The 57,671-nt window shown below is 43.9% G+C and carries 50 protein-coding genes and 1 other RNA gene (2 of these 51 cut by a window edge); 31 read left to right on the top strand and 20 right to left on the bottom strand.

Going from position 1 to position 57,671, the window contains the following annotated elements; genetic code table 11:
- On the top strand, window positions 1–366 hold the end of the coding sequence (locus tag R7093_RS15990; RefSeq protein ID WP_158157263.1) for a 3-keto-5-aminohexanoate cleavage protein. The gene continues 474 nt to the left of window position 1, outside the view; only the last 366 of its 840 coding nucleotides appear in the window; its start codon lies beyond the left edge, outside the window; its stop codon occupies window positions 364–366.
- A 74-nt stretch (window positions 367–440) separates the two neighbouring features.
- Here R7093_RS15990 and R7093_RS15985 read toward each other — a convergent pair whose 3' ends face one another.
- The 4 genes from R7093_RS15985 to R7093_RS15970 form a co-directional block, all read right to left on the bottom strand.
- Window positions 441–1,808: a Na+/H+ antiporter NhaC family protein gene (locus R7093_RS15985; protein ID WP_318146734.1), complete on the bottom strand. Its 1,368-nt coding sequence runs from the start codon at window positions 1,806–1,808 to the stop codon at window positions 441–443.
- Between the two features lie 180 nt (window positions 1,809–1,988).
- On the bottom strand, window positions 1,989–2,576 hold the full coding sequence (locus R7093_RS15980; protein WP_005383738.1) for a DedA family protein: 588 nt from the start codon (window positions 2,574–2,576) through the stop codon (window positions 1,989–1,991).
- Between the two features lie 203 nt (window positions 2,577–2,779).
- Window positions 2,780–4,315 carry a bifunctional GNAT family N-acetyltransferase/carbon-nitrogen hydrolase family protein gene (locus tag R7093_RS15975; RefSeq protein ID WP_205460836.1) on the bottom strand — a complete coding sequence of 512 codons (1,536 nt, stop codon included), beginning with the start codon at window positions 4,313–4,315 and terminating at the stop codon, window positions 2,780–2,782.
- Window positions 4,316–4,435: 120 nt separating this feature from the next.
- Window positions 4,436–5,317, bottom strand: a complete 882-nt coding sequence (locus R7093_RS15970; protein ID WP_065274214.1) for a LysR family transcriptional regulator — start codon at window positions 5,315–5,317, stop codon at window positions 4,436–4,438.
- 398 nt (window positions 5,318–5,715) lie between these two features.
- Between R7093_RS15970 and R7093_RS15965 the strand changes: the two genes are divergently transcribed.
- Window positions 5,716–6,279, top strand: coding sequence for a porin family protein (locus tag R7093_RS15965; RefSeq protein WP_005381668.1), 564 nt, complete (start codon window positions 5,716–5,718; stop codon window positions 6,277–6,279).
- Window positions 6,280–6,970: 691 nt separating this feature from the next.
- Here R7093_RS15965 and R7093_RS15960 read toward each other — a convergent pair.
- Entirely contained in the window at window positions 6,971–7,456 is a 486-nt protein-coding gene (locus R7093_RS15960; RefSeq protein ID WP_053302978.1) for a DUF6795 domain-containing protein, read from the bottom strand.
- An 856-nt stretch (window positions 7,457–8,312) separates the two neighbouring features.
- Between R7093_RS15960 and R7093_RS15955 the strand changes: the two genes are divergently transcribed.
- Entirely contained in the window at window positions 8,313–8,894 is a 582-nt protein-coding gene (locus R7093_RS15955; RefSeq protein WP_025553966.1) for a DarT ssDNA thymidine ADP-ribosyltransferase family protein, read from the top strand.
- A 30-nt stretch (window positions 8,895–8,924) separates the two neighbouring features.
- On the opposite strand, the gene R7093_RS15950 is transcribed toward R7093_RS15955, so the two are convergent.
- Window positions 8,925–9,956, bottom strand: coding sequence for a macro domain-containing protein (locus tag R7093_RS15950; protein ID WP_116920602.1), 1,032 nt, complete (start codon window positions 9,954–9,956; stop codon window positions 8,925–8,927).
- Window positions 9,957–10,487: 531 nt separating this feature from the next.
- On the opposite strand from R7093_RS15950, the gene R7093_RS15945 reads away from it, so the two are divergent.
- The 4 genes from R7093_RS15945 to R7093_RS15930 all read left to right on the top strand — a co-directional run bounded on the left by R7093_RS15945 (window position 10,488) and on the right by R7093_RS15930 (window position 13,527).
- Window positions 10,488–11,132 carry a recombinase family protein gene (locus tag R7093_RS15945; RefSeq protein ID WP_025553968.1) on the top strand — a complete coding sequence of 215 codons (645 nt, stop codon included), beginning with the start codon at window positions 10,488–10,490 and terminating at the stop codon, window positions 11,130–11,132.
- A gap of 147 nt (window positions 11,133–11,279) precedes the next feature.
- Window positions 11,280–11,480, top strand: a complete 201-nt coding sequence (locus R7093_RS15940; RefSeq protein ID WP_005479249.1) for a hypothetical protein — start codon at window positions 11,280–11,282, stop codon at window positions 11,478–11,480.
- 769 nt (window positions 11,481–12,249) lie between these two features.
- Window positions 12,250–12,861: a hypothetical protein gene (locus R7093_RS15935; RefSeq protein ID WP_029856999.1), complete on the top strand. Its 612-nt coding sequence runs from the start codon at window positions 12,250–12,252 to the stop codon at window positions 12,859–12,861.
- Between the two features lie 168 nt (window positions 12,862–13,029).
- A complete protein-coding gene (locus R7093_RS15930) occupies window positions 13,030–13,527 on the top strand; it encodes an RNase H family protein (RefSeq protein WP_258623027.1) in 498 nt (165 codons plus the stop codon).
- A 50-nt stretch (window positions 13,528–13,577) separates the two neighbouring features.
- On the opposite strand, the gene R7093_RS15925 is transcribed toward R7093_RS15930, so the two are convergent.
- From R7093_RS15925 to smpB, 3 genes are all read right to left on the bottom strand, one after another.
- Window positions 13,578–15,311 (bottom strand): site-specific integrase, encoded by a 1,734-nt coding sequence (locus tag R7093_RS15925; protein WP_241771828.1) that lies wholly within the window; start codon window positions 15,309–15,311, stop codon window positions 13,578–13,580.
- Window positions 15,312–15,422: 111 nt separating this feature from the next.
- Window positions 15,423–15,790, bottom strand: a transfer-messenger RNA (tmRNA) gene (gene ssrA / locus R7093_RS15920).
- A gap of 66 nt (window positions 15,791–15,856) precedes the next feature.
- Window positions 15,857–16,342, bottom strand: a complete 486-nt coding sequence (smpB, locus tag R7093_RS15915) for an SsrA-binding protein SmpB (RefSeq protein WP_318146733.1) — start codon at window positions 16,340–16,342, stop codon at window positions 15,857–15,859.
- Between the two features lie 119 nt (window positions 16,343–16,461).
- Here smpB and R7093_RS15910 point away from each other — a divergent pair, with 119 nt between their 5' ends.
- On the top strand, window positions 16,462–16,905 hold the full coding sequence (locus tag R7093_RS15910) for an SRPBCC family protein (protein ID WP_005381641.1): 444 nt from the start codon (window positions 16,462–16,464) through the stop codon (window positions 16,903–16,905).
- A complete protein-coding gene (locus tag R7093_RS15905) occupies window positions 16,895–17,254 on the top strand; it encodes an RnfH family protein (RefSeq protein ID WP_064376794.1) in 360 nt (119 codons plus the stop codon). The genes R7093_RS15910 and R7093_RS15905 overlap by 11 nt, the downstream gene beginning before the upstream one ends.
- Window positions 17,255–17,355: 101 nt before the next feature.
- On the opposite strand, the gene bamE is transcribed toward R7093_RS15905, so the two are convergent.
- From bamE to nadK, 5 genes are all read right to left on the bottom strand, one after another.
- The gene (bamE, locus tag R7093_RS15900; RefSeq protein WP_017820585.1) at window positions 17,356–17,715 is read right to left on the bottom strand and encodes an outer membrane protein assembly factor BamE; all 360 of its coding nucleotides are present in this window, start codon (window positions 17,713–17,715) and stop codon (window positions 17,356–17,358) included.
- A 242-nt stretch (window positions 17,716–17,957) separates the two neighbouring features.
- Window positions 17,958–18,440 (bottom strand): GNAT family N-acetyltransferase, encoded by a 483-nt coding sequence (locus R7093_RS15895; protein WP_086046555.1) that lies wholly within the window; start codon window positions 18,438–18,440, stop codon window positions 17,958–17,960.
- A gap of 21 nt (window positions 18,441–18,461) precedes the next feature.
- Window positions 18,462–20,126 carry a DNA repair protein RecN gene (gene recN / locus R7093_RS15890; protein WP_047102122.1) on the bottom strand — a complete coding sequence of 555 codons (1,665 nt, stop codon included), beginning with the start codon at window positions 20,124–20,126 and terminating at the stop codon, window positions 18,462–18,464.
- Between the two features lie 166 nt (window positions 20,127–20,292).
- Window positions 20,293–21,483 (bottom strand): DUF3103 domain-containing protein, encoded by a 1,191-nt coding sequence (locus R7093_RS15885; protein ID WP_080960088.1) that lies wholly within the window; start codon window positions 21,481–21,483, stop codon window positions 20,293–20,295.
- Between the two features lie 265 nt (window positions 21,484–21,748).
- Window positions 21,749–22,633 (bottom strand): NAD(+) kinase, encoded by an 885-nt coding sequence (gene nadK, locus R7093_RS15880; RefSeq protein WP_005381631.1) that lies wholly within the window; start codon window positions 22,631–22,633, stop codon window positions 21,749–21,751.
- Between the two features lie 146 nt (window positions 22,634–22,779).
- On the opposite strand from nadK, the gene grpE reads away from it, so the two are divergent.
- From grpE to dnaJ, 4 genes are all read left to right on the top strand, one after another.
- Complete coding sequence (grpE, locus tag R7093_RS15875) at window positions 22,780–23,376, top strand: nucleotide exchange factor GrpE (RefSeq protein ID WP_021034134.1); 597 nt, start codon at window positions 22,780–22,782, stop codon at window positions 23,374–23,376.
- Window positions 23,377–23,793: 417 nt separating this feature from the next.
- Window positions 23,794–25,068: a dicarboxylate/amino acid:cation symporter gene (locus tag R7093_RS15870; RefSeq protein ID WP_005381625.1), complete on the top strand. Its 1,275-nt coding sequence runs from the start codon at window positions 23,794–23,796 to the stop codon at window positions 25,066–25,068.
- Window positions 25,069–25,415: 347 nt separating this feature from the next.
- On the top strand, window positions 25,416–27,329 hold the full coding sequence (gene dnaK, locus R7093_RS15865; protein ID WP_005381623.1) for a molecular chaperone DnaK: 1,914 nt from the start codon (window positions 25,416–25,418) through the stop codon (window positions 27,327–27,329).
- A 204-nt stretch (window positions 27,330–27,533) separates the two neighbouring features.
- Window positions 27,534–28,682, top strand: a complete 1,149-nt coding sequence (gene dnaJ, locus R7093_RS15860) for a molecular chaperone DnaJ (protein ID WP_017635700.1) — start codon at window positions 27,534–27,536, stop codon at window positions 28,680–28,682.
- A gap of 68 nt (window positions 28,683–28,750) precedes the next feature.
- Here dnaJ and R7093_RS15855 read toward each other — a convergent pair whose 3' ends face one another.
- A complete protein-coding gene (locus R7093_RS15855) occupies window positions 28,751–29,182 on the bottom strand; it encodes a type IV pilin protein (RefSeq protein ID WP_047102120.1) in 432 nt (143 codons plus the stop codon).
- A gap of 103 nt (window positions 29,183–29,285) precedes the next feature.
- Between R7093_RS15855 and R7093_RS15850 the strand changes: the two genes are divergently transcribed.
- The 6 genes from R7093_RS15850 (at window position 29,286) to tadA (ending at window position 34,787) form a co-directional block, all read left to right on the top strand.
- Window positions 29,286–29,792: a GspH/FimT family pseudopilin gene (locus R7093_RS15850; protein ID WP_017635698.1), complete on the top strand. Its 507-nt coding sequence runs from the start codon at window positions 29,286–29,288 to the stop codon at window positions 29,790–29,792.
- Window positions 29,773–30,363 carry a PilW family protein gene (locus R7093_RS15845; RefSeq protein WP_017635697.1) on the top strand — a complete coding sequence of 197 codons (591 nt, stop codon included), beginning with the start codon at window positions 29,773–29,775 and terminating at the stop codon, window positions 30,361–30,363. Before R7093_RS15850 ends, R7093_RS15845 begins: the two co-directional genes overlap by 20 nt.
- Window positions 30,360–31,670, top strand: a complete 1,311-nt coding sequence (locus tag R7093_RS15840) for a hypothetical protein (RefSeq protein WP_047102119.1) — start codon at window positions 30,360–30,362, stop codon at window positions 31,668–31,670. Before R7093_RS15845 ends, R7093_RS15840 begins: the two co-directional genes overlap by 4 nt.
- On the top strand, window positions 31,660–32,073 hold the full coding sequence (locus R7093_RS15835; protein WP_017635696.1) for a prepilin-type N-terminal cleavage/methylation domain-containing protein: 414 nt from the start codon (window positions 31,660–31,662) through the stop codon (window positions 32,071–32,073). The genes R7093_RS15840 and R7093_RS15835 overlap by 11 nt, the downstream gene beginning before the upstream one ends.
- Window positions 32,074–32,467: 394 nt before the next feature.
- On the top strand, window positions 32,468–34,027 hold the full coding sequence (locus tag R7093_RS15830) for an AbgT family transporter (protein ID WP_017635695.1): 1,560 nt from the start codon (window positions 32,468–32,470) through the stop codon (window positions 34,025–34,027).
- Window positions 34,028–34,238: 211 nt separating this feature from the next.
- The gene (gene tadA / locus R7093_RS15825) at window positions 34,239–34,787 is read left to right on the top strand and encodes a tRNA adenosine(34) deaminase TadA (protein ID WP_025998702.1); all 549 of its coding nucleotides are present in this window, start codon (window positions 34,239–34,241) and stop codon (window positions 34,785–34,787) included.
- Window positions 34,788–35,375: 588 nt separating this feature from the next.
- Here tadA and mltF read toward each other — a convergent pair.
- A complete protein-coding gene (mltF, locus tag R7093_RS15820; RefSeq protein ID WP_025998701.1) occupies window positions 35,376–36,953 on the bottom strand; it encodes a membrane-bound lytic murein transglycosylase MltF in 1,578 nt (525 codons plus the stop codon).
- 299 nt (window positions 36,954–37,252) lie between these two features.
- On the opposite strand from mltF, the gene purL reads away from it, so the two are divergent.
- Both purL and R7093_RS15810 read left to right on the top strand, forming a co-directional pair.
- Window positions 37,253–41,146, top strand: coding sequence for a phosphoribosylformylglycinamidine synthase (purL, locus tag R7093_RS15815; RefSeq protein ID WP_318146732.1), 3,894 nt, complete (start codon window positions 37,253–37,255; stop codon window positions 41,144–41,146).
- A gap of 295 nt (window positions 41,147–41,441) precedes the next feature.
- A complete protein-coding gene (locus tag R7093_RS15810; RefSeq protein ID WP_025998700.1) occupies window positions 41,442–41,750 on the top strand; it encodes a DUF3622 domain-containing protein in 309 nt (102 codons plus the stop codon).
- 90 nt (window positions 41,751–41,840) lie between these two features.
- Here R7093_RS15810 and R7093_RS15805 read toward each other — a convergent pair whose 3' ends face one another.
- The 3 genes from R7093_RS15805 to R7093_RS15795 all read right to left on the bottom strand — a co-directional run bounded on the left by R7093_RS15805 (window position 41,841) and on the right by R7093_RS15795 (window position 45,917).
- Window positions 41,841–42,281, bottom strand: a complete 441-nt coding sequence (locus tag R7093_RS15805) for a hypothetical protein (protein ID WP_005381599.1) — start codon at window positions 42,279–42,281, stop codon at window positions 41,841–41,843.
- A 118-nt stretch (window positions 42,282–42,399) separates the two neighbouring features.
- Entirely contained in the window at window positions 42,400–44,586 is a 2,187-nt protein-coding gene (locus R7093_RS15800) for a TonB-dependent receptor domain-containing protein (protein WP_017635690.1), read from the bottom strand.
- Between the two features lie 263 nt (window positions 44,587–44,849).
- Entirely contained in the window at window positions 44,850–45,917 is a 1,068-nt protein-coding gene (locus R7093_RS15795) for a succinylglutamate desuccinylase/aspartoacylase family protein (RefSeq protein ID WP_017635689.1), read from the bottom strand.
- A gap of 330 nt (window positions 45,918–46,247) precedes the next feature.
- On the opposite strand from R7093_RS15795, the gene R7093_RS15790 reads away from it, so the two are divergent.
- Window positions 46,248–46,787 carry a DUF3332 domain-containing protein gene (locus R7093_RS15790; RefSeq protein ID WP_005381596.1) on the top strand — a complete coding sequence of 180 codons (540 nt, stop codon included), beginning with the start codon at window positions 46,248–46,250 and terminating at the stop codon, window positions 46,785–46,787.
- 64 nt (window positions 46,788–46,851) lie between these two features.
- Here R7093_RS15790 and R7093_RS15785 read toward each other — a convergent pair whose 3' ends face one another.
- The gene (locus R7093_RS15785; RefSeq protein ID WP_005381594.1) at window positions 46,852–48,324 is read right to left on the bottom strand and encodes an aminoacyl-histidine dipeptidase; all 1,473 of its coding nucleotides are present in this window, start codon (window positions 48,322–48,324) and stop codon (window positions 46,852–46,854) included.
- Between the two features lie 1,023 nt (window positions 48,325–49,347).
- Here R7093_RS15785 and R7093_RS15780 point away from each other — a divergent pair.
- From R7093_RS15780 to R7093_RS15740, 9 genes are all read left to right on the top strand, one after another.
- Window positions 49,348–50,637, top strand: coding sequence for an NCS2 family permease (locus R7093_RS15780; RefSeq protein ID WP_005381592.1), 1,290 nt, complete (start codon window positions 49,348–49,350; stop codon window positions 50,635–50,637).
- A gap of 263 nt (window positions 50,638–50,900) precedes the next feature.
- A complete protein-coding gene (tet(34), locus tag R7093_RS15775; RefSeq protein ID WP_005381590.1) occupies window positions 50,901–51,365 on the top strand; it encodes an oxytetracycline resistance phosphoribosyltransferase domain-containing protein Tet(34) in 465 nt (154 codons plus the stop codon).
- Window positions 51,366–51,456: 91 nt separating this feature from the next.
- Window positions 51,457–52,704: an esterase FrsA gene (gene frsA / locus R7093_RS15770; RefSeq protein WP_005381586.1), complete on the top strand. Its 1,248-nt coding sequence runs from the start codon at window positions 51,457–51,459 to the stop codon at window positions 52,702–52,704.
- A 115-nt stretch (window positions 52,705–52,819) separates the two neighbouring features.
- The gene (gene crl, locus R7093_RS15765; RefSeq protein WP_005381584.1) at window positions 52,820–53,209 is read left to right on the top strand and encodes a sigma factor-binding protein Crl; all 390 of its coding nucleotides are present in this window, start codon (window positions 52,820–52,822) and stop codon (window positions 53,207–53,209) included.
- Between the two features lie 121 nt (window positions 53,210–53,330).
- Window positions 53,331–54,470, top strand: coding sequence for a glutamate 5-kinase (proB, locus tag R7093_RS15760; RefSeq protein WP_017820604.1), 1,140 nt, complete (start codon window positions 53,331–53,333; stop codon window positions 54,468–54,470).
- A 17-nt stretch (window positions 54,471–54,487) separates the two neighbouring features.
- Window positions 54,488–55,738 carry a glutamate-5-semialdehyde dehydrogenase gene (locus R7093_RS15755; protein ID WP_017635685.1) on the top strand — a complete coding sequence of 417 codons (1,251 nt, stop codon included), beginning with the start codon at window positions 54,488–54,490 and terminating at the stop codon, window positions 55,736–55,738.
- Between the two features lie 206 nt (window positions 55,739–55,944).
- Window positions 55,945–56,394, top strand: coding sequence for a transcriptional regulator NrdR (gene nrdR, locus R7093_RS15750; protein WP_005381578.1), 450 nt, complete (start codon window positions 55,945–55,947; stop codon window positions 56,392–56,394).
- Window positions 56,395–56,401: 7 nt separating this feature from the next.
- Window positions 56,402–57,529: a bifunctional diaminohydroxyphosphoribosylaminopyrimidine deaminase/5-amino-6-(5-phosphoribosylamino)uracil reductase RibD gene (gene ribD, locus R7093_RS15745; RefSeq protein WP_047102099.1), complete on the top strand. Its 1,128-nt coding sequence runs from the start codon at window positions 56,402–56,404 to the stop codon at window positions 57,527–57,529.
- An 8-nt stretch (window positions 57,530–57,537) separates the two neighbouring features.
- Window positions 57,538–57,671, top strand: partial view of a riboflavin synthase gene (locus R7093_RS15740; protein WP_318146731.1) — the beginning only. It continues 520 nt past the right edge of the window; the window shows 134 of its 654 coding nt (coding positions 1–134); the start codon lies at window positions 57,538–57,540; its stop codon lies beyond the right edge, outside the window.

Here is a 57,671-nt window from a genome sequence, read left to right as displayed (position 1 = left end):
TATTTCCAACTGCGTGATGCGGGCGTGTTACCTAAAACGCATCAGCATGCATTAGTGGTGTTAGGGCGTTATCACCAAGCTCAACAGTCTTCGCCATGGGATTTACGAGGTTTGAATTTGGCGCGTTTTGTCGAGGAAGAAATTCGATGTGCCATTTGTGCTTTTGGCGCGCGAGAGCAAGACTGTTTAGCGAGTGCGATGTTACTTGGATTCGATGTGAGAGTGGGGTTTGAGAATAACCACGTCGATGTGGCAGGCGAATTAGCAATCAGTAACGCGGCTCAGGTGGAAGCTCTACGCGATGTGGCGCATCGCTTTGCGATTCCTTTACACAGTGCGCAAAGTTTGCGTTCAGCTTTGAAGTAAATCTGCTCGCGGAAAAGAAAAAAAGAAGAAAGGAAAGTAAAAAGGCTCCATCGGAGCCTTTTCGGTATTTGTCGTTAGTTCTCAGTTTGCGCTAAAGGTTGACGAGCGGGATGTTTGATAAACACCGCGACAACAGCCGCTATCGCTAATGCAAAACAGTAGTAAGAATTGGCAACTACTTCAAGTGGCGAGAGGTTGAACACGGAACCTAGCAGCAGTACTTGAGCACCGTAAGGCAACACGCCTTGCACCACGCATGAGAAAATGTCTAACAAGCTTGCTGAGCGGCGAGGAGAGACATTATTCTCTTCCGCCAGTTGGCGAGCAACGCTGCCCGATACAATGATGGCTACGGTGTTGTTTGCCGTACAGCCATTGACCATTGATACCAAACCTGCAATACCTAGCTCGCTTGCACGACTGTTCGCATGCTTAGAGTGACTAGAGCCAAACGCGTGGATAAGGCTACTAACGAAATTTGTTAGAAAAGCAAGACCACCTTGGCGACGCATCAGTTCACTCAAACCACCAATCAGCATGGATAACAAGAAGATCTCTTGCATGTTACCAAAGCCTTTGTATACGTCTTGGGCTAGATTAGTTAGTCCGTAATTGTCAATCGATGCCAAGCTCACGCCGCCAGCCAAAAGAATGCCAATCGACAGAACCACAAACACATTCACACCAGATACCGCTAGGATCAAAATAGTGATGTACGGCAAGACTTTTAGCCACTCAATATCGCCAGTTTCAGGCACTTGAGTCGCGGTACTGTTGAAAGCGAACACTGCAATCGCGATCAACGCCGCAGGTAAAGCAATACGAATGTTCTCTTTAAACTTGTCTTTCATCTCACAACCTTGAGAGCGTGTCGCCGCGATGGTGGTGTCAGAGATGATAGAAAGGTTATCACCAAACATAGCGCCGCTCAGCACAACGCCTGCGGTTAACGGTAAGCTCATTCCTGCTGATTCAGCAATCCCCAACGCTACGGGAGCAACGGCTGCGATGGTACCCATCGAAGTACCCATTGCTGTTGCGATAAAAGCAGAAATCAGAAAAATGCCCGGTAAAATCATGCTGGTTGGAATAGCGGATAAACCAAGGTTTACTGTTGCATCAACACCGCCAGAGGCTTTTGCTACCGCAGCAAAGGCACCTGCAAGCAGATAGATCATACACATTGCGATGATGTCTGGGTGGCCAACACCACGCATGAAGTGTTCGATTGAGCGGTTAAGTTTCTCTTTACTTAAAAGAAACGCAATGATGATGGCTGGTAATACCGCGATGGGTGCAGGCAGCTGGTAGAAGGCAAATTCCACGCCTTGCAAAGATAAGTAAGTGCCTACGCCAATAAATAGCGCAAGGAATACAATTAATGGGATCAGTGCGACCGCAGACGGTGCAACTGTTTTAGTAGTTTGTTGGGAACCGGACATGTAAACGACAATGTTAATGATAAGAGAGAAGAGCAGACTAATATCACATTTCTACATTGTCAACGTCTAGACGTCTAAATGGCTGTTTAAATTTTACACGTAAAGAAAAAGATAAAAGCTCGTGTTGCGTATCTCACTGATACCACGAGCTTTAGTTATGCGCTAATGAAGAGACTGTCGTTATTGCATTGATTTGGCTTTTTTGCGTTTAACAATACCTAAAACCATCCACGTAAATAAGACAGCAGCAAATGCCCATACCAGATATTTGTATTCGGTGTACAGGTTGCTCAACACGCTTAAATGTTCAAATGCAAAGTGAGTTAACAAGCTGAATACCAATACCCAAACCGTTGCCGCGAGGGCGTTACCGAGCAAAAACTCTCTACGTGGCATTTTCGCGATACCGCATGCAAGAGGCATAAATTGCTTCATTCCTTCAATAAAGCGACTGACGACCAAGCACGTAGGGCCGTATTTCTGGATCGTCAATTGAAGCGTTTGCATCTTCGGGCCGGAAATGTAGCCTTTTTTATCTAACCACCCCTCAAAGTAATAACCGATTAAGTAGCCACAGGTATTACCAAAAAAGCAGCTCAGCCACGATACCATCATTACCATACTTAGGTTCATGACTTGTTCTGACGAGAGCAAAGATGCCGCGATCATCAGTGATTGACCAGGCATCGGGATACCTATCCCTTCTAGAAATATGCTGACAATCAGCGCAACGTAGCCATATTGCTCAAGCAAAGGCTTCATTGACATGAGAAGTTCGTTAATATGTTCCAAAAGCTTTCCCCTAATAAAAGCGGAACGAAGTTGGAGTGATACTCCGAATGTCCTATTGGGTCAATTCTTGTTTCTCACCGTTGAGAAAACTGACATGCCTCTGATAATTGCGCAGAATCAACCTGCAGCTGGCTTTACTCGCCGCCACGCTCTTTGGTAGCGGCGAACTAGGGAGATCCTTATGACTCTTTGGCTTTGGTGAATGCGCCATACAAATCAAGGCGGCGATGACGTAAGTTGGTGACAGAGCCTTCGGTATTAAGCTGTTTCAACTTAGTCAAATCAACATCAGCGAAGATTATCATTTCGGTGTTGGCGCTTGCTTCTGTTAAGGTCGCATCGTGTGGAAAATAGATATCCGACGGTGAAAATACGGCAGATTGTGCGTACTGGATATCGACATTATCAACACGAGGTAAGTTGCCGACACTGCCCCCAATTGCAACGTAGCATTCGTTTTCGATGGCTCGTGATTGGGAACAGATTCGTACTCGTTGGTAGCCATTTTTTGTGTCTGTCCAGAAAGGAACGAACACAATTTGTGCGCCTTGCTCGGCGAGCATTCTTCCCAACTCTGGGAACTCGCTGTCATAACAAATCAGTATGCCGACTTTGCCTGCATCGGTTTCGAACACTTGAACATTGTCACCACCGTCGATCACCCAGTCTCTTTGTTCATGAGGCGTGATGTGGATTTTATATTGAGCGTTTATTTCACCATCTCGTTGCAGCAAGTAGGCCACATTATACAACTTGCCATCCTCGATGACGGGCATACTGCCTGCAATAATGTTGATGTTGTAGGTGACGGCCATCTGCGAGAAGCGGTTTTTGATCTCTTCTGTAAAGCTAGCCAAAAAGCGAATTGCTTCGACGGAATTTTGGTCGTTTTGCAAGCCCATCAGCGGCGCGTTAAAGAATTCAGGGAATAGGGCGAAATCGGCTTTGTAGTTCGCAAGAGAAGAAATGAAGAACTCAGCCTGATCGAGCAAGTCCTCTAAGTCATTCATGGCGCGCATTTGCCACTGCACAACACCAATACGAATCAGCGTTTTTTCTACATCATGTACGGATTGAATATCCTCTTCGTAGAAGAAGTTATCCCACTCCAGCAGAGTTGCGTAGCCTTTAGAAGCACTATCCTCTGGCAAGTAACCGCGCATAATACGTTTTACATCGAAGTCGTTTGCAAGCTGAAAAGACAAAATAGGATCGTGAAGCTCACGGCGTTTTATTTTGTCGATGTACTCTGCAACGCTCAGTTCATCTGCGTATTGGTGGTAATTAGGAATGCGACCACCGGCTAAAATTGCTTTGAAGTTCTTACTACGGCAAAGCTCTTTACGCGCATCATACAGACGGCGACCTAAACGCAGCCCACGGTAGTCCGGGTGAACAAATACATCGAGACCATACATGGCGTCACCGGTCACTTGGTTTTGGATGACGTTGTTCTCGGTGATGATGTCGGTGTACAGGTGAGGAAGTGAAAATCGGTTGTAGTCCACTTTGATTGTTAGCGCTGCGCCGACAATTTTTCCGTTGTCCTCAATACAGATTTGTCCATCAGGAAACTGATGAATAAGATCCATGATGGTCAGGCGTGGCCATGAGCCACCAACATCAGGAAAAACAAGGTCCATTAATTCCGCGAGCTCTGGGTAATCGGTCGGCTCAATGGTGCGTAAAGAGAGTCTTGGCGTGTTGCTGTCCATATCCTACTATCCATTTATCCTTTTTAAATAGTATGGATGAGAATGCCATAAATTTGAGCAGACAGATACCGAAGTCTTTGAGTTGTTTTGGTTTACCTAAACGAGTTTAAAGAAACAACATTAACTTAGCTTGCTCTTCAGCCATTCGTGAAATGCCACTACTTTTTTAGCTGAAAGTCGATAATTTGGAATCATCACGTAATAACCATAACCGCTCTGTAAAGAGAGGTTGAGAACATGCTGAATGTCCCCTCTTAAAATCGAATACTGCGCCATAAAATCAGGAAGCAAGGCGAGCCCTTTTCCCATTCTGACAGCTTCGCAAGCTAGGTAAAAATGTTCGACGCCTACAGGTTGATAGGTAACGGGAGATTCTACAGTGTAGACCGCTTTAAATTGCTCCCATAGCTGAGGGCGAGTGATTTGAGGTATAAACGGATAATTACTAACAGCGTGCACACTCTCAATTGCAGGAGCATTTGTGCAACCGACTAATAACAATGTTTCTTCGCACAGTAAGTGGCTGTATTCATAATGTGTGGATAATGGAAGGCAGCGAATATGTAAGTCACTTTCGTTGCTCGAATCTTTGACGTTCCCATCCCCGGTACAGACTCTTACTCGGATGTTAGGATGTTGCTGGTGGAAGTCATCAATATTAGGTATCAACCAAAGACTGGCAAAAGAAGGGGTTACGTCCACGGTGAGTAATTCTTGCTTTGAATCTGACTGGATTAAGTTGGCAGTTGCATGCTGAATAAGCTCCAAAGCTTCTGTGACTTGCGGCAGATAACGCTTGCCTTCTTCGGTTAACTCAATACCACTCGCCCCTCTTTGTATTAAAGGTAAACCCACCAATTGCTCCAGCGATGCGATTTGTTTGCTTACTGCGCTTTGCGTAATACATAGTGCATCCGCTGCTTTAGAGAAACTGAGGTAATTAGAGACCGCGACAAACGTCCTTAATGCTCGAATAGAAGGGTATTCACTGCCTTTTAACATACTTCAGTTCCATTAAACTCTGCTTAGGCAAAGAGTAGAATATTCATGGCTTGAAGCAAAGTAAGATGCAACGTATGTGTGATTAGCTTCCTTTCTTATAAAAACTAGCTAAGCATTTTTTGACTGATTAATCTATAAGAGTATTTTAGATGTTTATTTAATTTCTTTGAAAAATCTACAAATTAACAAGAATCTTTTTCACATCAGCGATTAACCTCAATTTAGTATTGTTTATATAAAGTAAACAGACAGCTCTTTTTTTCTATTTTTGTTCGGCGATCTTTAGAGGATTGTCAGTATTCTATAAAATTAAATATATTTTTCATTAATTTAAAGTTGGCATTGCATTTGCTCTTTACTATTCGAACCTTCAATGGAACTTATATTAGGAGAACGAAATGAAAAGCAATGTTGTTACTTTGATTAGCCTTTTTTCTTTAGCAACGTTTAGTACTTTATCACATGCTGCGGACTCCAACGATCATGGTGTGTATGTTGGCGCCAACTACGGTTACTTAAAAGTTGATGGACAAGATGACTTTGATGATGACAGCGATGTTATTCAAGGTTTAGTTGGTTACCGTTTTAATCCTTACTTAGCGTTGGAGGGTGGTTACATTGATTTCGGTAGCTATGGTAATAACCTAGCAAATGCCGAAACGGACGGCTATACCGCGGCTCTAAAAGTTACCGCTCCCATTGCTGATCGTGTCGACCTTTACGCAAAAGGCGGTCAAATGTGGTACTCGACGGATTACAACGTTGCGGGCTTCCAAGGCAACAAAGATGATGAAGGTGTATTCGCTGGTGCCGGTGTGGGTTTTAAAGTTACTGATAACTTCTTAGTTAACGCAGAATATATGTGGTACGACGTAGAACTCAATGCGGAGAATGTCGCGAACGGTGCAAACACGGAAACAGACTTTAACCAAGCATCACTAGGTGTGGAATATAGATTTTAATATTGTTAACAACTCTAAGCCCTAATAAAAAGCGAAGCCTAAATAGCTTCGCTTTTTCTGAACTCAATCTAGTTGAGGATAATAGAGCGGTTTTTAGAATAATTGTTCGTGCCTTTTACTGTCACTCTACTATATTTAGAGCATTTCTAACATGACTATCTAACCTTCTTACTAGTCTCGAAAAACAAAGTTTTATCACTCTATAAGTAATACTCGATAGGTCGATCGCTGCGCTACCTGACATTACATTCATGTGACCTAAAATACCGCGAACGTGTTCTGTATACTCGTTTTTTAGTTTTGAGATGTACGCCATAGCTTTAGCTAGTTGATCCCAAGCAGTAAGGCCTACAGTTGCTATTTGTTGTATTATATGACCCAGACCTGAAATTCTTAATAAGGTCAAAATTGAAGAGACTATTTTACTTACCCAACCATCAGTCATCCGAGCATTATATCTATTGTTGAAGTCAAGAAATACGTTGCGTTCTAGATAAGTTTAAGGCTTAGATTGTAGTGCCGATCACTCATTACTTGTAGCGTTATTGACATAACCCGGAACAGATTTTTTCCTAGTCCATGAGCGTGGAAGTCGATACCAGAACCTCCTTCTAACCGATACTCAATGCCCCCGTGAATGAATGGCCAAAGAGGAGACATAGGAACTGGAGTTGCATCATGAGTGCATTATTTAATTTCCATACAAGTCAGAGTCTATATAACCAAATAAGTTACATTGGCTGTTCACGTAGTAGTCATCGTTTTCTTCATCATCAATTGAAAAAGCAAAGTACTTAAGAGGGTTCTCAGTGTCACAAGCAAGGTTAGCCATGTTATTTTTTACGTAATCCTCTATTTTATAACCATCAAAGCTTCCTTCCCAAATAATAGTACTTTCATCATTGCTGAGTTCTGCGACTAAAACAATAGTTACATAGCGATCAATGAGAGGAGTGCTTATGACGTCTTTATTTTCATAGACTGGAGAAAACTCAAAGCGACCAGTACTGTCTGTGAATGTTGATAAGTCTATTGATTTCCCTGACATGCTTAAACCAATACTAAGGCTAACCTTTAGGCTACTAAGTGGTTTTCCTTTCTTTGTTAACACACCATTGATTTGCGGTGTGTATTGATTAACGTGTTCGTCATTCAATTTACTTTCTTCAAAATTCATTACAATGCTCACTAATATGACTGTAATAATTCCAGCAACTTAATTTTTCACAACAATATTTTCATTTTGAAATTTAAAAATCTATATATGTTGTGTTTCTGTTCAATATCTAAGGTTAACTTTGTGATTAGAGTTACATTATTTTTTGTAACTACTGTTTGTAGTCATTACATCTATAGAGTTGTAATGAAACAAGCGAGTAGGGACTAACAATGAATACATCAATCAATTCATCGAGGGAGATGAGTATAGACTTTAGACTTAGATCTAGTTATCTCTTAGAAAGGATAGGTAAGCAGAAGACTTTTAAGTTGCAGGGCTTTTAGTACCATGCTTTCTGCCTTTTTGATTAGTACTTATGAACTTCTTGTTTACTGATTAATACTCAACGAGTTTGTAAACCTACATGGGCCAAAGGTATGCGGTAATCCATGTAGTAAGATTTCAGAAAGCATGAATGTTTGAAAAAAGAGACTATTTTAGTTGATACAAAAAAGGCCACCCGAAGGTGGCCTTTTCCAAACGTTTGGTGGAGCTGGCGGGATTCGAGAGTTCGTCGCCTTTCCCTCTGTAAGTCTCTGATATACAAGGAGGGTACACCAGTGGTTTACTCGAAATGTAGCACACCTTGTAGAACACTGCTAGTTCAGTTCCCCACTTGGGAGTTGAAATGAGATGTGAGCTTTAGAGAATGGAGTGATTGACTGGTTGGTTTTGGTGATGGATAGCTGAGGGGTTCATTTCAAATGTCAACTGAAATACATGGGTGGCATCAAAATATGGAACTGATATCGTATGCATTTGGTTGTGTTTTGATTATGCTGGTCGTTCCTAAGATGTGCAAAAAGGAATCAGCATGGTACAGAGAGATTATAGAAACAAAAGGTTGCTTTACCACTTTACCGCTTTGGATAATTTGGAAAGTATCCTTGAGCAAGGATTGCTTCCAAGACGTGATGTCCGGGGATTCCGTGATGTTGCAGACCCTGAAATTTTGGCGAATAGAGCACTACACGGATTGGATGAAATGGTCCCTTTTCATTTCTTTTGTGATAATCCTTTCGATGGTAGGGTCTACATTAACCACCCCAGAACAGATTTTATCTACATCACAGTATTAAGGGATTATGCTCGCGAAAATGGGTGGACAATATCTCCGAGGCATCCACTAAATGGTAACTTCAACTTACTGGATTATGACGAAGGTATGGAAGCTATTAATTGGGATTTAATGGGGCAAAGAAATTATCGCGATGATGAGTGTCGAAGTGTTTGTATGGCAGAATGCTTATCTCCGATAGTTGTCAGTCCAGCCCATTTTAGCCAAATTTACGTAGCCACAGAAGATGTTAAAGAGTCAGTGGAAGCTTTACTCAGAGACTTCAATATTCGGATTTATGTGACCGTTAACGAAAGAATGTTTCCCAGAAGACGCTAATTCGGCCTCAATTACAGTGGTCTAGCATACTCAACTTGGGAGCCATTGTTCTTCTATTAGACGCGCAAATGCTCCCTTTATAAGCCCCTCAGAAACTCCTGTTTGTCTAGACATTAACTCTAATGTCAAAGGCACAATTTCTTCTTTATTTCGTTCGAAATTATTCTCAATATTCGCGGTCCATAGAGCTGTGGATAGTATTGCCATGCCTTCTTTGGATTCATAGCCTGATATCAGACTCTCAACTTCTGCTATTTGCTTTTTCTGTCTGGTTTCAGCGCCTATTAATTGATTGGCTTCTGCTAAGACTTTAGGTTCTAAGGTAATATAAGTCTTGTCTAGAGGTTTGTTTATTCCCGATATATAAAGCAGACTTCCATCCATTGTTTTCAAAGCATCATGCAGAACAAGTGAAAATGGAACATCTCTAAACTCATTAAAATCGAGTTTGTTAAGGACCAGACCTCTGTATCTTAGTAGGTAAACCAAAGACTGCGCTTCTAGCTCAGTTAGCTGTTTCTTCTTTGAAGCTCGCATATAACTATTAAACGCAAAGAGTAGCGCTGCACGACCAGCAGTAAGACTAAGTTTTTTAGATGTCGGAGGTTGGTTATTTGGGGCATATACTCTCCATTCAACGTCCTCTACTTCTCCCAGAATATCTACGATTAGTCGTTCGACTTGACTCCATGGCAAGCCGCCCAGACCGCTTCCCAAAGCTGGTAGAGCGATAGTCGCGATATTATGCTGCTTCACCACTTCAACTAAGTCTTTCAAGCCTTCTTCGATATACTCGATTTTAGACTTTCCTCGCCAGTGGGCTTTTGTGGGAAAGTTAAGAATAAAGTTAGGAGTCGACCTTTCAGTTACTTTATATGTGAAGACCTTACCTACAGTCAGCTCCTTGTTTTCACAGGCCTTTCTATATGAGATAAAGTTTTCAGGGAACTTCTCTTTAAACTGATAAGCCAAGCCTTTACCCATAACTCCAACAGTATTGACAGCATTGACGAGTGCATCGGCACTGTCATTAAGCAGGTCGCCTTTTACATATACAATCATTGAAAATAGTTACCAAAGGTTAGAAAGCATTGATATTCAAATACAAATAGCAATCAACAAGAATCGTGCTGGAAGATTAACACCTGACATTCTACTTGTTAATGAGAATGTTGGCTTGTTCAATCAACCTTAAATGAGATCTGTTTGTACATTTAGGTGAATATCATATGTAGCAGTCTACTTAAGGCTCGTTTTCTGCGAGGGGACTACTCTGAATTATTTATGCATAAAATTTGGAGGCATCTTTATACATATATACTTTGGGCTTTCCCCCCATACCCTTTTTAGTTTGGTAAGTAGGAAGGTTTTTGGTTTGTTTAAGCTATCAGAAAAACTAGAGCTTGAAGTTTGCAAAAGCATGTTTAATCCAGTCGGAAAAAGTTATAGATAAGACCTTTGAATGCATTAGGTTATGCCCAAATGCATACACTCTAAGGGTGTTATTTTTGTGTGTTTTAGGTGTTGACTTGTCGATATGCATACAATAAGTTAAGCACACGGCAACCTAAAGCACTCGTTCGAGGTATGACAATGACAACTCAATCCAATGACAGTAACTCAATGGTCTTTGCTTATGTCCGTGTGTCGACTAAGGAGCAGAACGTGGACAGCCAATTGAGTGACATCTCAAAGCTTTACCCTGATGCGGAGATTACGACAGAGAAAGTGTCGGGTACTGTGCCAGCTAAAGAGAGGGCAGGGCTATCGGTTCTTCTTGGTAAGCTACGTAAAGGAGATACTCTAGTCGTATGGTGGGTTGACCGTTTAGGGCGTGACTATCGAGACGCTGAATCGACTATACGTGAGCTTCTCGACAGGGGTGTGTGCATTAAGACTATCAACCAAGGTCTGACGTTCTCATACTCAAGCAAAGATGATGACATGCAGAACATGGTCACTGACATCCAGATTACCATGCTCACGGCTATGGCTGCGGCAGAGCGTAAGAATCGCTTAGCGTCGGCTGAGGCTGGAAGACAAGCGCTTAAAGCTAACCCTGCGAAGTGGGCTGAGAAGTTCCAAGGACGCAAAGCTAATACCAAGCAGCATCAGCGTATCATTGAGTTGTTACTTGAGGGAAAGTCTATCCGTGGTGTCGCTCAGGAGCTTGGCTGTAATGCAAGTACCGTACAGAGAGTGAAGAAGAAGGCGGTTGAAGCTGGCACCGTGTTCTAAGTGTCGGCTGATTGAACAATAAGTACTCACTTAGCAAGCTCTTGCGTGACCATATTCAATTTATTGCACTCACTAGTGACTACACATAACACAACCAAGTTGAGTTTCGGTATCTTTAGCTCACCTTAAGCACAAAGGAGCATTGATATGAACGACGTCTTAACTATTAAAGCCTCTAATCATCTTGATACTCAAACGCTGCTTACAACGCAAGACTCGCAGCTGCACCAAGAGGTGTGGGGGCATGTTAAAGCGTTAGTAGAGCTTGGTGTCTTTGAGGACGCTACAAATGGCATTGAGAATGTCTTAGCGCCTTACATGGCAGAGGTTAACGCCGAGCTTATCTAGGTCACTTGGGCGGGTGCAACGCCTGCCCTTGTCTGTTTTAGTTAGGTCAAACCATCGAGGTATCAACGCTCTCATCCCCTGCCTTTACGCTCTCTTTGAGTCTCAACGCAATGCCAATCGAATTACGACTGCCTATAGGGCGCAGCCCGATACGGTGAGGTTGTAAGCTGGTTTAACTAGGGAATGTCACACTAAAAGGGATGTAAGTGTTATTTAGATGTAAAGACGCTAAGTGACTGAAATTAATTTATTTCCCCTTTTTTGTGTTAATAACCTGTAATTACGACTGCCTATAAGAACAAACCCAATGCGGACTGTAGCCGCCAAACCACAGCAAGAAGTCACACATCAGAGTCACGCACTGAGTGGGCTTCAAGGCCATCACCTCGTAACCTCTCGGCTTCATAGAGAGTGAGTCTTAATGCCTTGGGCAAGCAGAGAGACAAAGAGCAATACATGCACCAGACGCAAAGCTTAAGAGTTCTCTTTAAGGGAAGCTTTAAGCTTGTAAGACGTGCTGGTGTAGGGCGTGGATACTTAAAGTCTGTCTTAAAGACTATCTTAAAGACGTGATTGTAGTTATTAACAATAACAATCACTTACTTAAAGTAGAGCTTAAAGTAGCTCTAAGACAGACTTAAAGTTCTGTGTCTTAACTCTCAATCATCCTTCCTTCAGCCTAGCTCTAAGTAACTACTCAATGCCTTTCTTATATATGTTGCAGTCTTGCAGGATTGTTCTGTAATTGATTGTTTTTAAAGGACTTGATATGACGTATGTAAACAACTCAAAGCTGAAAGATAAGCTTGCTTGTGCACTTGAGTACTCAGACCTTAGTCGTCGCCAGATGGCCGTCTTTGATAACGCCTGTCGTTTGTCTGGGGTAGGTCGAGGGCTGTCTAGAAGCCGAATCTTTCGATTGCTTCAGACGCTCGATACACTTACCTATGACAGTCTTGAAAGGCGTCTTAATGTCAGTCTCAAAGCACTAAGCCGCGAGTCGTATTCAAAGCGCACCATTGCGTTGTACTTATCTGTTTGCCGTAAGGTAGCGTCTCAGTTAGCACAAATGTATGGGATACCTCGTCATGAGACAACAATCCCTGAAAGTGAGTCTCAATACAGGCTCAGTGTTAGCGACAAGCGAGTCTTTACTGTTGCTGAACGAATGCTACCGAAAGGGGCAAAGTATCTTATCGTGTCGATGTCGACGCTTGAAGAAGCTCTAAGGCTCAAGCCTCGTACTATTCGAGAGTCGCTAAAGCGGCTTGACCACCACGGCTATATCGTGTGTTTAGGTGGTGATGAAGGTGCGAACTACAGCATTACCTTTAAACGCTCGATACATGCCACATCAGCGCTATCACTCCAAGCTGCCTGATTAACCCTCAGATCTCCACAACCCACAATAGGCCACCACAAGGTCTACTTCACTTCAAACCCAACGCTTAACCGCAAAGCCATGCTGTCAGCTAGTCACTACGAGTCTTTCGTTGGTGTAGTTGGCTATGTGGGGCTTTCGGTGTGGCTTTACGATTAAGGACTCAATATGAATACACAACTTCAAACGACACATCTATTACACAACGCTCAGCACCCACTAAGTATCTATTGCGATGGTTCAGCACCAGACAATCAGCACGGGTGTCTTCAAGGGGGTGTTGGTGTCGCTGTTTACGACGCTCTTGGACATTGCATTCAGGAGTTCTCATCCTCCGTTCGCAGTGCTGGTGGTGTCACCAGTCAAAGGGCTGAGCTTCTGGCTCTCATCATTGCCTTACTTGTAGCAGGTGAGGGGGACAATGTCTTTAGTGACAGTCAGTACTGTGTGCGGGGCTTCAATGAATGGCTTGATAGCTGGAAGCGTAACGCTTGGCGCAACTCAAGCAAGAAGCCTGTCGCTAATCAGGACTTATGGATGCTGATAGATGAGCTTAAAGCTATTCGTCCACGTGTTAGCGTTGAGCACGTAGCTGGTCACTCTGGCGTCAAAGGTAATGAGCATTCAGACTGCTTAGCGAGACAAGCAGCCGAAGGTAAAATGTAAAATGAAAGGTAACACTTGGGTAGACGTCAGGTGTTACCTTTTAATTTGTACTAGTTAGGTAGTACATAGGGCTTTATGTCGAAGTCGAACGTAATGTTGTCCAATATAGGAGCTAATGCTGATGCGACATAAGCTTTACCATACCGTCCAAACGTTTCACTTCCGTCCCCATGACCCACATAGGCTGCTGCATGACTGCGGGATACGCCTGATTGCTTCAGGGCGTTGATGAAAGTGTGCCTGAAAGAATGGTAAGCCTTATGTTCGTTCTTGGCGTTAGGCAGCACTTTGTCACGGAAGCGAGCAAACCATTTGGATGGTGCTTGTCCATACCCATCTCTTCCTCTCTTAAGCTCAGGAAAGACGCGCTCATGAGTGAGGTTCTGTACGTAGTCAACGAACCCTAGTTCAATTAATTTAGGGTGCAGTGGAATAGTGCGAATTGAACTCATATTCTTGGTTTTCTGGTCTTCTTGAGTATTGGTGATGGTCATAGTCCAAAGTCCGCTCTCATCATCTCTACGAACGTCACATACATGCAACTGACACAACTCGTTGAGACGAGCACCTGTATAAAGCCCTAGTACAGGTAGCCAGTAATAGTGTGGGTGTTTACTCTCACCTCCTTGGAAGTATGGATGCTGAAATAGGGTCTTTAAGTCAGACTCAGTGAACGCGCTACGCTCATCAGATGCCTTTTTCTTGGTCTTTACTTTGAGTCCTTTAAAGGCATTCTTGGACGCGTACTCATTCAACACGCACCAGTCGAAGAATGAGCTAACACCAGTCATTGTGTCATTTGCTGTGCTCACTGCCATCGGTGTCGGTTTGAGAGCAATGACATCATCAACAGGTAAGCCCTTAAAGCTCGACACTTTGTTGAGGTTCGCTGGTAACTGCAAGAGTTTATCCTTGAACATCAAAGCATCAGCACGCTTGAGAGAGTCAATAGGACGGTCGCCCAAGATGTATAGCATGAGTCGCATACGAGCCTTGTAGCTTTCAAAGGTCTTGGGTTGCATGTTGTCTTTTTCTCTATCCTTGAGGTAAAGCTCTACGCATTCAGATAACAGCAAGCTTTGATGTTCGCTCTCCGTAGGAGCTTGCGTTCCCCTTAGCTCATGAAGGTAGGTATCAGACGCATTAGGTAACTCAAGACGCTCTGCCATCACATCTGTGAGCTGAGTAGTTAATGAGGATAATCCTTGTATCGACTTTCTACAGCTCTCGATGACAAGTTGTCTTTGAGTTTCAAATGGTTGCTCTACAAAGTACTCGTAGTGCTCTGACTCCATCGCACCCTCAATGATACGCCATGAGCGCGAAAGCTTGGCGTCATACTCACTCAATCTATTTTCGGCAAGGTCGCACATTAGTTCGCATAAATCATCTCTCATTGCCTCAATACCCGTAAAGACGCTCTCACGCTCCTTTAGTGGCGCAGTAAAGACTTGTGCGTGTAGTAAGCTCTGAGTTCCTACTAGGTTGCCAGACGTCGCTTGAGTGATTTCTTTGTGTTGAGCTTGGCTAGCTTTGACGTCAACGAGCACCTCAAGTGGGTTACTTGCGTAGCCTTTAGGTTTGCTTGTCGTTGTTGCGAGAGTCTCATGCTGCGCAAATAGGACGTCATGCTCTACAGATAGCTGACGCGCTCTAACACGAGCCTCTGCGACAGACTTGGTGCGCAGTGAGATTTTGATGGACTTTTTGTTGCCAAAGAATGGCTGAGAATGGGTTGGGATACGGCGTTGATAGTACCAGTTACCGTTTGCCCGTTGTGTCATGTGCAAAGTGTCATCTCCGTCCATATGTAGAACAGGATGTACCTCAATTTCTCTTTTCATAGGCATATATAAAAAGAAAGCCCCTGAAAAATCAGAGGCTTACATGATGTTTGGTGGAGCTGGCGGGAGTTGAACCCGCGTCCGAAAACCGTTCATCATTGGTACTACATGCTTAGTCGATCTTTAATTTCGCCACCCACCTGCGAACCGACACGCTAATGAATGACTAGCCTGAATTAAAATTCGCCGTTCATCTCTCAGGCGGGAGAATCCGGGCTAGCGCGTTTGGGTTTGATCCCTCGTTGATCCCCGTCTTACGTGCGGAAGCTAGGGCGAGAGAGCTCTTAGCAGGTTATTAAGCTGCTAGTGCGTAGTTTTCGTCGTTTGCGACTATTTTTTTGCGGTTTGTTAACGAGGCCTACCGCACCTCGGCATGCACCTCAGACTTCTGAATTCCCGTCGAATCCTAAATCAGCCCCAGGTAATATTCGCATAGTAACAGAAAAGCATTGGCTGTCCAGTACTATGCGTTTAAGTGGTCAAGATTAACGCAGCGCGCTCTTCATTACGCGTGCTTTTTCTCTTGCCCAGTCTTTTTCTTTTAGATCCGTACGTTTATCGTGCAGCTTTTTACCTTTTGCTACGCCAATTTTTAGTTTCACCCAAGAGCGAGACCAGTACAGTGAGAGGGCCGTTAATGTCATACCTTCACGGTTTACACGTCCGAATAGATTATCCAGCTCACGACGACTCATTAGTAGTTTACGCACACGTGTAGGATTCGCCACAACGTGTGTCGATGCCTGATTTAAAGGAGTGATTGTCATGCCACTCACAAAGGCTTCACCGTCACGCATAAATACGTAACTTTCAGAAATATTGGCTTTACCTTGGCGAAGGGCTTTCACTTCCCAACCTTGGAGCTCCAAGCCAGCTTCGACTTCATCATCGATGAAATACTCGTGGCGAGCTTTTTTATTCAGCGCGATAGTATTGCTACCCGCTTTTTGTTTCGTTTTTTTCTTTGCCATAATAGCGTCATTATACGGGTTGGATATCGGATAGGAAATCCTTTTATTTGCGCAATCGTGGAATAAAAGTAAAATTGGCGAGTAGCTTTAAATCTGTACATGTATCGATAGGAGTATGTATGAAGCAAGTCAGCCGTTCTGCGCTTGTGTCTTTTAGCGCCGAACAGATGTTCAATCTGGTTAATGATGTTGCTAAATACCCTGAATTTCTGCCTGGTTGCTCGGGCTCTAGAATCATTGAGTCTTCGGGGAATGGTATGGTGGCTTCTGTCGATGTGGCGAAGGCTGGAATCAGCAAAACGTTTACGACTTCAAATGAGTTGATCCCCGGTCAGGCAATTATGATGAACTTGGTGGATGGCCCGTTTAAGACGTTGCGTGGTGGTTGGATTTTTACCGCGCTAGATGAACAAGCTTGCAAGGTTGAACTAAAGCTTGAGTTTGAATTCTCAAGTAAAATGATTGAGATGGCCTTCGGTAAGATTTTTAACGAGCTTACTAGTAATATGGTAAATGCATTTACTAAACGCGCAAAACAGGTCTACGAGTGTTATGAGTATTGAGTCAGATATGATTCACGTTGAGGTTGTCTATGCTCTTCCTCATGAACAGCGTGTATTTAACTTAGTGGTAAATAATCACGCAACGGTAGAAGAGATCATTCGACAATCCGGTGTATTGGAGTTGTACCCTGAAATTGATTTGTCCAAGAACAAAGTGGGTGTGTTTAGTCGTAACGTGAAGTTGGATGCGACCGTTCGAGATCGAGACCGAATAGAGATTTATCGTCCGTTACTCGCCGATCCGAAAGAGATTCGCCGTAAAAGGGCGGAGCAGGCTAAAGCCGAGGGAAGTGCAGACCCAGTCACCGGTGGCAAGCCTAGTACTGTACGTAAAAATAAGCAGGATTAATATAAACCCAATAGCTCATGTGAGTTACTCAAAGTTTGACTAACGTGATTTCTATATAATAAAAAACCTCCCAAACGGGAGGTTTTTTTGCAAAAGTCAGTTTACTGAATTTGCTCGTAAAATGCGTCACTTTTTGGAAAGTCACCACTGATGTCTGCGAGTGTGCCTTGGTCATTAAAGTTTACAATCAGATCTTTCTGTACTGGTTCGCCATGGCCAGGAGTATGATGATAGATGTAATACCAAGTGTTTGGATAGCCGTTTTCAATAAGCATTGGCGACCCTAATACGAAGCGAACCTGTGCTTTAGTCATCCCAAACTTTAATTTATCAACCGCACTTTGTTCTACATAGTTGCCTTGGTTGATATCAATACGATAAACCAGTCTTTCCAATACCGAACATCCTGTCAGCAATGTCATTGCTAATGGTACGGCAACTAACCACTTCTTTAATTGCATAATAATTTCTTAGTAACCTTTAAAATACTGCGCTGATAATAAACAAGCTCGACGCAGATGTAAAAAGCTATGCGTCGTATGGTAGACAATCTGACAACGAATTTTGAGTTGAGTTGCATTTATTCACCGATATTAGGCGGTAAATGTCACCACATGACGTATTAGTTAGGTGACGAAGAGCAAATTTCAATCGGAAGTAGGGTGATGGACGCTTTCAGCGGTGAGCAAAGCCTAGTGACTCGTTAGTCGGTTTTGGCGAATTCGCGTAATGCATCACCTGAAAAACGATAATACTCTTTTTCATGAATTAGTGTTGCACCAATTGAGCGGTAAAACTGACCTGCGGTAGGGTTACTACTTTCAGCTGTCCAGTCCAACCTTTGGCATCTACACTTGATCGCCAAAGATGCCAGATACTTCATTAACTTGAGACCAACCCCTTTTCCTCGAACCTTCGAAGATACGAACAGATCTTTTAAGTACATCTGCCCTGAGAGTTTTGGGGCAGGGAACATGATGGTATAAGATGCAAAGCCTACGACGTCATCATTATCGTAAACCGCAATGATATGAACGCCAGAATGTTCAGAGAAAACTTGGTTCTTTAGATAATGGACCAGATCGTGTTTTGATGAAGCTTTTTCTTTGAAGTAGTAATGTTCTAACTCAATAAAAATAGGGATGAGATCTAAGCAGTTGGTTTTGTGTATTGCTCTGATATCCATTTCTCATCCCTTGTCGATTTATTAAGCGGCGATAAGCAGTTCTTTTGCGTTTGCCAACGTTGAGTCGGTTATTTGACTACCCCCAAGTAAGCGAGCTAATTCTGCCACACGTTGTTGTTCATCTAATGCGTGCATTTGGGTTTCGGTTTGGCCTGCTTTGGTTTGCTTAGCTACAAACATTTGTTGATGGCCGCATCCGGCAACTTGAGGGAGGTGAGTGACACACAATACCTGAGTAGATTCGCCAAGCTTGCGTAGCATTTTGCCCACTACGGCAGCTGTTGGGCCACTAATACCTACGTCCACTTCATCGAAGATTAAACTTGGTGTATCTACTTTCTGAGCGGTGATCACTTGGATCGCTAGAGAGATGCGTGATAGCTCACCGCCTGACGCAACTTTTGCTATAGGTTGTAATGGTTGTCCCGGGTTGGTCGATACTAAGAAGCACACGCTGTCCATGCCAAGCGGCGATGGGTGCGTGTTGTCATTGCTAACTTCGATACTGAATACTGCTTTCTCCATGCTCAATTCGTGCATGCTTTGTGTGATCAGTTTGTTCAGTTCTTTTGCGTAACGGCTGCGTGATTTGTGCAGTTTTTCTGCTTGTGTTAGAAAGCTTTGGTACTTGTGTTCTACTTCTTGAGCAAGTTCATCTAAACGTTCATCGGAGCAATCTAACGCTTCTACTTGGGCCAGAAGATCTTGATGATGCTGGTAGAGTTCTTCTGGCATTACGTGGTGTTTACGAGCTACAGACATCACTTTAGAAAAACGTTCTTCTACATAAGCCATACGAGCTGGATCAACATCGATGCCATCTAAGTAGCTGCGTAATTCATTCTTCGTTTCTTCAAGTTGAATCATTGCTTCTGACAGCATGTTAGGTAGCTCAGATAGCTTTTCATCTAATTCGGCTAATTGAATTAGGGAGTGATTGGCCGATTGCAAAATACCAAGCGCATTGACTTCTTCACCTTCGTAAATAAGTTCGATGGCTTGCTGACAGGTAGTGGCGAGTTCACCACTGTTGGATAGTCGTTTGTGCTCTTGCTCGAGCTCTGCAAATTCTTCTTCACCTAGCGATAACTCATTCAGTTCTTTGATTTGGTATTCAAGCAACTGTTTTTGCGCCTGGTTTTGCTGGCTATTTTCTTTTAGCTGCTTGAGGTTATTATCCGCCTGACGCCAATGCTGGTAAGCACTTCGTGTGCTTTTTAGTAGGTTTAAATGCCCAGCATATTGGTCGAGCATGGCCATTTGGTGCTCACTTCTCATCAATTGATGATGAGCGTGCTGCCCATGGATATTGATAAGTAGCTGCCCTAGAGATTTGAGCTGTGATAGTGGAACAGGGCTGCCATTAATGAAGGCTCTTGAGCGGCCTTCTTTTGTGATAATACGACGCAAAATACACTCACTGCCATCTAGCAGATCGTTATCTTCTAACCAACGTGTTGCATGTAAGTTGTTGTCCAATAAAAAAGCGGCGCTAACTTCGGTTTTCTCTTCACCTTGTCGCACCATGCCGGCATCGGCTCGTCCGCCTAAGCAGAGCCCTAAAGCATCAATAGCAATGGATTTACCCGCGCCTGTTTCACCTGTAATGGTGGTCATGCCCTTAGAAAGCTCGAGTTGTAAAGACTTAACAATCGCAAAATTATTAACACTTAGATGAGCCAGCATTTTATTTACCTGTATAACTGAACAATACTGTATAAGAGAACAGTATATACTGTTTCTTTATACAGTAAAGTCGGGTAAGGAAAATTTTCTTTGTAGGCTGTTTTTTTGTGATGAAGTGGGAAAAATGAGCCGATGTGATTACAACGACTCATTAAAGTTGAACAGGTTACGGACGAGTTGGGTTAATCGTTAGTGGTTCTAGTGTGACGACTGCATTCACACCTGCACCTGGGTGATCCACGTATAAAGTGTCTTGCATTAGAGTGTAGTAAACGTCGACGAAGTCATCATCATTCGTGAGTACACCATCGGGGATAGTGTCGATGATCTTGTTCGTGATTTGCGGAATAATCGCGTAAGCCTGAACTTCTGGATCTGGAATCGCTTTCAATACTTCTTCGGCAACTTGAACAAGGAGTTTTGCCAATTGTTTATAGTCTGTGCCGTCATCTTGCTCCATGAGCACAATGTCTGCCGCACCCCAGCGGTAACGAGACCAGTGAATAATGATCTGATTTGGATAGTAATCTTGGTTATCGTAGTCTAAGTATGGAAGCTCCACCAAATCGAGAGTAGGCTCATCACGACTTGGATTGACGCCCGTTACGATAGCGTAGATTTCTGCCTTGCCAGAGATCCAAGGTTCTTTGTCATCGGCTAGACGGATCTTTTTCAACTGCGTGGTTTGAATTGGAGCCGCTTCGCCCACTGCGCTACTTGACAATAGCGGTGTATTTTGGCGTTGTTCATCAGCAATATATGGTTGAACTAAAGCTGGTTGACCGAGTTTTTTCATCTCAGCTTGCATAGCTTGCAAGCCTGCTTTTAGCTCTGCAGAGCTATTGTTATCAACGACAAGTACAGGTACCTCAGGGAGCTGGTAAACATCGAGTTGATGGATGTTGCCATAAACATCAAATGCTTCGATGTATTGCCAATTCTCATCATCACCACTTGGTTCAAATGCAAATAATGGCTCGACCTCGCCACTTTGCCATGCTGTTATCATGGCTTCATTTGCCAAGCGAACTTCTAACAACTGATCAGAGTATTCAGAAATACCTTTCCAGCTACGAATTTGAGTGTCAGCTTGTACAAGCTGGCGGCTGAACTCTGAGTTAGGGTTTTGCTTAACAAATGCTGATACAGACACGTTAGTCTGTTGCGGAGTAATATCTCTTCTCAGCATGGGTTCAATGGCAGCATAATTCTCACTCAATTGTTGAGCTAGGGCCCGTTTCGTCTTAGTGATATCTTCCGCTTTTGCATTGGACACACTGTTGACTTGCGTTTCCTCTGATTGGCAGCCAATAAGTGCTAATGTACTGAGAACAGACAGAATGATGGTTTTCTTCATAATATGTCCTTTATTGATTGTATGAAATAGAGTTAATACTCTATTCATGGTGAGAATATCACCGGACATAGATCATTGAATTTGCTTTTCTATCTTTTGTGTAAAGTTTGCCCACAGGATCAAAATTTATAAGCTTCTCTTTAATGATGACAAATATCGTGTCGCCTCACTACTTTGTGTCTATTTCTTGTCTAAGAAAGCCAAAAGCCAGTAGCAATTGAGCTGCTGGCTTTTTTATTGAAGTTATTACCCTGAGTAACAAGTGTTAGAACAATTTACTAGACCAGCCAAGCTTATTCCGTAAGACGTGATAGTAGCTGTAGTCTTTTGGATGGATGAGCTTTAGTACATTTGGACTTTGATAGATGTGAATTTCGTCGCCAGGGGTAACTGGAAGTGAGACTTGTCCATCACAGCTAACTTCTTGTGTTCCACGGTTTTCTGGTGATACCACCAATTTAATTCGACGTTTTCCATCAACCACCAAAGGTCGACTCGACAATGTATGCGGGAACATTGGCACGAGTGAAATGGCATTCAAGCTAGGAGAAAGAATTGGGCCGCCGCCAGAAAGTGAATATGCCGTCGAGCCAGTCGGAGTGGAGACAATCAAACCGTCGGCCCGTAAAGAGAAGGCGAAGCTTTCATCTATGTACACTTCAAATTCAATCATATGGGCAATTTGCCCTGGGTGAAGTACGGCTTCGTTTAGCGCAGCGTTATGACTCTTTATTTGTCCGTGGCGGTGTACTTCCGCCTCTAAAAGAAAACGCTCCTCTTCAATATACTCACCGTCGAGTACCGCTTGCAGAGACGCTTGGAAGTCGTCTGGGTTCAAGTCAGTTAAGAAGCCCAGATTTCCACGGTTCACGCCTATAACTGGTACATCAAATCGGGATAAAATTCTTGCTGCACCTAGCATGTTGCCATCGCCACCAACCACAATGGCTAGATCGGCATTTTTTCCTAGTTCAACTAAGCTAGCAAACTGACTCTGTGGGATATCATCCAGTATTGCGGCAAGGCGATCGTCAATGAATACTTTATAGCCCTCAGAGGTCAACCATTGGTACAACTCTTTATGAGTTTGAATTGCTTGTTGATCTCTTGGTTTTCCGATAATCGCGATCACGTTACATGGATTTTTCATAGCATTTCCGCATTAAAGAGGCTTGAATCAGGAATCTTCATCCCCATAATAATGGCAAGTCACCTAAATATGCGAATTTTTATGTGGTTAAAGCCCGCAAAAACGCGCATGGCTTTAAGGGCATTATGTTGAATTCTGGAGATATCATGAGCAACGAAGAAAACAAAGTTACAGAAGAAGAGCTTGATCAAATCATCGAAGAGGCTGAAAAAGTAGAAGCTGAAGCACAAGAAGTTGAAGCTGAGCTTGAAGAGCTTGGTGATGAGACAGACGCTAAGATTGCTCAACTAGAAGCGGCACTATTGTCTAGCGAGGCAAAAGTAAAAGAGCAACAAGATGCGGTGTTGCGTTCTAAAGCTGAAGTAGAAAACATGCGTCGTCGCACTGAGCAAGAGATCGATAAAGCACGTAAGTTTGCGTTGAACAAGTTTGCAGAAGAGCTGCTTCCTGTTATTGATAACCTAGAGCGTGCAATTCAAGCGGCAGATACAGAGAATGAAACTGTGAAGCCGTTCCTAGAAGGCGTTGAACTAACACATAAAACGTTTGTAGACGTTGTGGCGAAATTTGGCTTGAAAGCAATCAACCCTGAAGGTGAAGCATTCAATCCAGAGTTCCATCAAGCGATGTCGATTCAGGAGAGCCCTGATCATGAATCAAACACTGTTATGTTTGTTATGCAAAAAGGTTACGAACTAAACGGCCGTGTGATTCGTCCGGCAATGGTAATGGTTGCTAAGTAACTTTAACTACCTGTTTTTTAAATATAAAAGCGCCCATCATTTTTGATGGGCGCTTTTTTGTTTTAAACATAAATGACTGCATCGAACTTCGTTGTATATCGATAAATGAAAATTTGATCCCCTTCATATTTTTTCCTATTGGTTAATTATTTTCCTATAGGAGATTTTCTCTCATCTCGCTGCGTGTTTATTAACGGAAAGGGCTATAAGTGTTTGTAATCATTCGTTGTGTGAATATTTGTTCTGCATAGGAATGTAAATATAGTCATTTTTTCTAAAACAATGTCGTTAACAAAAATGTAAATTATCACTTTATTTTGTAACTTCGGTGTGTATGATTTGCGACTAATGCTTTAAAAGTAAGCATATATAACTACAAAAATGTAAATAGCAAACACAACATATCGGAGATTTATAATGGATAAATCGCTTTCTAGTAAGATTTTTATAGGCTTGTTTGCCGGCCTTGTGCTGGGGACAGCAATTCAGTACTTATTTAGCGGTATTGCGATTTTTGATACATACCTACTTGGAGCAGCAGAAGGTGTTGGCGGCATGTTCGTCTCACTGATCAAATTGCTTGTTGTTCCTTTAGTTTACGTTTCAATCGTATGCGGCATTGTTGACTTGAAAGACATCAGTGCATTTGGTCGTCTTGGTGGAAAAACTTTTACCCTTTACATTCTTAACACCATCATTGCGATTACGGCGGCTTTGACTGTCGGCTTGATCTTCCAGCCAGGAGCGGGCGCTAATCTAGCAGGAACGGTATCTGAGGCTGTACAGCTGACAACGACAGAGACGCCGGACATTTTCTCTTTAGTTGTTAACATTGTTCCTAGCAATCCTGTACAAGCGTTTGCTAGCGGCGACATGCTGCAAATCATCTTTATGGCAATTTTGACGGGGCTTGCAATTCAAGCTTTGGATTCTCGTGGTGGCCCAGCTATTCGCACATTCAAAATGGCAAATGAAATCATGATGAAATTGGTTGGATTAGTGATGAGTCTTGCACCATATGGTGTGTTCGCACTAATGATTCAACTAGGTGCAACGCTAAACGCCAATACATTAATGTCCGTTGCCGGTTACGTGGCTTTGGTGGTTGCGATGTTGGTGTTCTGGATCTTCTTCTTCTACCCAATGGCAGTGAGTATTGCGACAGGAACTTCTCCAAAGACTTTCCTACGTGCAACTCGTGAGCAGATTCTTTTCTCTCTATCTACCGCGAGCTCAAACGCGACTATCCCGGTAACGATGCGCACACTGACAGAAAAGCTTCAGGTCTCTAAATCGGTTGCTGGCTTCGGTGTACCACTGGGCGCAACGATGAATATGTCTGGTGTGTCTATCTATATTGCTCTAGCAACGATGTTTGTTGCGAACGCTTTTGGCCAGCCAATTAACACCGCAGACATCTTCACACTTGGCTTAACTATTCTTCTGTTATCTATTGGTGCTGGCGGCGTTCCTGGGGGCGGCGTGGTAATGGTAGGCGTTTTGCTTCACCAACTAGGTTTACCACCTGAAGGTTTAGCAATCATTGCAGCGGTCGACCGTATAAATGATATGTTCTGTACATCATCTAACGTTGTCGGCGACACGGCAGTGAACACCATTGTTGCAAAAACAGAAGGTGAGATAGGTAAAGAAGAAGGTGTTGATGCTGAGCCTGCTCAAGCGAACGCCTAATACCTTGAATAATTTATTTTAACCCTAATATTGAAGCGAGCTCTTATGAGCTCGTTTTTTATTTAGGAAGAGTCGGACATAAATAAATTTATCTGGGAAATGACGTTTTGTTGCGCTACAGCAGTGTGACGAGTTCCCAACTAATCAGAAAGAAACACATAAATTTCGAAAAAAGACGCTTTTTTTTAATTCTGCCCTTGAAAAGCATTTTGCCGCCCTTATCTATGTGGCATAGAGAAGCAAACATTGATTATTTTTGTTTGTGAGCAAGGGTTGAAACCCGATTCTCCTCCCCCCACATTGGGGTTATAACCAAACGAAAATAGAATTTATTCGGAGATAGCCAGATGGGTAAAATCATTGGTATTGACTTAGGTACTACTAACTCATGTGTTGCTGTATTAGACGGCGACAAACCACGTGTAATTGAAAACGCAGAGGGCGAACGTACTACTGCATCGGTTATTGCTTACACTGACGGTGAGACGCTAGTAGGTCAACCAGCGAAACGTCAAGCAGTAACTAACCCAGAAAACACGCTATTTGCAATTAAGCGTCTAATCGGTCGTCGTTTTGAAGACGAAGAAGTTCAGCGTGACATCGAAATCATGCCTTACAAAATCGTTAAGGCTGACAACGGTGATGCTTGGGTAGAAGCGAAAGGCCAAAAAATGGCAGCTCCTCAGGTTTCTGCTGAAGTTCTTAAGAAAATGAAGAAAACTGCTGAAGACTTCCTTGGTGAGGAAGTAACTGGCGCAGTTATCACAGTACCTGCTTACTTTAACGATGCTCAGCGTCAAGCGACAAAAGATGCTGGCCGTATCGCAGGTCTAGAAGTTAAACGTATCATCAACGAACCAACAGCAGCTGCGCTAGCTTACGGCCTTGATAAGAAAGGCGGCGATCGCACTATCGCGGTATACGACCTTGGTGGTGGTACATTCGATATTTCAATCATCGAAATCGATGAAGTTGAAGGCGAGAAAACATTCGAAGTTCTAGCAACTAACGGTGATACTCACCTAGGTGGTGAAGACTTTGATAACCGTCTAATCAACTACTTGGTTGATGAGTTCAACAAAGAGCAAGGCATCAACCTTAAGAACGACCCACTAGCAATGCAGCGTGTTAAAGAAGCAGCAGAGAAAGCGAAAATCGAGCTTTCTTCTACTTCTCAAACAGACGTAAACCTACCTTACGTTACTGCAGATGCAACTGGTCCTAAGCACATGAACATTAAAGTGACTCGTGCAAAACTAGAATCTCTAGTTGAAGATCTAGTACAACGCTCTCTTGAGCCATTAAAAGTAGCTCTAGCTGACGCTGACCTATCAGTAAACGACATCACTGACGTAATCCTAGTTGGTGGTCAGACTCGTATGCCAATGGTTCAAGCGAAAGTTGCTGAGTTCTTTGGTAAAGAAGCGCGCCGTGACGTAAACCCTGACGAAGCAGTAGCAATGGGTGCTGCAGTTCAAGGTGGTGTACTTGCTGGTGACGTTAAAGACGTACTACTACTAGACGTAACTCCACTGTCTCTAGGTATCGAGACAATGGGTGGCGTGATGACTAAGTTAGTTGAGAAGAACACAACTATCCCAACTAAAGCGAACCAAGTTTTCTCTACAGCGGAAGACAACCAGAGCGCGGTAACTATCCACGTTCTACAAGGTGAGCGTAAGCAAGCGATGTACAACAAGTCTCTAGGCCAATTTAACCTAGAAGGCATCCAGCCTGCACCACGTGGTATGCCACAAATCGAGGTTACGTTTGACCTTGATGCGGATGGTATCCTACACGTGTCTGCGAAAGACAAGCAGACTGGTAAAGAGCAGAAGATCACTATCCAAGCTTCTGGCGGTCTAAGCGATGAAGACATCGAGAAAATGGTTCAAGAAGCAGAAGCTAACAAAGAAGCGGACAAGAAGTTCGAAGAGCTAGCGACTGCACGTAACCAAGCTGACCAAATGATTCACGGTACTCGTAAGCAAGTAGAAGAAGCTGGTGAAGCGCTACCTGCAGAAGAGAAAGAGAAGATTGAAGCAGCAATTTCTGAGCTAGAAACAGCACGTAAAGGCGAAGACAAAGAAGCTATCGATGCTAAAGTTCAAGCACTAATGACTGCTTCTCAAAAGCTGATGGAAATCGCTCAACAACAAGCTCAAGCGCAGCAAGCACAAGGTGCTGACGCAGGTGCACAGTCTAAAGAAGACGACGTTGTAGATGCTGAGTTCGAAGAAGTTAAAGACGACAAGAAATAATATTTCTTAACCAGATGGCTGCATAGCCATCTGGGGTCGATAAGACTTCGTGTGCGGGCGTTTGGGGCAACTCTTACGCCCGTCTGTTTGTAAACGCTGTCTTTCTAGTTAAGTATGTTGCAGACAAGTGCACTTACCTAGAATGATACAAACACCAAGCGGTGAATCGATGCCGTTTGTAGTAATTAACTGGTGACGAAGAACATGTCAAAACGTGATTTTTACGAAGTATTAGGCGTAAGCCGTGATGCCTCAGAGCGCGATATCAAAAAGGCGTATAAGCGTCTAGCGATGAAATTCCACCCAGACCGAAACCAGGGGGATGATTCTGCGGCGGACAAGTTTAAAGAAGTAAAAGAAGCGTACGAAGTTCTGACCGACCCTCAAAAGAAAGCGGCGTACGACCAATACGGTCATGCTGCTTTTGAACAAGGCGGCGGTGGTTTCGGTGGCGGCGGCTTTGGCGGCGGCGGTGCTGATTTCGGCGACATCTTTGGCGATGTATTCGGTGACATCTTTGGTGGTGGTCGTCGTGGCGGTGGTGGCCACCGTGCCCAGCGAGGTGCTGACCTACGTTACAACATGGAATTGACGCTAGAAGAAGCGGTTCGTGGTGTAACGAAGGAGATCGAAGTACCGACACTAGTACACTGTGATACCTGTGATGGTAGTGGCGCGAAGAAAGGTTCATCTGCTGAAACATGTGGTACCTGTCATGGTCATGGTCAAGTACAGATGCGCCAGGGCTTCTTCGCAGTGCAACAAACCTGTCCTACCTGTCACGGCAAAGGTAAAATCATTAAAGACCCTTGTAATGAGTGTCATGGTCAAGGTCGTAAGCAGAAAACAAAAACACTTAACGTTAAGATCCCAGCAGGTGTTGATACTGGCGACCGTATTCGTCTATCTGGCGAAGGTGAAGCGGGAGAAATGGGAGCACCAGCGGGTGACTTGTATGTACAAGTGCACGTGAAAGAGCACCATATCTTCGAGCGTGATGGCAACAACCTATACTGTGAAGTGCCAGTAAGCTTTGCGATGGCAGCTCTAGGTGGTGAAGTTGAAGTACCAACTCTAGATGGTCGCGTAAGCCTAAAAGTACCTTCAGAAACGCAAACAGGTCGTATGTTCCGCATGCGTGGTAAAGGTGTGAAAGGCGTTCGCGGTGGCGGTATCGGTGACTTGATTGTTAAGTTGGTTGTCGAAACACCAGTAAATCTAAGCTCACGCCAAAAAGAACTGCTCAAAGAGTTTGAAGAATCTTGTGGTGGTGAAGCGGCGACAAAGCACAAGCCTAAATCAGAAGGCTTTTTCAACGGTGTGAAAAAGTTCTTTGATGATTTAACCAGCTAAGACTTTAGTGAAAAGCACAAATACAAAGGCCTGCTAAAATGCAGGCCTTTTTGCATCTCGGTGTTCTTCTAATTCCAGCAATCACTTGGTTCTTCGACATTTGTTGACGTTAAAGTAATCGTTTTAGCGCCAGTCAAACACTCGTCGTCGTCTTGTCCCAGAGCCGATTTTGCTGTTGCTGTAATGGTATAGGCCGTACTTGCAGAGCTCGCAATATTGAAAGAAAATCTATCTGTGTCTGAATCGCATAGAGTGCATGTGCCTCCAGAGATAATATGACTCCAGTCGTACCCACCATCATAAGATGTCTCTAGCTCTAGCTGAATTCGACTAAGATCGCTCAAGGCAACCGTCCTATGAGACTTGAGCACATGATTGGTGTAAGAAGGGTAGGCGACAGCCGCAATGATCCCGACAATCACTACAGCTACCAGTAATTCGATCAATGTCATCCCTCTCAATCCTTTTTTGTAGCCGTTACAACGAGAAATTCGAATCATCACGAGTAGTTTCCTTTTCACTTTTCCGCCTATTTTTGGCAGGTGATAGCATCTGTGCAAGATGAATTACGGCCCTTTTGCCGTTTACATAGGAATTTGGGAAATGCCTCGCGGGTTTACGTTGTTGGAGCTTCTTATTACTGTTGCTGTCTTGTCAGTACTACTACTTTTTGTCGCCCCAAGTTTTTCAAAAGTTAGCCAACACATGAAAATAGTGAATTTAGCCAACGAATTACAGGGTTTTTTGATCCAAGCGAAATCGGAATCGGTGATGAGAAATCAAGATTTTTGGGTTCATATTCAAGGCTTGCCTTCATCCACCGGAAGCTGGAAGCTCACACTCTCGAGTGTATCGAATGTCACTGACATTACTTCAATGAATACTGTTGCTGAGCTGCAAGGTCATCTATATCGGGGTCTGGTGGTGTCGAGTAATATAACTAGCGTCAAGTTTGATCGTGTTATGGGGAATCCCAAAAATGCGGGAAGTATTCACCTGAAGAAATCTCAAGCGGATACCAGTCCGATAAAAGTAACTGTTCATAACGGAGCAGGGCGAGTAAAAGTGTGCGCTATGAATAAGGCAAAATATGGCTTTGAACAATGCTAAACAGCAGGGTAGTACACTTGTTGAGTTTATGATTGCTGCGTTGTTAGGACTTGTCGCTTTGGGCATTGTTGGCGCAGTGTTTCTTTCTAACCAAAAAACAGCTGTGCAGCGAAGCAAGGAAATAATGCTACTTCAGCAGATGAGTAGTGTAATTCAACAAGTGAAAGAGGATATTCAGCGAGCAGGGTTTGATGGTATTACGACAAAATCAATGATGCTTTCCGGTTCTCCTAGCGTTCTATATCAACAATCCGAAAAAATCGGTTATGTTTATCGAAACACAGCAAGCTCTGTGAGTAATACGATATATCGGTTAAAGGATAATATGTTGGAATATTGCCAGGATGATTCACCATCACCTTTAAGTGTCGTGTCTGCTGCTAGTGGATGTTTTGATCTTTTTGATCCTAAGCAAATTAAAGTAACTCAATTTGGTGTTAGTCGAACATTACTATCAGGTTCGTCAATAGAGAGTGCGTTTATTTCTATTTCAATGGCCGCTGAATTAAAAAATGATCCGGCAATTTCTCACGCCATTTTATTACAAGTTCAGCAAAGGAATTGGCAATGATACGTAAGCATCAACAAGGAGTGGCCACGTTACTTATTACTTCCATACTGCTCTCTGTCGCTTTGGTTGTGACGTTAGGCTCATATAAGAATCTATTTTATCAAATTAAGCGTGCGCAGAATGAAGTTAGTTCTCGGCAACAGCACTGGGAAGCGGAAGGAGGGCTTGAGTGTCTATTTGCTTATGTCACAGATGATGTATCCATAGTGAACGAGCTCATCCCAATTAATCACAATAATTTAAATACCTTATGTAAGAGGGAATTAAACCTTAGCCAGCTGAACGTTACTGATATAGGGGCAGGAGTCTATCGTATTAATTCTATATCTCACAATGGTTGGGCCCAGCTCAATAAAACTTTCAGTACACTAAGTAATCGTGGAAAAGGAGCGATACAAACCACATCCAAGTTAACTACTTATGGTGATTTAAAGGTTCATCCAGATGCGAAAGGTGATCTTAATTCTGACAATCTGTATGAATGCATATCACTGACTTATCGGTATAGTTATACCATGGAAGGCGGAAGCACAGGATCAAAATATAACACTGCATCAATAAGAGCGAATAGCTTATATGATGGTTCTCCTGCTGGAGGGTGTACCGCTGCAACGACAACCAATGTTACAGTAAAAGCTGGGAATGCAATTACGAAAACTAATAAACCTGAAACTTCTGATCCGCAGCTAAAAGGCGATTTTGTTTATGACTCTGAAGTCGATCCATTCCAAACCTTTTTTGATTACAAAAAAACACCGGAAAACATTGATAAAGTCAAAGCTTCATTTCCGAAAGCTGGGAAAATCAATTTGTCAAATGCGACACAGTGTAAATCAGCTATCGAAAATGCTTTTAAGGAAGTAGATAAGGTTTGGATTACTGGTGACTGCGCCATTCACGGGAATTTAGCACTTCAAGGCAACCATGAGAAATATACGTTAGTTATTCAAGATGGTATTTTTATCAATACTGGTTCAACAACATTTCAGGGTTCGCTTTTTCATTTAGTCGATAAAACTAAACCACAGTTTGCTCCTGATGAGTTAAAAAGCTATTGGGAAAGTTTGTTCTCGAATGCTGATGGCTCACCGACTAATTTTACCATTGGTAAACAATATACTGATCTTACACAAACTGTTTATGTTGATGCAGGGACATTTCACGCAACGGGTGGTTATGGTTTTGATACTGATGGGTTAAAAACCTCAATTGCGGGCTCAATGGAGTTACTATTTGATTCCAGCAAAAGACCTACAACAAGGAGAAATGATGTTCGTTGGCAAGAGGGAAGTTGGAATGCCAAGTAAACAACATGGTTTTAGTTTAATTGAAATAATGATTTCTTTTATTTTAATTGGTGTCGGTGCTCTTGGATTGGTTAAGTTGCAAGCTTACATTGAGCTGCGGGCAGATTACGCGATGCATAGCATTGAAGCGCTAAATCTTGCTGAGCAGAAATTAGAGTGGTTTCGTACGCGTGGGGCTATTTCTGCAGTCCCCTCGATGCCCGCCGCTAATTTTGATACAAATATTGTCTCTGGGGAAGATACTACGCACCCCTTGTATACTTTATCTTGGTCTGTGCCAACGGCAACTCTGTCGGGCGCACTTAAAACGATACATATGGAAGCTCTATGGCAAGATCGCCACGGTAAAATACAATCGGTAGAGCTGAAAACCATGATCTCTAAACATAGCGAATTTGATTAAATAGTCTAGGTTCCTGTTTTACGCCGATTCAATCAAAACCGATTGGAGTTCTGGATAAGGTGTTCACTGTCCGCGTTGCCCTTTTTATATTGAAGAGAATTATTTCTTGCTTCTCATCACGTATAGTTTCTTTTCTTAAAACTATCTATTCATCGCTCTATGCAACCTCTGTTTTTGCCAGCTCGTTTACTAAATGTATATGTTGATTTTTCCATAATGTTTCAGGCTTGTATCTTTGGTTTTGTTTTTTTGCAAAATATGTCTCCAATTATGAAAAAAAATCTAGAACCTTGTGCTTTCTCCATTAGTGTTTACTAGAATACTCGTTGGATAGTAGGCCGTTATAATTATTCAAATAGGCCTTGGCACCAACATCATTCACTATGGAGTTACCATGAGTAACCAAGCTGTAAATAAAGCACCATCATCGAAGCCGAGCGGGATGGAGCGCTTTTTAAACTTTATCGAGAGGACAGGTAACAAAATCCCTGATCCTGCGATTTTGTTCTTCTGGGCATTGATCATTACTTGGGCGGCGTCAGCACTTTTGTCGAATGTATCATTCGATCTTCCAAACCCTCGAACGGGCGAAGCTCTTACTATCACCAACTTACTTACGGGCGAAGCGCTAGCAAGTTTCCTTGCTAACATGGTGACGACGTTTACTGGCTTTGCGCCACTGGGTATCGTACTTGTCGCAATGCTAGGTGTGGGTGTTGCAGATTCTTCGGGTTTTATTACGACGGGTCTTAAGAAGATGCTGAACTTCACGCCAGCTAAGCTTCTTACTCCAATGCTGATTTTGGTTGCTATTGTGTCGCATACTGCGGCAGATGCAGGCTATGTTCTGGTTATTCCTCTTGGCGGTATTATCTTCCATGCGGCAGGTCGTCACCCTTTAGCAGGTATTGCGGCAGCATTTGCAGGTGTATCTGGTGGCTTCTCTGCAAACTTTATCCCTTCAGGTATCGATCCGCTATTGGCTGGCTTTACGCAAACTGCGGCGCAGGTTCTTGATCCTGAATATGTGGTTAACCCATTAGCGAACATCTTCTTCACTGGCCTATCCTCTATCATTATTGTGGGGATTGGTTGGTACGTGACAGAGAAAATCATCGAGCCTCGTTTATCAAAAATGCCAATTGATGATGATGCGGAAACCGCGCCAAACCTAGGTTCATTTACTGAACTGGAATCAAAAGCATTCCGTTATGCAGGTTGGGCAATGATGGCGGGTATTGCTTTACTTGTTGCAGCGTTAATTCCAGAAACATCAGCACTTCGCTCGCCTGAAGGTGAAATTACTGCCTTCTCAGCACCGATAATGAAGTCTATCGTGCCGTTGATCTTTATTCTGTTTATCATTCCTGGTTACGTTTACGGTAAAGTGTCTGGAACGTTCAAGACCAGCAACGACATTATCAAAGCGATGGCTGATACTATGTCAACCATGGGCGCATACATTGTTATGTCGTTCTTCTGTGCTCAGTTCCTATCTGCATTTGCTCAGTCAAACATCGGTACGATGCTAGCGTTGTATGGCGCAGAAGGCTTAAAAGCGATGAACCTACCAGGTGAAGTGACCATCATCGGTATGATCCTTCTAACCGCGTCTGTAAACCTACTTATTGGTTCGGCATCGGCAAAATGGGCTTTAATTGGTCCAATCTTAGTGCCAATGCTAATGGCGGTTGGTATCTCGCCTGAGCTGTCTCAAGCGGCTTACCGTGTGGGTGACTCTGTATCGAACATCATTTCGCCTCTAATGGTATTTTTCCCTCTTGTAGTGGTTTACTGTCAGCGTTATGTGAAGTCGGCTGGTATCGGTACGCTTGCGTCACTAATGATGCCATTCTCGATCGCAATGCTGATCGGTTGGTCTATCTTCCTAGTTGCTTATTGGATGGTAGGTATCCCGCTAGGCATTCAAGCTCCTTACACTTACACAATGTAAAAACGTTTAGGGTGTGAAAGCCGCTAATTGGCAGCCAAAAAGCGCAGGTCTTCGATCTGCGCTTTTTTGTTCTCGTAAAACGAACATCGATAGGTCTTGTAACTAGTTTTTTGGAGTTGCAGACTTTGTCCCGTGATGTGTCGCTGTAGTGAAGCCGAAGTTGGTGATAAAATTCCCGACTTCAATCATTTTTGTTTCTTTGGAGCCTCCTTTGTCTAACCATCCGTTTACCCCTCAAGATGAATTGTTTATGCGCAGAGCGATGGAGCTTGCTGAGCAAGCAGAAGCTGAGGGGGAAGTACCTGTTGGCGCAGTGCTTGTCAAAGATGGTGAAATTATCGCTGAGGGGTGGAATCGCTCTATTGGTACTAATGACGCTACCGCACATGCTGAGATCCAAACGCTGCGTAAAGCAGGCCAAAAGCTAGAAAATTACCGCCTTCTGGATACGACGTTATATGTAACACTTGAGCCATGCCCAATGTGTGCCGGAGCCTTATTGCATAGCCGCGTTAAGCGGGTTGTTTTTGGAGCGCCAGATTTAAAAGCTGGAGCTGCAGGAACAGTGCTTAATTTGTTTGAAAGCCAAGCCGCTTACCATTACGCCTTAGTTGAAAAGGGGCTGCTAGAAGATGAGTGCCGCACTCAGCTACAAGCGTTTTTTAAGCGTCGCCGAAAGGAAATTAAAGCGAAGAAGCAAGCACAAAAAGCATTAGAAAATCGAGAGAGCGAGCAAGGTAGTGGGAGTAGTGAGGGCTAGCAAACACCTACAACGTGGTAGATGTTTGTTTGGACGCACTAGTGATTGACTAAATGTACAAAAACACGATTACGTGAACTTACTTTCTTTTTCATACATGTCAGTTTACGTTTACGTCGGATAGCAGCTACTGTGTTATTTAAACGCTTTGACTGCACTCTACGTCTTCTCATATTCAAAACCTCCTGCAGACAAGACTTATACCAGTAAAGCGCGGCTCATCGATGCTTGGCAATAGGCTCGATAATCGCACTAAACATTGTATGGTTTAAACGTTCTTCATTTGACTTCTGCATTGCACAGAGCCAGCAAACAATTTCAATACGATGCTTAATAATAGGAGTGACGTTATTTCGGCAGAGTGTAGCCGAAAGCGCCGCTTCATCAAGTGAGCTAAACCATGTGGTTGTAAAGTAATCTGTTACAAAGCAATCAGTTTTACTAACGATGAAGAAAAGGCGACCAACCAAAGGAATGGTTGAGTGTGGTTGGTGTCACTCAGAATATTGGAGTCTAGATAAGTTTTCGTTAGGACTCAACAAAAATGACGAGCTTCATAGGCTCGTCATTTTCTAGTTTACCGCGGGTTTATTCTTCAATGCTTTCTTGTTCGGTGTCTTCTTCAACCGTGACGTCAGAAGCGCCAGAGACTTGTTCTACGACGGTCTCTACTGCGCCCGATATCAAAATGTCGGGGTTGAGCGGCGGAATCACTTGCAAGTCATCGCTATTCTCATCAATCGCTGGCTGTTGGCTGACATGACCAATGATGGATTGGTAGTAACGTCGAATATTTTCTACGTAATTACGCGCTTCATCGCCTCTGGCGTACCCATAGCGAGTTTGGCTGTAATAGCGCTTCTGACGCAGTAAAGGCAGCCTATCTTTTACATCGGCCCAAGCGTTCGGATCGCCACCTTGTGCTTTGGTGAGTCGTCGTGCGTCCATCATGTGGCCGTAACCAATATTGTATGAAGCTAACGCAAACCATATTTTTTCATGCTCGTTGATGCTATCAGGCACGCGACCTACAATGCGACGTAAGTACTCGACACCACCACGAACAGATTGCTCAGGGTCTAAACGGTTTGTTACCCCGACGCTTTTCGCTGTTGGCAGAGTAAGCATCATCATCCCCCTAACACCCGTTGGCGATTTTGCTGTTGGTTTCCAATGTGACTCTTGATAAGCCAATGCTGCAATTAATCGCCAGTCGAACTCTTCGCTGTATTTTTGGAATAAAGGTGCCCATTTAGGCAATTTGTCATCCAGAGCTCGAATGAATGCGCGAGTATCAACGTAGTCAAATGCTTCAATATGACCAATGTACTTTTCTTCGAGGGTGGACAGTTCTCCTGATTGTTTGATGTTACCGAAAAACTCTATCAGCATTGCATACAAGCTTTCGTCTTCAGAACGTCGAGTAAACCAAGACACAGGTTGATCTTCTGTAAGTTCGAACGCGAGCGCAAGATCGGGGTAAAGGCGTTGAGCTAGGGAAAGTTCCACCGAATCAGTCACAGTAAAACGTAACTCACCCTTCGATACGTATTTGAGTAAGTCTCTCGTGTCAGCATCACCAACAATTTCAAACTGAAGTTCTGGATACTGCTTCTTTAACGCTGTTAGGGTCGGAACATATTGCGATTGTTCAACGATCTTTAATGTTTGAGCGCCTGCATTTGTATCTTCGTCGGACTCGTCGTCTTTCGAGGCTTGGTATTCAATGAGTTGTTCGATATCACGTGGTCGAAGTTGCCCTTTTTTATATACCACTTGTTGGCTTACATAATAATAGGCAGGGCCTGGTCTAAATCGTTTGACTGCTTGTGACGTTTGATTTAAACCCGTAGCGATGATATCGATATCTCCTTTCTTAAGAGCAGGAAAAAGCTCAGCTTGGCGAAAGGCTGGTTTAATCTCGAGTTTGACGCCGAGCTGCTCCGCAAACTGACGCGCCAATTCGTAATCCAACCCTGCGGGACCATCGGGACCTATGTAGTAGGAAAGCTGATTGTTTAGCGTGCCAACACGAAGCACACCACGTTCTTGAATTTTTTCAAATTCACTTTTGGGCTCCGACTCAATCTGGCAAGCAGAGAGTAAAAGAACAGAAACTAAAATTAGAGCACTGCGCTTGAGCCGGTTGAAGTGACTTATTTGCATTGATAGGTACATCTTGGAAAATTTCTATTTGCCTTTATATCAAAGCGAGCTCATGGGGCAAAGTGAATCACACACTTATAACGTGACATTGTGTGTTTTATCGACATTTTAGTTGTAATTCAAATTTGACAAAAAAAATGACGCAAACGGTTGCTTTTGGTGTTACATCACAAAAACAATTACTATATAATGCGCTCGCAATGACGAGGTGGAATCGGCATAGGTTCGACAGGGCTTATTTTAAGTGTCTGAATTTATTCCAATATCACCTTAATCAATTGCATAAGAGACCTAAGCACATGAGAATTTTGCGTGGCTCCCCAGCTCTTTCTGAGTTTCGTGTTAATAAACTACTGGAACTTTGTCGTGAACAAGATCTGCCTGTAACTGGCATTTATGCCGAGTTTATGCACTTTGCCGATCTAAAGTCAGACCTTGATGACCAAGAGTTAGAAAAACTTGAAAAGTTACTAACTTACGGCCCAACCATCGAAGAGCATGAGCCTGAAGGTCTTCTACTTCTTGTCACGCCTCGTCCTGGCACTATCTCGCCTTGGTCTTCTAAATCTACCGATATCGCTGTTAACTGTGGTCTGGAGAAAGTGAAACGTCTAGAGCGTGGTACGGCTTATTATGTCGAATCTTCAGTTGTTCTCTCAGAAGCTCAAGCTGACGCTGTTAAAGCGTTAATTCACGACCGCATGATGGAAACAGTATTCACAGAATTTGAAGCCGCATCAGCATTATTTACTGTTGCAGAGCCTAAGCCTGTCGCACATGTTGATATCTTAGCTGGCGGTCGTCTTGCGCTTGAAGAGGCAAACGTTTCCCTTGGCTTGGCACTCGCAGAAGATGAAATTGATTACTTGGTAGAGAACTTTACTAAGCTTGGGCGTAACCCAAACGACATTGAATTGATGATGTTTGCTCAGGCGAACTCAGAGCATTGTCGCCACAAAATTTTTAACGCAGATTGGACTATCGACGGGGTAGATCAACCTAAGTCTTTGTTCAAAATGATCAAAAACACTTTTGAAACGACACCTGACTATGTGCTGTCTGCATACAAAGACAACGCAGCCGTTATGACAGGTTCTAAAGCGGGGCGTTTCTTCCCTGACCCTAAATCTCGTCAATACACGTACCACCATGAAGATACGCACATCTTGATGAAGGTAGAAACGCACAACCACCCAACGGCAATCTCTCCATGGCCGGGCGCATCGACTGGCTCAGGCGGTGAAATCCGTGACGAAGGCGCGACGGGTATCGGCGGTAAGCCAAAAGCGGGTCTGGTTGGTTTTACAACCTCTAACTTACGTATTCCTGGTTTTGAACAGCCATGGGAAACCGACTTCGGCAAGCCGGGTCGTATTGTGAATGCGTTAGACATCATGCTTGAAGGCCCTCTTGGCGGCGCGGCATTCAACAACGAATTTGGTCGTCCAAATCTATTGGGTTACTTCCGTACTTACGAAGAAAAAGTCACTTCTCATGCGGGTGAAGAAATTCGTGGTTACCACAAACCAATCATGATTGCTGGTGGTATGGGTAACATCCGCGATGAACACGTACAGAAGAAAGAGATCCCTGTAGGTGCGAGCCTAATCGTACTTGGTGGTCCGGCAATGAACATCGGTCTTGGTGGTGGTGCGGCATCTTCCATGGCATCTGGTCAGTCAGCAGAAGATCTGGACTTCGCTTCGGTACAGCGTGAAAACCCAGAGATGGAACGTCGCTGTCAGGAAGTGATCGACCGTTGTTGGCAGTTAGGCGACGATAACCCAATCGCATTTATCCACGATGTGGGTGCAGGCGGTATCTCTAACGCATTGCCTGAACTTGTCGACGACGGTGAGCGTGGCGGTAAGTTCCAATTACGCGATGTACCAAACGATGAGCCGGGCATGAGCCCACTGGAAATCTGGTGTAACGAATCACAGGAACGTTACGTTCTAGCGGTGGCGCCAGAAAACATGGAAGCATTCGACGCCATCTGTAAGCGTGAACGCGCACCGTATGCAGTGGTGGGTGTGGCGACAGAAGAGCGTCATCTAACGCTAGAAGATTCTCACTTCGACAATACGCCAATCGATATGCCAATGGATATCCTGCTTGGTAAGCCACCGAAGATGCACCGTGACGCAACCACACTAAAAGTGGAAAGCCCTGCCATTGTTCGTGATGGTATTGAGCTTAATGAAGCAGTGGATCGCGTACTTCGTCTTCCTGCTGTTGCAGAAAAAACATTCCTAATTACTATCGGTGACCGAACAGTAACGGGTCTGGTTGCTCGTGATCAAATGGTTGGTCCTTGGCAGGTACCAGTAGCAAACTGCGCAGTAACAGCGGCAAGCTACGACACTTACCATGGCGAAGCAATGTCGATGGGTGAGCGCACGCCAGTGGCATTACTAGACTTTGGTGCATCGGCTCGCCTAGCCGTTGGTGAGTCACTAACGAACATTGCGGCAACAGACATCGGTGATATTAAACATATTAAACTGTCTGCGAACTGGATGTCTCCAGCGGGTCACCCAGGTGAAGATGCGGGTCTTTACGAAGCAGTGAAAGCGGTTGGTGAAGAATTGTGTCCTGCGTTAGGTTTGACTATCCCAGTTGGTAAAGACTCCATGTCGATGAAAACCAAGTGGGAAGAAAACGGCGAGAGCAAAGAAGTTACTTCTCCACTGTCGCTAGTTATCACGGCATTTGGTCGTGTGGAAGACGTACGTAAGACCGTGACTCCTCAACTACGCACTGACAAAGGAAATACTTCTCTAGTTCTTGTTGACTTGGGTAACGGCAAAAACCGCTTAGGTGCGACAGCATTGGCACAAGTATACAAACAGCTGGGTGACAAACCTGCTGACGTAGATAATGCAGAGCAGCTAAAAGGCTTCTTTGAGGCAATGCAAGCGTTAGTACGTGATGACAAGCTAGTGGCTTACCACGATAAAGGCGACGGCGGTCTGTTTGTTACACTGGCTGAGATGGCATTCGCGGGTCACTGTGGCGTAAAAGCGAACATCGCAGAGCTGGGTGATGATGCGCTAGCCGTTCTATTTAACGAAGAGCTAGGTGCGGTTGTTCAAGTTAAGAATGATGATCTAGATTCAGTTCTATCTACTCTGGCGGCAAACGGCTTAGAGGCATGCTCACATGTGATTGGTTCTGTTGAAGCTTCAGACGACTTTGTTATCACTTCTGGTGATGCAGTTGTGCTTGAACGTTCACGTACCGAACTACGCGTTATCTGGGCTGAAACAACGCATAAGATGCAAGGTCTACGTGATAACCCTGCGTGTGCAGACCAAGAGCACGAAGCTAAGAAAGACAACTCTGACCCTGGTCTAAACGTTAAGCTCAGCTTCGACGTAAATGAAGACGTTGCAGCACCGTACATTGCGAAAGGTGCTAAACCTAAGATGGCAATCCTACGTGAGCAGGGCGTTAACTCCCACGTCGAAATGGCAGCAGCGTTTGACCGAGCTGGTTTTGAAGCAACCGACATCCATATGAGCGATATCCTAACGGGCCAAGCGGTACTGGATGAATACCATGGCCTAGTAGCTTGTGGTGGCTTTTCTTACGGCGACGTACTAGGTGCGGGTGAAGGTTGGGCTAAGTCTATCCTGTTTAACGCACAAGCTCGTGAACAGTTCCAAGCCTTCTTCAACCGTGAAGAGACGTTCTCTTTAGGTGTATGTAACGGTTGTCAGATGCTATCAAACCTGAAAGAGCTGATCCCAGGTGCAGACTTGTGGCCACGTTTTGTGCGCAACGAATCTGAGCGTTTTGAAGCGCGCTTTAGTCTAGTTGAAGTTCAGAAATCTGACTCTGTATTCTTCGACGGAATGGCTGGTTCGCGCATGCCAATCGCGGTTTCCCACGGTGAAGGGCGTGTAGAAGTACGTGATGCAGAGCACCTAGCAGCGATTGAGGCATCAGGTACGGTTGCGGTTCGTTACGTGGATAACCTCGGTAACCCAACACAACAATACCCGAACAACCCGAATGGTTCGCCAAACGCGATTACCGGTTTAACAACAGCAGACGGTCGCGTAACTATCATGATGCCTCACCCAGAGCGCGTATTCCGCACAGTTGCAAATTCTTGGGCTCCGGAAGGTTGGGGTGAAAATGGCGCTTGGATGCGTATGTTCCAAAATGCCCGTAAGAATATCGGTTAATTAACCAAAGGTTAATGTAGCTTAAGTAAAGCGTTGGTTGAGAGACCAGCGCTTTCTTTTTTCTTATCACTCTTTTTTCTTCGTCGCTCTTTCTAGTGACTTGGCGAAACGTTGCTTTGTTCTGCCTCTTCTTTGTCATCTATTATCTAGCGTAAAAAACTTGCAGCGTTTAGATTACTTTTATGCTCTAATACCGCGCTTACCAAGGGATGGTGTTAAACAGCTCAGCTTAGATGGAGTTATCAAGTTGACCGAATCCCTGATTGATCCCTAAATCCCTTAGGAAATGAAAGAAATGTCTAAGAATCCAAAATTTGCTATCCGCGTCACTGAAAAACGTAACGGCTGGAGCGCAGAAATCACTCGCCAAGTGACATCTCGTAAGACTGTAGTATCAAAGCGTGAAACAGGCTTTGACAGCGAAGAGAAAGCACAAGCTTGGGCTGAACAAGAACTGGCTGGATTTATCCAAAACCAAGTGGTTCGTAACGAGCGTAAAGCAGCGCAACGTCAAGAGCGTGAAGCAGAACAACTAGCGGCAAAAGTTCGTAAAGAAGAAGCCCGCAAAGCACGTGAAACCGAAGTAGACACTGACGAAGAATAAGTTTAAATCGGTGAGATGGTGACGTTACCCATCAAACAAATAGTGAAAATGCCCTGAGTTTTGTCTCAGGGCATTTTTTATTTATATCGGCTAAAAACAATCCGATGATACGGACAGGCTAAACGTGCCGTCTTCAGGGGCTGCAAATTGTTTATTGCCAGGAAGAAGGTGAGGGTTATTAGCATAAGTGCGATGTGTCGATTTGACCTTTGCAGAATGTCTTTCCGGTAAATCAAAGTGTTGTAAGCCGTCAGATAGATCGTTTGCTTCACCGTAGTCGAAATGTGTTGCGACGTCTTTGGGCTGCTTGGCGTAACGACAGTGATCCGGCTTACCATCTTCGTGCCAAGTTAAAGAGTTAGTTTTTGCATCTAGATTCAGGTTATTTGCTGTTGGCTGTGCGTAAAAATCTTCTGAAACTTGGTGCTTGCTTTGTTCTTGTAAGTAGTCTGCAATGTTCTCAGAAGCTTGCGCTAGGCTACCTACAGGGAAGAAGCAAATCAGAAGAAGCCGTGTTTTTAGATTGTTCATAATGTGTATGCAAGCAAAAGGAAATGATAATACTGATAAATAAAACGGCGTGCAATTATGGCCATTGGATACGATATAACAGGGCAGTTAATGTCTGCCCTGCATCTTTTAGGTATGGTTAGTATTGATAAGTGAGGTGCAGTTTGACTTCGCGACCAGGCGAAGGCACGCCATTAGATAGGTATGCTTCGTAGTAACGATCGGTTAAGTTTTTCACAACCGCGCCAACGCTCAAGCCTTCGACTTGTTGTATTTCCCAAACCACGTAAGCGTTTTGTAGCGTGTATTGCTCACTTGGCGATTTCACTTTTAAATTATTACCGCTTGCCTTGGTTTTGGTTTGCGCATCATACCAACGGACTTCCCAGCCCGTACGTAAACCAGGAATCCATTCGTAACCTAAACCCAGATTAATGTTTAATGGCGGTACATCAGGATGATCATCATCTGAACCTGTAGAGTCAGATAGGCTACCTTTGTTTTTGCCGCGAATGTAACTTGCTGAGAAATTACTGTAGAAATCTTCAATCCGGTATTGTGAAATTAGCTCAAAGCCATAGTTTTTAAAGCCATCTAGGTTTGTATTCCAGCTTTGTAACTCAGTAGTATTTTTGTCGAGGTTTTCGCCCGTTCGTATATCAACTGTGTCGCTAACATCGTTATAGAACATAGTTAACTCTGTTGCGAGGTTATCGCGAGAGTTCACCAGCCCTTCCGTTAAGTTGATAACGCTTGCTTGATAAGCATGGATACGAGACACGTCCAGATTCAAAGCAGTAGCCGTAGCGGTAGCTCGCGCATATTGCACTGAGTAGATGTTATCAACGGTTGGTGCTTTTAAAGCGTAGGCGTAGGAGGCGTTTAAACGCGTATTATTGCTCGCATCAAAGTCGATATCCAAACGTGGGCTAAAGCCTTTATGCGTCGTTTCACCGTAGTTATGTCCGGCAGCTGGATCATTATAATCCGGCGCTGCGTTCCCTTTTCCTTCACTCTTGATGTATTCGTAACGCAGAGAAGGTGTGATTGTTAGGCGGTCTGTTGCTTGATAGTGATCAGCAATGTAAGCGGCATAAATTGACTGCGTGCCAGATGGTTCGTAGTAAGGGGTGTACCAACCGTAGTTTTTCGCTTCATTACTGTCGTATGATGCGTTGAATACTAACGAGTCTCTATCGGTTTTTTGATATTGAAGCCCAGTGACTAGAGTGTGATCTCCGAATTGCGCTTGGTTAAACACATCAACGTAATCACGCTCGTAACTCAGCCATGACTCATGACCGTAACTGCCAACAGAAACGAACATTTTCTCGAATGCTACGTCAGGGCGAACCCAATGACGATCGTTTTCGGAACGTGCCATTTTGATATTGAAATCAATATACGGGTTAGTCGGCATGTAGTGGTAAGAGATGGTCGTGGTGTTGTCCGTGTATTTGTTATCGACGGTGTAAGCGTATTGGGCTTTTTCTAATGAGCCGTATTTCTTGATATTGTATTCGGTGATGTTAGGCATTTTTCCGCGGCGGTTAGCCCAAGGTTTACGACCTTCATCTTTGTAGCGAGTGTGGCTAATTTCAAACTCGTGATCGTTGTTTTCATAACCGACCTTTACGAGCATGTTTTCTTGCTCATAACCTGAGTAATCCAGCGTTTCACCACCTCCGACTTTAATGTCATCAGAATCTTTTACCGAGCCATTCGCTAGAAAATAAAAACCAGTATCGTTTTTACCATAGAGTGTTAGCGTGTAGGCGTTCTCATCGCCGTTGGTGTTGTATGCACTTGAGATGCGAGCACCAAAGTTTCTTTCGCCGTACAGGAGATCATCGACACTTTTGGTTTTAATGCGAATGGAGCCACCAAACTTCCCGTTGAGTGCTCGATAGTCGTGCGCGCCCTTGATAATTTCTGCTTCGCCAATTAAGAACGGATCAAAAAAGAAGGTACCGTAGCGGTATTGTTGAAAGCCAATTGGAGCGCCATCGACAAACACGGCGATATCGCTTGGATCATCAAAACCACGAATGTTAATACGTTCGCCACCAGAACGACCGCCACCATCTATTGATGCACCGGGAACGGCATCGATCATTGAGGCAAAATTAGAGTACTGTTGCTCTTCAATCTCTGACCAATTAATGGTGGTTTGCGCAGGCTCAGCAATGGTAATAGGTTTGGCATAACGAACGCCTATGACTTCAAGCTCTTCATTTGGCGCTGTCTCGGCATATGAATAAAGAGGGAAGAGCAAAGCCAGTGAAATGAGATTTACTTTGAGTGGATGACTTTTTAATCGTTTCATATTGATGATTTATAGTGTTTTTATGAAGCTCGGATTATAAGAACATTATTACGATTAATAAATGATAATGAGATTAATTATCAAATGTGTTTTTGCGACGGATTGTAAAGTTTTTTATCCATTCGTGGAAACTACGATAAGTATCGTTAGCGTACATAAAACAAAAAGCCCAGCATCATGGACGCTGAGCTTATTGGCTTTAAACAAGATAGTGCGAGCACTGTTGCTCCTTTTGAGCTAATCAGGCGCCTACTTGGTAGGAATTACTGAGTTTCTAACGGTATCTGTCCGGTGGTCAGCGGCTCGGCATCGAATTCAGTGAGGCCTTCAATATAGCTTTCGACTGCTTGTTCTAAAGCATTATCACCTTGGTTAAAATAGGCAAGGTGGAAAATTGCATCGCCTTCGTTCACCAATGGTAATGTTTGTTGACCGATAACCAAACCACGCTTCGGGGCTTTTAGTTCTATCTCGTCATGACCAAGAGGAGAGCTAATATAAGCGAGCGTTTCACCCTGTTCTACTTTGTCTCCCAGATTAACGACAGTACGCAAAATGCCGTTACCTGACGCGCGAACCCAGCTGGTGGACTTCGCTATGATAGGCTCAGGCAGCTTTTTCCTGCTCGCTCGCAACATACCAATGGCTTGCATTACGCGCCGAACCCCGAGTACACCAGCGCTGATCGAAAGTGGATCAAAACGCAATGCTTCGCCAGCTTCGTAGGTGAGCACTGGAATATCGCATTTTTCTGCTTCACTGCGTAAAGAGCCATCACGCAATGCTGAATCAACAATCACTGGCGTTGCAAATGCTTGAGCAATACGCAGAGTTTCTGAGTTGCTTAAGTTTGCGCGGATCTGTGGCAAGTTCGTGCGATGAATGGCCCCTGTGTGTAGATCCAAAATGTAGTCACAACGCTTGGCAATGTTGTTAAAGAACCCGTGTGCCATACGAGATGCAAGTGCGCCTTTTTCACTGCCAGGAAAGCAACGGTTGAGATCTCGTCGGTCGGGCAAGTAACGAGATTTATGGATGAAACCAAAAACGTTAACGATAGGTACTGCAATGACAGTGCCTTTCAGTTTTTGTGGATCCAGTTGGTTAATGATCTGACGAACGATTTCTACGCCATTAAGCTCATCACCATGGATAGCGGCATTCACCATTAACACTGGTCCTTCTTGTTTCCCATGGATGATTTCCACAGGAATAGATAAAGGCGAATGTGTATATAGCTTCGCTGCTTCAAATTCGATCTCTAATCGTTGTCCTGGTTGTATTTGATGTCCTAAGAGCTCAAATACTTTGCTTTTTTTACTTCTGGCCATAAACCATCTCTGTCAAATGCGTCATCAGCAATGTAACAATTGCTGCAAAATCGCACTAATCATTCTCATTAAGGACACGACAAATTACTTTAATCGTCATGCGTGAAATTTTGGTATGTGTGAAGTTTTTGTTTTCAATATGATCTTTTCTATCAGTTTAATACATAACAAGACATAGAGAAGAGTGCGCAATAATAGCCTTAAAAAATGTGACTGTATTAAAAATAATACTGTTCATGGAGGACAAAAAAACGGACTTTTAACCCTACTTTTTATCCGATAATATCCGCGCCGAATTTGAGGTTTCACACTTTCTAACTAGAGGTTTTGATGAAAAAGGCAATTGCTAAAATTGGTGCATTGACTGCGGTAGCAGTTTCACTTTCAGGTTGCGTAGGTAGTAATGCCGTGACAGGTTATGTTATGGGGTTTAACTTGAAAGCTGTTGACAACCGTTACGCTCGAGGTGGTCTAAATATGCTTTTAGCGCCTGTTTATGGTGTCGCGATCGCAGCGGATTATATCGTGTTTAACTCTCTAGAATTTTGGACGGGTAAGAACCCGTTAAATGGTAAGCCACATATCTTCGATACAAAGGTAGATACTTACATTGATGTCAATCACCAGTTAGATAAGTCGTTAACGACGGCACCAATCGCACCATTAGCGGATAACCGTGTCATTGAGCAGGGGCGAATGCAGCAAATCGATGAGAACACTGTTCAAATGGATATTACTTACAGTAACGGTGAAAAGGCGACACTCATGGGTGTACGCGATGGTGAGTTTGTTACTTACTACATTGATGGTGAAGTTGCTGCACAAACCTCAATGGATGAATTAGCCGCTTACGCGCAAAACCGTGTGTAGTTGGGTTCAACTAAACCAAAAAAAGGGTGCCGTATGGCACCCTTTGTCATTTTTCGTGATTGAATTATGCTTTCTCTGGAATCGCTTCTAAAAGCGCGACCATCTGATCCCAGTACAACTGAACAGTATCAATCTTCACTTTCTCATCTGGAGAGTGAGGGAATTTTATTGTTGGACCGAAAGAAACCATATCCATGTGTGGGTATGGTTCTTTAAATAGGCCACACTCAAGACCAGCATGGATGACCATGATGTTCGGCTTATGACCGTAAATGCCTTCATACATATCACGGAAAATTGCCATGATCTCGGAATCTGCATCTGGCTTCCAGCCAGGGTAAGCGCCTGAGAACTGAATTTGTGCGCCTGCTAGCTCAGTAATCGAGCGCAGCATGCTTTCCACTTGGCTACGGCCAGAGTCAATGAGAGAACGAATCAAGCAAAGCACGGTGACTTTATTTTCTTCTGTGCTGATCACACCAACGTTTAGAGAAGTTTCAACAACGCCTTCCACCTCATCACTCATACGGATTACGCCGTTTGGACAAGCGTTAAGTGCCGCAATGAATCGTTGCTGATCGGCGATTGAAAATACTTGCGCGTCAGTCGTGATCGCTTCATTAAAGGTTACGATACCTGTTTCGATTTTACCCAATTCAGTTTTAAGCAGCTCAGTGTAGTGGTTGAACAGCTCAGCAAGTTTGTCTTGGTTTTCGACAGGAAGCGCGACAGTAACAAACGCTTCGCGAGGGATTGCATTACGTAAGCTACCACCACGGAATTCGACTAAACGTAAATCAAGCTCTTGAGCATGACCGGCAAGGAAACGACCAAGTAATTTGTTGGCATTACCGCGACCTGTGTGAATGTCACAACCTGAGTGACCACCTTTTAGGCCTTTCAGCGTCAGTTGGCGTGTTACAAAACCTGCAGGCGTTGATTCTCGAGAAATATCGAAAGTCATGGTGCCATCAACGCCACCTGCACAACCCATGTAGACTTCGCCTTCTTGCTCAGAGTCTGTATTTAGAAGAATCTCACCCTCTAACCAACCAGCTTCAAGGCCAAATGCGCCAGTCATGCCTGCTTCTTCATCAATCGTCAGCAGAACTTCGAGTGGACCGTGCTTAATATCTTTAGATGCCAATACAGCAAGGCAAGAAGCCATACCAATACCGTTATCTGCACCAAGCGTCGTGCCTTTCGCAGTTACCCATTCGCCATCGATGTAAGGTTGGATTGGATCTTTGGTGAAGTCGTGTTCAGTGTCTTCGTTTTTCTGCGGCACCATGTCGATGTGTGCTTGAAGTACAACAGCCTTCTTATTCTCCATTCCTGGTGTCGCGGGCTTTTTGATGAACACGTTACCGGTTGGATCACGGCGAACGTCAAAGCCTTGCTCTGTTGCCCAGTTGATAATGTACTGTGCTAATGCTTCTTCATGTTTCGATGGATGAGGGATAGAACAAATCTTATCGAAAAACTGCCAAAGTGGAGCAGGTGATAAGGTACTGATCTCAGAATGGAACTCAGACACGGAGGACTCCTTTTGATGTGCTTTGCCAAATATATACCGTAAAAATGTTGTCAAGGTAGCATTAAATGCTAGACGATTTGGCCTTCAAATTGCCGTTAGCATACCACCAGATAAGGAGTACGAGTAGTCGCGATCACAAGGATTTCTCTCAGAACTGTCACAGTTTGTGAATACAATAACAAGCACTATGTGTTCTCTATCATACATTCTGAAAGTGGCTTTATTTTTTAATTCATAAAATTGTAATTTAATTACATATAAACTTTGATAAAGGTCAATTTGTGTATTTTTTGTGATTCCAATCACTAAAATGCTTGTAATTAAATTTCTTGGTGGTATATTTGTAACCAGCTTCTGAGAGAAGAATGAAATGCTCAAAGGATGAGTCCGTTTTATCGCCTCCAAGGAACCGAGAAATCAACGAATGTTTAATTGATTTAAAAGGTGATAGTTATGAAAGGTTTACCAAGTACAATGTTCTGGAATAGCAAGTCTGTTTACACCGGTAACTTTGTATACCCAACAAGCTTTGGCTACTAAGTGAAGTCAACGCATGTGACTCGAACAGTTTGTTCACCCCTATAAATTGGAATTTTTTTTCAGTGATAGTGCTGACATGATTCACCGCCACCCAAATTGGGTGGCGTTTTTTTATCTCTATTTTCTCTTCCTGACTCACTTATTGCCATCAAAGCCTTCTTCTATTCCCCATTCTTCGGTTTTATCGACTTTTCCATCAAATCTGTTAGATACCATGTTTAAAATGGGCCTTTTTCATCTGAAAGTTTAGTACATTGCTCAGTTTTTATTCTCTTTTAGAGAACTGTGTTATCTAGGTTACCTATTGTTTTATAAGAATATATTTCTTTACTTGCTTTGATGGGTTAGAGAATGTGTTTCATATCCAAAGAAAAAAAACGCATTAGAGTGAAGATTCTATCTAGAATTTGCTATTTGATAACTTTATAATTCCCGCCAATCGATTACGCAACCGTTTACTTTTTACCTTTACAGGATTCGATCATGCTCGAGAGGCTTTTTAAACTCAGTGAAAATGGCACAAATGTGCGCACTGAGATCATTGCAGGTGTTACGACCTTCCTAACTATGGCTTACATTATTTTTGTAAACCCAGCGATCCTGTCGGATACCGGTATGGACCGTGGCGCCATTTTTGTCGCAACTTGTCTTGCTGCCGCAATCGGCTGTTTTATCATGGGATTTGTTGCCAATTACCCAATCGCACAGGCACCAGGAATGGGCCTGAACGCATTTTTTACTTACTCTGTTGTATTAGGAATGGGTTATACGTGGCAAGTTGCGTTGGCGGCTGTATTTGTTTCTGGCCTTCTGTTCATTCTTTTAAGCGTATTTAAGATCCGTGAGTGGATTATTAACTCGATCCCGCATTCTCTACGAACAGGTATTTCAGCTGGTATTGGTCTTTTCTTAGCGTTTATCGCATTAAAAAATGCAGGTATCGTCGTTGATAACCCAGCGACATTAGTTTCTATGGGAGAGATCACATCATTGCCATCTGTATTGGCCGCGATTGGCTTCTTTCTTACGATTGCATTGGTTCACCGTGGTGTGAAAGGTGCGGTGATGATCGCTATTCTTGGCGTTACAGCGCTTGGTCTTCTATTTGGTGATGTGCAGTGGGGCGGTATTATGTCAACGCCACCAAGCATTGCGCCAACTTTCATGCAACTGGATTTCTCTGGTTTGTTTGAAGTAGGCATGATTTCCGTCGTATTTGCTTTCCTATTTGTCGATTTATTTGACACCGCAGGTACGCTCGTTGGCGTTTCTCAAAAAGCAGGTCTAACTGATGAGAATGGCAACATCCCTCGTTTAAACAAAGCGTTACTTGCAGACTCAACAGCAACGTCAGTAGGTGCATTACTTGGTACTTCTAACACGACATCTTATATTGAAAGCGTTTCTGGTGTGGCTGCGGGTGGGCGTACTGGTCTAACAGCCGTGGTTGTTGGTGTACTCTTCCTACTTGCTCTATTGTTCTCACCACTTGCGGGTATGATCCCTGCTTATGCAACGTCAGGTGCGCTATTCTATGTGGCGATCTTGATGCTGTCTGGGCTAGTAAGCATTGATTGGCGTGACCTAACTGAAGCGTCCCCAGTTGTTGTGACTTGTTTAGTTATGCCGCTAACATTCTCGATTGCAGAAGGTATCACGTTAGGCTTTATCGCATACGCGGCGATCAAGCTATTCAGCGGTAAGGGCCGTGAAGTGTCGATGAGTGTATGGGTGATGTCAGCCATCTTCATCGTTAAATACCTCGTCGGTTAATTTCTCGAGCAAAAAGCCAGTGTGGATTTATTCACGCTGGCTTTTTCTTTTTTACGTTGTTCACAGAAGACGGTTTTTCTGCGGAATAGGCAGAGAATTTTGATATCACCGTTGGTATTAGCGGTGTGTTTCGGTAGAATAATCGTTTGCGCAGCTTGAAATCCTCGTCTCCAAACATTTTGGAGAAGTTAGTGAGCATTCCGCTTTTGAGTGACTTCGCTAGATTTTGAGGATGCATATTTTCAAATTATTAGGTTATTACAATGAGTAAAAAATTCATTATCACTTGGGATGCAATGCAGACTTACTGCCGTGAACTGGCTGAAAAACAAATGCCAGCTGAGCAATGGAAAGGAATTTGGGCGGTAAGCCGCGGCGGTTTGGTTCCTGGCGCTATTTTGGCTCGTGAACTGGGTATTCGTTACGTTGATACAATCTGTATTTCAAGCTACGACCATGATCATCAGCGCGACATGACGGTACTAAAAGCACCTGAAGGTGATGGCGAAGGTTACCTAATCGTTGAAGACCTAGTAGACAGCGGTGATACAGCGCGCAAACTACGTGAGATGTATCCAAAAGCGAAAATGATCGCTGTGTGTGCGAAACCATCAGGCAAAGAGCTGCTGGATGATTACGTTGTAGATATTGCTCAAGACACTTGGATCGAGCAGCCTTGGGATATGTCAATCCAGTATGCTGAGCCAGTAAACCGCAAGCAAAAATAAGCGCGGTTAAAGAATATTGAGAAATGCCCCTTTATAGGGGCATTTTTTTTATTATGATATTAAATCATGCTAATAGCCTAGGGTTCTTCCTATGTCTGAAGACGTCAGTAAAAATCTTTCCGAAACTTTGTTCGTGAAACATAAGCAAGCAAAAGAAACCTCCGCGCTTACCCAGTACATGCCGACCAGTAAAAAAATACTTGATGAACGAGAAGCGCAAGGTGATCGTGCTTGGTATCGTCATTTGCGTCGCTTGCAATGGGCTTGGCAAGGATTGTCTCCGATCGAAATGGAAGGCGTACTGTCTAAAATTGCTTCATCTTCTCACTCGCGAACCAATGATGATTGGTTAGACACTGTAATGGGTTATCACAGTGGTAACTGGACATTTGAGTGGATCAAGCTTGGTATGGATCATCAGAAGCGAGCAAATGAAATGCAAGGAGAAGAGGCAGCGGATGAACTCTTCACTGCTTCTTTGTGTTTTAGTATTGCAGGCTACCCACATTTAAAAAATGACAATTTGGCATCGCAGGCTCAAGTACTGGCAAACAAAGCGTATTCTGACGGCGCAGAAAAAACTAAGTACACCATCAAGCAAATTGAAGTGCCTTACCAAAATCGCAAAATCATCGCGAACCTCCATTTACCAAGAACGGATAAACAGTTGCCTGTGGTCATGGTGAGCGCTGGTTTGGATACTCTACAAACCGACATGTGGCGTTTGTTCCGTAATCGTCTTGCACCGCGAGATATTGCGATGTTAACCGTAGACATGCCTTCAGTAGGGCATAGCTCTCATTGGCCCTTGACCGAGAATTCAAGTTGCCTACATCAAGCGGTATTGAATGAGCTTTACTCGCTACCTTGGGTTGATCATCACAAAGTGGGGTTAGTTGGGTTTCGTTTTGGTGGTAATGCCATGATCAGACTCTCTTTTGTCGAGCAGGAAAAGATCAAAGCTTGTGTCGCTCTAGGCGCACCCGTACATGATATTTTTACTTCCCCTCAGAAGTTACAAAAAATGCCGAAGATGTATTTAGATCTTTTGGCTTCCCGTTTGGGGAAAAATGCGGTTGATATTAATAGCATGGCTGGTCAGATGATGGCGTGGTCATTGAAGGTTCAGGGCTTCCTGAGCAGTCGAAAAACCAAAGTGCCTATTTTGGCTTTGAGTCTTGAAGGCGATCCAGTGTCGCCACACAGTGATAATCAACTTGTTGCTCTATTTAGCCAGTATGGTAGAGCAAAAAAAATCAGTTCCAAAACAATTACAAAAGGATATGAGCAATCCCTCGATTTAGCCATAAAGTGGCTAGAAGATGAATTATTAGGGTGACAATTCTCCTAAATTAGTTAAGAGTGATATATCTGAGCAAAAAATAAGCTCATGATAATTAAAAATAATAATCATTCTTGGGTGTTTACTTTTAACTATGAAAACGGAGATTCATATGTCAGAGACGACTCAGGGCCCGACTCACTTTCGCTTGATGTCAAAGTTGAAGGCGATAGGGCCTTACCTGCGCGAACCACAATCGCAAGAAGGGCGCTATTATTTTGATTGTTTATCTGTATGTGTAGACGACAAAAAATCGCCTGAGAAGCGTGAATTTTGGGGCTGGTGGATGGATTTGGAATCCATCGAGGGAGGCTTTACTGCTAAATATCATATTGGCAAGTACAACAAAGAAGGGCAATGGGTATCTGAAGCCCTTCCCAAAAAAGTGGTAGAGGAAGTGTATCTCACGCAGAGCACATTCCATCAAAAGCTGGTTGATACTTTAGAAGAACACTTCAAATTAGAAGTCGAATATCACACGGAGTCTTTCGATTTCGCTTAATTTGGTTGTTTTCATTTAATACCAAACAAAAAGGTGCGAAAACGCACCTTTTCTCTTGTTAATTCCCTATTTGATTGTTAAAACATCCTCTCTTTATTTGTTTTTCACTTCAGAAGACATCATGACAACGAATCAACAAAATGCAGTTGTTTCACAACCACAAACTGTCGTTGTGAAACTGGGTACAAGTGTGCTGACAGGCGGCACTCTGGCACTCGACCGTGCACACATGGTTGAGTTAGCACGCCAGTGTGCTGAGCTTAAAAAACAAGGCCATTCAATCGTAATGGTTTCGTCTGGTGCGATTGCAGCAGGCCGTGAGCATCTTGGTTACCCCGCATTGCCCAACGAGATGGCGAGTAAGCAGTTACTTGCCGCGGTGGGGCAGAGTCGCTTGATTCAAACATGGGAGTCTTTGTTTGGTATTTATGGTATCAAGATCGGCCAAATGCTACTAACCCGTGCCGATTTAGAAGATCGTGAGCGATTCCTTAACGCGCGTGACACTATTAATGCGCTCGTTGCGAACGATATTGTTCCTATCGTAAACGAAAATGATGCCGTTGCGACTAGCGAGATTAAAGTTGGCGATAACGACAACCTTTCCGCTTTGGTAGGCATTTTATGTGGTGCAGATAAGCTCTTGCTTTTAACGGACCAAAAAGGTCTGTTTACTGCTGACCCTCGTAGAGATCCGAACGCAGAGCTTATCAAGGAAGTAAAAACCATCGACGATACGCTGCGTAAAATCGCAGGTGGAAGCGGTACAACATTGGGTACTGGTGGTATGGCAACGAAGCTGCAAGCCGCAGACATCGCTCGCCGCGCAGGTATAGAGGTTATTATTGCTGCTGGTAGTGCGCCGAATGTTATCTTTGACTCTTTAAGTGCTGAACCTCAGGGCACGCGCTTCCTACCTTGCGCTGAAGCCTTAGAGAACCGTAAACGCTGGATTCTAGCGGGACCTGCGGCATCGGGCGACATCATTATTGATGATGGTGCAGTCAATGCTGTGGTCGGCAAGGGCAGTAGCCTACTTGCTAAAGGGGTCATCAAAGTTAGTGGTGACTTCGCACGAGGCGAAGTGGCGCGTGTAACAAACGCTCACGGTAAGTTGGTGGCTCGTGGCATCAGCGCCTACTCAAGTGATGACCTAACTAAAATTACGGGTAAGCACAGTAAAGATATCATCTCTATTTTGGGTCATGATTATGGCTCTGAGGTGATTCACCGCGATGATTTGGTCGTCATTCAGGAATAGAATTAGAGGGAAGCAAAGTGGATTTAACGAATATGGGTAAAGCTGCTAAAGATGCAGCTTTCGAATTAGCGACAGCGTCAACTGCGCAAAAAAACCAAGCATTAGCCATCATTGCTGATGAGCTAGAAGCAAACTCTGCTGCTATTTTGGCGGCAAACGCTAAAGACATCGAACTTGGCCGTGAAGCGGGTTTAACCGATGCGCTGCTCGATCGCCTTTTGCTTAATGAAGAACGATTGACTGCAATTGCGAATGATGTTCGCAACGTCATTAGCTTGAACGATCCTGTAGGCAGCGAAATAGACAGTAAGGTACTGGAAAATGGGATGTCACTGTCTCGTCGTCGCGTGCCGCTTGGTGTCGTGGGCGTAATTTATGAAGCGCGTCCAAACGTAACCATTGATATCGCAGCGTTGTGCTTGAAAACCGGCAACGCAAGCATTTTACGTGGTGGCAAAGAGACCTTTTTCTCGAATATGGAATTAGTGAAGGTTATTCAGTCTGCGCTCGCAAAGGCGAACCTTCCAGCCGCTTCTGTGCAGTACATTGAAAAACCAGATCGTGAGCTTGTTTCTCAATTGCTTAAGTTGGACGATTACGTCGACATGATCATTCCACGCGGTGGTGCTGGCCTACACAAAATGTGTAAAGAAAACAGCACGATTCCGGTGATTATTGGTGGCTTTGGTATCAGCCATATCTTTGTCGACGAATCCGCTGATCTAGAGAAATCCCTGAATGTGGTTGAGAACTCTAAAGTTCAACGTCCATCTGCGTGTAACTCATTAGATACGCTGCTCGTGCATGAAAAAATTGCAGCGCAATTCCTACCAATGATCGTAGAGCGCATGAACGATAAAGTGACCTTCGTGACAGAGCCTAAGGCAAAAGCACTGATGCCTCAAGCAACACAAATTCGCGATGCTGTTGAAGGTGACTTTGATACGGAATGGTTGAGCTACACTCTTGGTGTAAAAGTTGTGTCTGATGTGAAAGATGCCATTGATCATATGCGTGTCCATAACGCGAGCCACTCAGATGCGATCATGACCAATAGCTTGGAAAACTCAGAGCTGTTCATCAATTCTGTCGGTTCGGCGGCGGTTTATGTGAATGCTTCAACGCGCTTTACAGACGGTGCGCAATTTGGCCTTGGCGCAGAGGTCGCAGTATCTACGCAAAAGCTACATGCACGCGGTCCGATGGGCTTAGAAGAGCTAACTAGCTACAAGTGGGTTGGTAAAGCGAACTACTTAGCACGCAGTTAACACATTCGACGAGATCTTGAGTGAAAAAGGGGCCTTTGCGCCCCTTTTTGTTTTGTCTAACATACCAATTCCGCTACACTACATGAGCTTTTATTTCGGTTTGAAAGCGTTATACCCAAATAGCTTTAATAGAGTCCGTATAACCATGAACGCGTGGTTATCCGTGATTGCTCATGAGGTTATTTTGGTATAGATATGGAGGTGATATGCATTGTCCTTTTTGTTCCGAGAACGATACCAAAGTTATTGATTCCCGCTTAGTGGCTGATGGCCATCAAGTTCGACGTCGCCGTCAGTGCTTGGCGTGTAGCGAGCGTTTCACTACGTTTGAAAGCGCAGAGTTAGTGATGCCTAAAGTGATCAAATCGAATGGCAACCGTGAACCATTTGATGAAGATAAAATGGTTGGCGGTATTCAACGCGCTTTAGAGAAACGCCCAGTGAGTGCCGATTCTATAGAGTTAGCGATCAGTATGATCAAATCACAACTGCGTGCGACGGGTGAGCGAGAGGTTCCGAGTGAAATGATTGGTAATTTAGTCATGGACCAGCTCAAAGAGCTCGATAAGGTGGCTTACATTCGTTTCGCTTCCGTTTACCGCAGCTTTGAAGATATTCGCGAGTTTGGCGAAGAGATTGCCCGCCTAGAAGACTGAGTAGCTCATGACTCAACACACTCTTGAAAGAGCGTTTTCTGATTTAGATTTCGCCATGATGTCACGAGCTATTAAGTTAGCGAAACGTGGCATTTATACCACCGCCCCTAATCCAAATGTAGGGTGTGTCATCGTTCGTGATGAAGAAATTGTCGGTGAAGGTTATCACCATCGTGCTGGTGAGCCGCATGCCGAGGTGCACGCGATGCGCATGGCGGGTGAAAAAGCAGTTGGTGCAACCGCTTATGTGACGCTAGAACCTTGCTCTCATTACGGCCGTACACCGCCATGTGCCGAAGGGCTGATTAAAGCCAAAGTGGCACGTGTGGTTTGCGCCATGGTAGACCCAAACCCGAAAGTTGCAGGTCGCGGCATCCAGATGTTACGTGATGCCGGAATTGAAGTACAAATCGGCTTGTTAGAGCAAGATGCCCTTGCCCTTAACCCTGGTTTTATAAAGTACATGCGTACAGGCATGCCGTTTGTTCAATTAAAAATGGCAGCCAGTTTGGATGGGCAAAGCGCACTCAGTAATGGTCAGAGCCAATGGATCACCTCCCCAGCGGCCCGCCAAGATGTGCAGCGTTATCGAGCGATAAGTGGTGGCATTCTTTCTACTAGCAAAACGGTGATTGATGATAATGCATCACTCAATGTGCGCTGGGATGACTTACCTAATAGTGTTCAAGCGCAGTATTTACAAGAAGAGCTTCGTCAACCAGTACGTGTAATCTTAGACCGTCAGAACCATTTAACTGATGCGCTCAAGCTGTTCCATACCGATGGAGAACGAGTTATTGTTCGCTCTGATGGAGACTGTATCCCTCTATTGGACAGCGCTGACCAAATTGACTTATCAACGACATTAAAACGTATCTCGGATGAGCACCACATCAATCACTTATGGGTTGAAGCTGGAGCTACGCTAGCGAGTGCGATGATAAAGGCTAATCTTGTAGATGAGCTCATTGTTTACCTTGCGCCAAAACTCATGGGCAGCGATGGTCGGGGGCTTATCGGTGCTTTAGGGTTAAGAGCTATGGTTGACGTCATTGATTTAAACATTACAGACGTTCGTATGGTCGGGGTAGACATTCGCATCACCGCCACCATCAAACGTAATGAACTTAGATAAGAAATAGTATGTTTACAGGAATAGTAGAAGCAGTTGGCAAGTTAGCTGCGATTACGCCGAAGGGCGAAGATATCTCCGTCACGGTTGAAACTGGTACGCTTGATATGTCAGACGTTAAGTTAGGCGATAGCATTGCGACCAA

This window comes from Vibrio sp. 1580 (assembly GCF_033340055.1).
The sequence above is the reverse complement of the archived record's forward strand: the minus strand, read 5'-3'. Positions and strand labels throughout refer to the sequence as shown.

Coding starts and splice junctions, on each gene's coding strand:
- R7093_RS15985 (WP_318146734.1), bottom strand. CDS start 1,808: ATGTCCGGTTCCCAACAAACTACTAAAACAGTTGCACCGTCTGCGGTC.
- R7093_RS15980 (WP_005383738.1), bottom strand. CDS start 2,576: ATGTCAATGAAGCCTTTGCTTGAGCAATATGGCTACGTTGCGCTGATT.
- R7093_RS15975 (WP_205460836.1), bottom strand. CDS start 4,315: ATGGACAGCAACACGCCAAGACTCTCTTTACGCACCATTGAGCCGACC.
- R7093_RS15970 (WP_065274214.1), bottom strand. CDS start 5,317: ATGTTAAAAGGCAGTGAATACCCTTCTATTCGAGCATTAAGGACGTTT.
- R7093_RS15965 (WP_005381668.1), top strand. CDS start 5,716: ATGAAAAGCAATGTTGTTACTTTGATTAGCCTTTTTTCTTTAGCAACG.
- R7093_RS15960 (WP_053302978.1), bottom strand. CDS start 7,456: ATGAATTTTGAAGAAAGTAAATTGAATGACGAACACGTTAATCAATAC.
- R7093_RS15955 (WP_025553966.1), top strand. CDS start 8,313: ATGGTACAGAGAGATTATAGAAACAAAAGGTTGCTTTACCACTTTACC.
- R7093_RS15950 (WP_116920602.1), bottom strand. CDS start 9,956: ATGATTGTATATGTAAAAGGCGACCTGCTTAATGACAGTGCCGATGCA.
- R7093_RS15945 (WP_025553968.1), top strand. CDS start 10,488: ATGACAACTCAATCCAATGACAGTAACTCAATGGTCTTTGCTTATGTC.
- R7093_RS15940 (WP_005479249.1), top strand. CDS start 11,280: ATGAACGACGTCTTAACTATTAAAGCCTCTAATCATCTTGATACTCAA.
- R7093_RS15935 (WP_029856999.1), top strand. CDS start 12,250: ATGACGTATGTAAACAACTCAAAGCTGAAAGATAAGCTTGCTTGTGCA.
- R7093_RS15930 (WP_258623027.1), top strand. CDS start 13,030: ATGAATACACAACTTCAAACGACACATCTATTACACAACGCTCAGCAC.
- R7093_RS15925 (WP_241771828.1), bottom strand. CDS start 15,311: ATGACACAACGGGCAAACGGTAACTGGTACTATCAACGCCGTATCCCA.
- smpB (WP_318146733.1), bottom strand. CDS start 16,342: ATGGCAAAGAAAAAAACGAAACAAAAAGCGGGTAGCAATACTATCGCG.
- R7093_RS15910 (WP_005381641.1), top strand. CDS start 16,462: ATGAAGCAAGTCAGCCGTTCTGCGCTTGTGTCTTTTAGCGCCGAACAG.
- R7093_RS15905 (WP_064376794.1), top strand. CDS start 16,895: ATGAGTATTGAGTCAGATATGATTCACGTTGAGGTTGTCTATGCTCTT.
- bamE (WP_017820585.1), bottom strand. CDS start 17,715: ATGCAATTAAAGAAGTGGTTAGTTGCCGTACCATTAGCAATGACATTG.
- R7093_RS15895 (WP_086046555.1), bottom strand. CDS start 18,440: ATGGATATCAGAGCAATACACAAAACCAACTGCTTAGATCTCATCCCT.
- recN (WP_047102122.1), bottom strand. CDS start 20,126: ATGCTGGCTCATCTAAGTGTTAATAATTTTGCGATTGTTAAGTCTTTA.
- R7093_RS15885 (WP_080960088.1), bottom strand. CDS start 21,483: ATGAAGAAAACCATCATTCTGTCTGTTCTCAGTACATTAGCACTTATT.
- nadK (WP_005381631.1), bottom strand. CDS start 22,633: ATGAAAAATCCATGTAACGTGATCGCGATTATCGGAAAACCAAGAGAT.
- grpE (WP_021034134.1), top strand. CDS start 22,780: ATGAGCAACGAAGAAAACAAAGTTACAGAAGAAGAGCTTGATCAAATC.
- R7093_RS15870 (WP_005381625.1), top strand. CDS start 23,794: ATGGATAAATCGCTTTCTAGTAAGATTTTTATAGGCTTGTTTGCCGGC.
- dnaK (WP_005381623.1), top strand. CDS start 25,416: ATGGGTAAAATCATTGGTATTGACTTAGGTACTACTAACTCATGTGTT.
- dnaJ (WP_017635700.1), top strand. CDS start 27,534: ATGTCAAAACGTGATTTTTACGAAGTATTAGGCGTAAGCCGTGATGCC.
- R7093_RS15855 (WP_047102120.1), bottom strand. CDS start 29,182: ATGATTCGAATTTCTCGTTGTAACGGCTACAAAAAAGGATTGAGAGGG.
- R7093_RS15850 (WP_017635698.1), top strand. CDS start 29,286: ATGCCTCGCGGGTTTACGTTGTTGGAGCTTCTTATTACTGTTGCTGTC.
- R7093_RS15845 (WP_017635697.1), top strand. CDS start 29,773: ATGGCTTTGAACAATGCTAAACAGCAGGGTAGTACACTTGTTGAGTTT.
- R7093_RS15840 (WP_047102119.1), top strand. CDS start 30,360: ATGATACGTAAGCATCAACAAGGAGTGGCCACGTTACTTATTACTTCC.
- R7093_RS15835 (WP_017635696.1), top strand. CDS start 31,660: ATGCCAAGTAAACAACATGGTTTTAGTTTAATTGAAATAATGATTTCT.
- R7093_RS15830 (WP_017635695.1), top strand. CDS start 32,468: ATGAGTAACCAAGCTGTAAATAAAGCACCATCATCGAAGCCGAGCGGG.
- mltF (WP_025998701.1), bottom strand. CDS start 36,953: ATGCAAATAAGTCACTTCAACCGGCTCAAGCGCAGTGCTCTAATTTTA.
- purL (WP_318146732.1), top strand. CDS start 37,253: ATGAGAATTTTGCGTGGCTCCCCAGCTCTTTCTGAGTTTCGTGTTAAT.
- R7093_RS15810 (WP_025998700.1), top strand. CDS start 41,442: ATGTCTAAGAATCCAAAATTTGCTATCCGCGTCACTGAAAAACGTAAC.
- R7093_RS15805 (WP_005381599.1), bottom strand. CDS start 42,281: ATGAACAATCTAAAAACACGGCTTCTTCTGATTTGCTTCTTCCCTGTA.
- R7093_RS15800 (WP_017635690.1), bottom strand. CDS start 44,586: ATGAAACGATTAAAAAGTCATCCACTCAAAGTAAATCTCATTTCACTG.
- R7093_RS15795 (WP_017635689.1), bottom strand. CDS start 45,917: ATGGCCAGAAGTAAAAAAAGCAAAGTATTTGAGCTCTTAGGACATCAA.
- R7093_RS15790 (WP_005381596.1), top strand. CDS start 46,248: ATGAAAAAGGCAATTGCTAAAATTGGTGCATTGACTGCGGTAGCAGTT.
- R7093_RS15780 (WP_005381592.1), top strand. CDS start 49,348: ATGCTCGAGAGGCTTTTTAAACTCAGTGAAAATGGCACAAATGTGCGC.
- frsA (WP_005381586.1), top strand. CDS start 51,457: ATGTCTGAAGACGTCAGTAAAAATCTTTCCGAAACTTTGTTCGTGAAA.
- crl (WP_005381584.1), top strand. CDS start 52,820: ATGTCAGAGACGACTCAGGGCCCGACTCACTTTCGCTTGATGTCAAAG.
- proB (WP_017820604.1), top strand. CDS start 53,331: ATGACAACGAATCAACAAAATGCAGTTGTTTCACAACCACAAACTGTC.
- nrdR (WP_005381578.1), top strand. CDS start 55,945: ATGCATTGTCCTTTTTGTTCCGAGAACGATACCAAAGTTATTGATTCC.
- ribD (WP_047102099.1), top strand. CDS start 56,402: ATGACTCAACACACTCTTGAAAGAGCGTTTTCTGATTTAGATTTCGCC.